The sequence below is a fragment of the Aeromonas sp. R3-1 genome, assembly GCF_040908345.1.
Taxonomy (GTDB): domain Bacteria; phylum Pseudomonadota; class Gammaproteobacteria; order Enterobacterales; family Aeromonadaceae; genus Aeromonas; species Aeromonas veronii.
In genome coordinates this window covers 1-55,712 of the sequence record NZ_JBFODN010000268.1, presented here as the reverse complement: position 1 = coordinate 55,712, position 55,712 = coordinate 1, and the positions used below count along the sequence as shown (strand labels likewise).

Genomic DNA, 55,712 nt, shown 5'->3' with positions numbered 1-55,712 from the left:
TCGACCAGATGGCCCTCAACGTCAGCGGTGAAGGTAACCCCTTCGCAGCTCATGTCGATATGGCACTCAAGCAGGGGGCGACCTGGCAGGAGCTTGAAGAGCTGATCGTCTTTGCATCCGTCTATACCGGCTTCAACAAGGGAGCGACCACCATGGGGGCGCTCAACAAATTGCGTCACGAGCGGGGGGATATCTGATGGCCATTCCAGGACTGAAAAAGCCCGATCATATCGGCTTTACCGTGCCCAATCTGGCAGAGGCGATCGCCTTTTTTCGCGACCACTTTGATTTCGAGCTGGCCTATGAGTTCGGGCCCTTTGTGGCGAGCGACAACTGGATGGCAGAGCACCTCAACGTGAATGCCCGCGCCGAGATCACCCGCATTGCGGTGATGAATGCCAAAGGGATCAATCTGGAGATCTTCGAGTACGCCAGCAATATCGAGCGCAACCTCAAGGCTCCCAACAACGCCGATATTGGTGGCCACCATCTCGCCTTCTATGTGGATGACATGGCGGCGGCAGTGGCTTACCTGAAGGAGGAGGGGATCGCCGTGCTGGGCGAGCCGACATGTATGACGGAAGGGCCGACCGCAGGGGAGTCCTGGGTCTATTTTCTTGCGCCATGGGGCATGCAGCTGGAGCTGGTCTCCTATCCGCAGGGCAAGGCCTATAGCCGTCAATCACCCGTCGCCCTGTTTGATCCACGATGAACGCGCTCTCGGTTTTGCTAATCGTGATGGCCGGCATGGGCCTCTCCTTCGAAGCGGGCCTGCTGGGCCCGCTTGGTGAACAGGTGGGCCATCTGTGGGCCACCCTGAGCATCTTCGGCGTGGGGGCTGCACTGCTCTGGCTGATCCGTTTCTTCACGGTGCGGGGGCCATCCACAGGATGGCATGGGGTGCCGAAATGGCAGCTGATCGGTGGCTTGCTCGGCCCCGTCTATGTGGTGGCGCTCACTCTCTCGACTCCCATGCTGGGGGTGGCGATGACGATGATCTGTGTCCTGCTGGGGCAGGTGACCAAGAGCTTTGCCATCGACTACTTCGGCTGGTTTGGCATGCCGAAACGGGCAACCCGTCCTGTGCGGCTGGTGGCGCTCGGCTGCATCGCGCTGGCGCTGTTGTTTACCTATCTGGGAGCAAACTGATGGTGCTGATTATCGTGTTGGCCATCGTCTCCGGCATGGCGCTCAGCGCCCAGGCGGCGATCAATGGTCAGTTGGGAGCGCGGGTCGGTGTGGTGCAGAGTTCGTTGCTCACCTTCACCATGGGTACTGTGGTGACCGCTCTGCTGATCTTCTTCTTTGAGCCGCCCTATCAGGCGACCCTGCTCAGCGTGCCGAAGTGGCAGCTGGCCGGAGCCCTGTTCGGCATTGTCTACATGGTGGTGATGGTCGCGGCCATTCCACGAGTAGGGGTCGCCATCGCCACAGTGGCCACCATTCTGGGCCAGATGGTGATGAGTCTGGTGATCGATACCATGGGTTGGTTGGGCAATGCCCCCATCCCCCTAAACTATTGGCGCCTTGCCGCCATGATGGCCGTCGCCGCAGCGCTGCTCTGCATCTATCTGGCGAACCGACAACAGGAACAAGTAAATGAGTGAACAGGCAACAACCCTGATGGTCTTTTTCAATCTCAAACCGGGGACGAGCGAGGCGGATTATCTGGCGTGGGCACGGGAAGTCGATCTGCCCACCGTGAACCGGCTCAACAGCGTCACCTCGTTCGAGGTGTTCAAGGGGCTGAAGATGCTGGGGCAGCAGAGTGCGTCGCCGTGGGACTACTTCGAAGTGATCCGCATTGAGTCGGAGACGCAATTTCTGCAGGAGATCCAGAGTTCGCAGATGCAGCAGGTGATCCGTCAATTCGAAACCTTTGCCACGGATGCCCACTTTATCTGCACCCGGAACATCACCACGCTGTAGCTGGCTCGCCAGTGGTGAAGGGGATACCACTCTTGCCACTGGCTTGGCTGCCACAACATCAGAGGCTTTATGAAAAAACAGCTTGGCGAATACCTGCACGTGCTGGCCATCATCTTTCCGCTGACGCTGCTGATCCCGCGCTGGATGGCGCCGCTGCTGGCGAGATGGCAGCTCGACCCCGCCGCACCAGTCGCAGTGTTGCTCATCGACAGCGTGATCGTGGCCTGCGCCGTCTTTGTCTTGCTGCCGGCGCTGCACAAGCTGACCGGCAGGCTGTCTGGCTAAACCTGTCTGGCATCCCAGTAGCAGGGAGAGCCATATTTTCCCGCCAGAAAATCGATCACCACCCTCACCTTGGCGGCGAGCTGGTCGGTCTCCAGATAGAGTGCGCTGATCACCTGCTGCTCCACGCTGGTGGAGACGGTGAACCGGGTCATGATCGGCTTGAGCCGTCCGGTTTTCAGCTCCTCGCCGATGAGCCAGGTGGGGAACACTACAATCCCGGCACCCGCCACCGCGCCGGCAACCAGGGTATCGGCATTGTTGCTGTAGAGGGTGCCGCTCACCTCATAGGGTTGCAGCTGCTCCTGGCCGATGAACCAGCGCTGCAGGCCGTTGCTCCCCTTGAAGACCAGACAGTTGTGCTGCACCAGCTCATCCGGACTGGCTGGTTCGCCATGGCGATTGAGGTAGTCGGTGCTGGCCGCCATCACGTAGTGCTGCTGGCCAAACTGCTTCATTCGCAGGGAGGAGTCTTGCGAGATCCCGATGCGGATCAGCAGGTCGATCGACTCGGCCGCCGGATCGACATAGTGATCCGTCTGCTGCAACTCGACCTTGAGCAGGGGGTAGCGCTCCAGCAGCTCGGTCAGATAGGGGGCGATGTGCAGCCGGCCAAAGGCGACCGGCGCGCTGATCCGGATGGTGCCTCTCGGGGTATCCGCCCGTTGCTCGATCTGGCCAACCACCCGCTCATACTGCTGGAGGATCTCGGCGCACTGTTTGGCAAAAGCGACCCCCTCCTCGGTGAGGGAGATGGAGCGGGTATGGCGGTGCAGCAGTTTGGAGCCCACCTTCTCCTCCAACTGCGCCATCTTGCGCGAGACGGACGAGGGGGTCATATCCTGCCGACGCGCCACATCTGAAAAACTGCCAAACCGGGTGGTCATCAGAAACAGCTTTATCTCCAACAACGAAACGTCGTAGTTCACGGAATACCTCCTCCATCGCAATCCTCAAGGGTAATCGGCCGACCTTGGCCAGGGCAAGCCGGTATCATGCGGAGGCTGCTACCACTGATGCTCTGCTCTGGCATGCCGTTACCACGAGCAGCAAGGCGGATCTTGTCCGATCACCACAACACCAACTGAAACAGGCCCGTTACGGGCCTGTTTTGATCAGAGGTGGCGGGCGTGAAAGCGCAGGTGCGCCTCGATAAAGCTCGCCACGAAGTAGTAGCTGTGGTCATAGCCCTCGTGGCGGTTGAGCTCCAGCGGCCATCCCTTGCTGGCTGCCACCTCGGCCAGCGCATCGATATGCAACTGCTCGGCGAGAAAGGGATCATCCAGTCCCACATCCACCAGGGTGGGCAGCGGCGTGACCGGCTGGTGGCGCAGCAGCTGGCAGGCATCCCACTCCTGCCACAACAAGGGATTGCTGCCGAGGTAGGCGCCGAGCGCCTTCTGGCCCCAGGGGCAGCGGCTTGGATGGCAGATCGGGCTGAACGCCGAGACCGAGCGGTAGCGACCGGGCTCTCGCAACGCGGCGATCAGCGCACCGTGACCGCCCATGGAGTGGCCGCTGATGGCGCGGCGGGTCGAGACCGGGAAGTGAGTCTCTATCAAGTCAGGCAGCTCGCGGGTGACGTAGTCATACATCTGGTAGTGCGCCTGCCAGGGGCTCTGGCTGGCGTTGACGTAAAAGCCTGCCCCCATGCCGAGGTCATAACCGGGATCGTCGGCCACGCCGTCACCGCGGGGGCTGGTGTCCGGCGCCACCAGGGCGATGCCGAGCTCGGTGGCGATGCGCTGGGCACCCGCCTTCTGCATGAAGTTCTCATCGGTGCAGGTGAGGCCGCTGAGCCAGTAGAGTACTGGGACTTTCTGGCCGGTGAGGGCCTGAGGCGGCAGATAGATGGCAAAATTCATCTCGCAGCCGAGCACGCTGGCGTGGTGGCGATAGCGCTTGTGCCAGCCACCGAAGCTCTTGTTGCTGCTGATAATCTCCAGATTCATCGAAGGACTCCTGCACCCCGCCCACGATGGCGGGCGGGGTGATCATGCTCAGTAGTGGATAACGGTGCGGATGCTCTTGCCTTGGTGCATCAGATCGAACGCCTCGTTGATCTGCTCAAGCCCCATGGTGTGAGTGATGAAGTCATCGAGACGGAACTCACCCTGCATGTAGCGCTGCACATAGCTCGGCAGTTCGCTGCGACCGCGTACCCCGCCGAAGGCGCTGCCGCGCCAGACCCGACCGGTCACCAGCTGGAACGGACGGGTGCTGATCTCCTGACCAGCTCCGGCGACGCCGATAATGACCGATTCACCCCACCCCTTGTGGCAGCACTCCAGCGCCGCACGCATTACCTTGACGTTGCCGATGCACTCGAAGGAGAAGTCGACGCCGCCGTCGGTCAGTTCGACGATCACCTCCTGAATCGGTTTGTCGTAGTCGTTCGGGTTGATGCAGTCGGTGGCGCCCAGCTTGCGGGCCAGCTCGAACTTGCTCTCGTTGATGTCGATGGCGATGATGCGACCGGCCTTGGCCAGACGGGCACCGATCACCGCCGAGAGGCCGATGCCCCCCAGCCCGAAGATGGCGACGCTCTCACCCTCTTTCACCTTGGCGGTGTTCATCACGGCGCCGATGCCGGTGGTGACGCCACAACCGAGCAGGCAGACCTCTTCCAGCGGGGCGGCCGGGTCTACCTTGGCGATGGAGATCTCAGGCAGTACCGTGTATTCGCTGAAGGTGGAGGTGCCCATGTAGTGATAGATGGGCTGGCCATCTTTCGAGAAGCGGGTGGTGCCGTCCGGCATCAGCCCCTTACCCTGAGTGGCGCGGATCTTCTGGCAGAGGTTGGTCTTGCCGGATCTGCAGAATTTGCACTCGCCGCATTCGGGGGTGTAGAGCGGGATCACGTGATCCCCCACCTTGACGCTGGTGACCCCTTCGCCGACCGATTCGACGATACCGCCCCCCTCGTGACCGAGAATGCAGGGGAAGACCCCTTCCGGATCCTCACCGGAGAGGGTGAAGGCATCGGTGTGGCAGACGCCGGTGGCGACGATGCGCACCCGCACCTCGCCCGCTTGCGGCGGCATGACCTCGACCTCTTCGATGGAGAGGGGCTGACCCGGGCCCCAGGCGATGGCGGCTTTACACTTGATGCTTTGAACCTGTGCCATGAATGACATCCTTCTTGTTGAGCAGGGTGAACAGAGATGAGTTCGGACATTCAGTGTAGTTTCCCGCCGATTTGGTGATAATGAGGGCAAATCTCAAATCACTTTTACACACAGGTAATAATGTTCGGCTGGGAAGGGATCTGTGAATTTGTCAGCGTGGCGGAGCTGGGGGGCTTTACCCCGGCGGCGCGCAAGCTGGGAGTGTCGGTGGCGCAAGTGAGCCGTCAGGTGGCACAGCTGGAGGACAGGCTGCAGGCCAAGCTGCTGCTGCGCACCACCCGTCAGGTGCGGCTCACCGAGCTTGGCGAGATCTACTATCGCCACTGCCGTCAGCTGCTCGACAACCTCTACGAGGCGGAGCTGGCGGTGGGGCGTCATCAGGCGGTGCCGCAAGGGTCGCTGCGCATCACGGCCCCCGTCTCCTACGGCGAGAGCCGCATCGCCCCGCTGGTGAACGACTTTATGGTGCGCTTCCCCCAGCTGGAGGTGACCCTCAACCTCACCAACCAGCTGCTGGATCTGGTGCACGAGGGCTACGACCTGGCGCTGCGGCTCGGCCATCTCAAGGATTCGACGCTGGTGGCGCGCAAGCTGGCACAGCGGGTGCCCTATGTCTGCGCCTCACCGGCTTACACCGCCCGCCACGGCATGCCCAACAGCCTCTCCGAGCTGACCCGCCACACCTGTCTGGTGGGCAATAGCGACGAGTGGCACTTCACCCTGGATGGCCGCCCCCACAGCGTGCGGGTGCACGGATTGTTGCAGTGCAACAGCGGCCACGCCCTGCTGGATGCGGCGCTCAAGGGGATCGGCATCATCCAGCTGCCGGACTACTACGTGAGCGACCATCTGGCCCGAGGGGAGCTGATCGAGCTGCTGCCGGAACTGCGAGCGCCGGCGGAGGGGATCTGGGCCCTCTATCCCCACAACCGCCACCTCTCCCCCAAGGTGCGATTGCTGGTGGACTATTTGGCCGAGCGGCTGAGCGACCCTCAACAACCTGCGCTGGTGATGCCGATAGGCTAGGGTGCTCCCCAGCCGTTGACTCACCGGCGGCGGGCGACAGGTGCGATGGCCTGAAAATAAAAGAGCCCTTGAGGAGTCAAGGGCTCTTTTGCAGGTAACAACCGGATAGTCAGCGACCCATCACTCGATGTTCTGGATCTGCTCGCGCATCTGCTCGATGAGGACTTTCAGCTCGACGGCGGACTGGGTCACTTCGGCGTTGATGGACTTGGAGCCGAGGGTGTTCGACTCGCGGTTGAACTCCTGCATCATAAAGTCGAGACGACGACCGCAGGCGCCACCCTTCTTCATGATCTTGTTGGTCTCGCTGATGTGCATCTCCAGACGATCCAGCTCTTCGGCCACGTCAATCTTCTGGGCCAGCAGCACGATCTCCTGCTCGATGCGGGCCGGATCCAGCTCCACCTTGGCTTCGGCCAGCCGGTCGGTGAGCTTCTGGCGCTGCCACTCGATGATCTGCGGCAGGTGGACGCGCACCTTCTTCACTTCCACCTGAATACCGGCCAGACGCTGTTCGATCAGCGCCTTGAGGTTGGCCCCTTCGCTGGCGCGGGAGGCGAGGAAATCTTCCATGGTCTGGTCAAAACCGCCGAGCAGCTCGGTGGCGACCGCGTCCATGTCCTGCTCGGCGGCGGCCATGACACCCGGCCAGCGCAGTACGTCGACCGGATTGAGTTGGCCCTGGCCTGCTTCTTTCATGACCCAGCTGGCGCTGTCGATGATCAGCTTGGCCAGCTCTTCATTGATGTGCAGCTGGCTGGCTGCGGCCTGAGCGGCTTCGAAACGCAGGTTGCACTCCACCTTGCCGCGCTGCAGCTTGGCGCGGAAACGCTCACGCAGAACCGGTTCCAGGCTGCGCAGTTGCTCCGGCAGGCGAATGTAGGTTTCCAGATAGCGCTGGTTTACCGAACGAATTTCCCAAACGGCTGTGCCCCAGTCGCCCTTGAATTCCTTGCGGGCGTAGGCGGTCATGCTGTGAATCATTGATTGTTCCGGGCTTGATGAAGTGTGCGGCCAGTATACTCAGCCCGGCCCTGTTCGTCAGCCGATGCAGTGGTTTTAGCGGCTGATATTTGGGGCAGGATCACTTATAATCCCCCGCCAATTTGAGCCAGCCCAGAGGTCCGTTCCATGTCACGTCCAAGCGATCGCAGTGCCGCGCAACTTCGCCCGGTTACCATTACCCGCAATTTCACCAAACATGCAGAAGGCTCAGTGCTGGTGGAGTTCGGTAACACTCGCGTGCTCTGCACCGCCAGCGTCGACACCAGCGTGCCGCGCTTCCTGAAAGGGAAGAATCAGGGCTGGGTGACTGCCGAATACGGCATGCTGCCGCGCTCCACCCACTCCCGGATGAACCGCGAAGCGGCCTCCGGCAAGCAGAGTGGTCGCACTCTGGAGATCTCCCGTCTGATCGCCCGCTCCCTGCGCGCGGCGGTAGACCTGACTGCGCTGGGCGAGCACTCCATCACCGTTGACTGTGACGTGCTGCAAGCCGATGGCGGCACCCGTACCGCTTCCATTACCGGTGCCTGCGTGGCGCTGGTGGATGCGCTGAACTGGATGGTCGAGAAGGGCATGATCAAGCAGAGCCCGCTCAAGCAGATGATCGCCGCCGTCTCCGTCGGCATGTATCAGGGCGAAGCCATCTGCGATCTGGAGTACATCGAAGACTCCGCCGCCGAGACCGACATGAACGTGGTGATGACCGAAGATGGTCGCATCATCGAGGTGCAGGGCACCGCGGAGGCCGAGCCCTTCACCCACGAAGAGCTGCTGGAGATGCTGGCGCTCGCCAAGGGCGGCATCGCCGATATCATTGCGCTGCAGAAGCAGTCACTTGCATGATTTTAAAAACGCGGCATTGACCGCGTTTTTTTATACCCCCACACAAGACAACGACAAGCCAAGCAAGGAGCCAGAATGAAAGCCTACCAGCGTCAATTTATCGAGTTCGCCCTGGAGAAGCAGGTCCTCAAATTCGGTGAATTTACCCTGAAATCCGGTCGTAAAAGCCCCTACTTCTTCAACGCCGGTCTGTTCAACAGCGGCCGCGATCTGGCCCGTCTCGGCCGCTTCTATGCCGCCGCCCTGATGGATGCCGGTATCGAGTTTGATGTGCTGTTTGGCCCGGCCTACAAGGGGATCCCCATCGCCTCCGCCACCGCCGTGCAGCTGGTGGAGCAGCACGACGTGGACGTGCCCTGGTGCTTCAACCGCAAGGAGGCAAAGGATCACGGCGAGGGCGGCAATCTGGTGGGCAGCCCGCTCAAGGGGCGCATCATGCTGGTGGACGATGTCATCACTGCCGGCACCGCCATCCGCGAATCCATGGATCTGATCCAGGCCAACGGCGCCTCGCTGGCGGGCGTGCTGATTGCGCTGGACCGTCAGGAGAAGGGCAAGGGCGAGCTCTCCGCCATTCAGGAAGTGGAGCGTGACTACGGCGCTCACATCATCGCCATCATCCAGATGAGCGATCTGATCCAGTATCTGGAAGAGAAGCAGGCCGAACAGCCGGAGCTGGCAGCGCAACTGGCCGCCATGAAGGCTTACCGCGCCCAGTACGGTATCTGAGTCTCCGCTCACACTGCACAATAGTTGAAGGCGGCGCCCGTTGGCTCTCTGGCAGCAAACGGGCGCCGTTTTTTCATCTGCAAAAAGTGGATCATGTGGCTTGAGCTTGCCCTTACAGTAAAGGTTAGGGTTTGCCAGTCGGCGTTTTGTGGTGCCGACGGGTTCCGGGGAGGAACAACATGACCACTCATCTTCAATCACCCATTCATTTGCAGTTGCCGCTGAGCGGCATGAGCTGCGCCAACTGCGCCGGCCGCATCACGACCGCCCTCAACAAGCTCGATGGGGTATCGGCCACCGTCAACTTCGCACTGGAGCAAGCCGCCATCGAGCTGGCCAGCCCTGATCGTTTGCCGGCGGTGCTGGAGAGCATCCAGGCGCAGGGTTACGACTACGGCAGCGAGACCATCCTGTTTCAAATCACCGGCATGACCTGTGCCGGTTGCTCGGCCCGCCTGAACAAGATGTTGGCGGCGCTGCCCGGCATCATCTCCGCTGACGTCAACTTCTCCATCGAGCAGGCCCGGATTGTGCTGGTCCCCGGGATGCAGACGCCGGCCGCTTTGCGCGAGCAGATCGAGGCCCTCGGCTTTGGCGCCCAACTGGCGCAGGGCTCGGCCAGCGGCCGCCGCCAGCAGTTGCTGGAGCGGGAAGCGCAGGAGGCCGCCACAGCCCGTCAGGCGCAAACCCGGGTCATCGTCTCGGCCCTGCTCACCCTACCGCTGCTGGCGGGGATGCTGGCCATGGCCGGTCTGCTGCCTTGGCATCTGCCCGCCTGGCTGGAGCTGCTGCTCGCCACCCCGGTGCAGTTCTGGATCGGGGCCCGCTTCTATCGCGGCGCCTGGCTCGCCATCAAGAACCGCGCAGCCAATATGGATGTGCTGGTGGCAACCGGCACCAGCGCCGCCTACTTCTACAGCCTCTATCTGTTGTTGACGCTGGGGATGGCAGCCAGCGGCAAGCTCTATTTCGAAGCGAGCGCCATCATCATCACCCTGATTTCGTTGGGAAAACTGCTGGAGGCGAGAGCCCGCCGCAGCACCCAGTCCGCCATTCGCGAACTGATGGCGCTGCGACCGGAAACCGCCACCGTCTGGCGTGGCGAGAGCTGGCAGAGCGTCGCCATCGACGAGGTGCTGCGCGGTGATCGGCTGCGGGTGCTGGTGGGAGAACGGGTGCCGGTGGATGGCAAAATCGTGAGTGGCGCCAGCGAACTGGACGAGTCGATCCTCACCGGCGAGAGCCTGCCTGTGCCGCGCAGTGCGGGCGACAAGGTGCTGGGCGGAGCCATCAACCGCTCCGGCGTGCTGGAGATCGAAGCCACTACCGTGGGGGAGGACTCCCGCCTCAGCAAGATCATCGCGCTGGTGGAGAGCGCCCAGATGGGCAAGGCGCCGCTGCAACAGCTGGTGGACAAGGTCTCCGCCGTGTTCGTACCGGTGGTGATGGCCATCGCCCTGTTCACCCTGCTGGTGTGGTACGCCATCAGCAACGACTTCGGTCAGGCGCTGCTGGCAGCGGTGGCGGTGCTGGTGATCGCCTGCCCCTGTGCGCTGGGGCTGGCGACCCCGGCGGCCATCGTCACCGGTACCGGAGTCGCGGCGCGCCACGGCATTCTGATCAAGGATGTAGATACCCTGCAGAAGGCCCACGCCATCAAGGCGCTTATCTTCGACAAGACCGGCACGCTCACTCAGGGCAAGCCGGTGCTGGCCAGCTGGAGCGGCAACGACGAGCAGCTGCGCCTCGCCGCCGCCCTGCAGCAGGCGAGTGAACACCCGCTGGCGCTGGCGATGCGCGAGGCAGTCGGCAAGGAGGCGATACTGCCTCAGCCTGATGAGGTAGAGGTGCGGGTCGGTGCTGGTATTGTCGGTCAGGTGGCGGGCCATAGGGTCGCTATCGGCAATGGCTCCCTGCTGGCCCAGCTCGAGATTGAAATGCCGCAACAGGATGAACAAGCCGCCGATGGGGCGACCCGGGTTTGGGTTGCCATCGACGGTGCTGTGGTTGGTATCGCTGCTTTGGCCGATACCCTGCGCCCCGAGAGTCCGGAAGCCATCGCCACCCTGCGCCAGCGCGGCATCGCCAGCTGGCTGGTGAGTGGCGATGCACCGGCGCCGGTGGCCCATATCGCCGCCAAGCTGGGGCTGGATGGGGCCTTTGACTCCGTGCTGCCAGCGGGCAAGGTGGAGAAAGTGGAGGCGCTGCGGGCGCAAACCCGCGGGCTGGTGGCCATGGTGGGGGATGGAGTGAACGATGCCCCGGCGCTGGCGGCGGCGGACGTCGGCATCGCCATGGGCTCCGGCTCCGACGTGGCGATGGAGACAGCTTCCATCACCCTGATGCGATCTGACCCGCGGCTGGTGGCCGATGCCATCGATATCTCGGCGGCCACCTGGCGCACCATTCAGCAGAACCTGTTCTGGGCCTTCGTGTTCAACATCATCGGCATTCCGCTGGCGGCGCTGGGTTACCTCAGCCCCGAGCTGGCGGGAGCGGCCATGGCCCTGAGCAGCATCACAGTATTGAGCAATTCCCTGTTATTGAAACGCTGGCAGCCCAGGGCGGCGCACGGGCCAGCATCCAACCCGATCAGTAAGGAGGCATAAATGAACATCAGCAAGGTTGCCAAGGCCACTGGGCTGACCGCCAAGACCATCCGTTATTACGAGAGCATTGGCCTCATCACAGCCCCGGTACGCAGTGACAACGGCTATCGCAGTTACACCGAGGGGGCGCTGCGTGAGCTGCGTTTCGTCAAGCGGGCGCGGGAGACCGGCTTCAATCTGGAGGAGTGTCAGGAGCTGCTGGCGCTCTATCGGGACGAACACAGAACCAGCGCCCAGGTGAAGAAGCTGGCGCAGGAGAAGATCGTCGATCTGCGCGCTCGCATCGCCGGGCTGCAGGCCATGCTTACCTCCCTGGAAGGGTTGGTTTGCTGCTGCCACGGGGATGAAAATCCCGAGTGCCCGATCCTCGACGAATTGGAGAAGGGGTGAGCAAGGACTCACCTGCCAGCGCAGAAGAAATCGTTATTGATTGATTAACTTCTTAATAAGCGGCGCTTTATTGTTGCGGGTCAGGGGGTAATGGTAGACTGCTCGGCTCTTGTACAGGAGTACTCAGTTGACCCAGAGTGTGACACGCCAGGTTAAGCAGGCCATTATGGCCCAGCTCTATACCCATGCATCGTTCAGTCTCCCCTGTTTGGGCGTGTTGGCATTTGGCTGGAGTCTACTGTTTCACGACTATCTACCCGCCATCGAAGCGCTCGGTTGGCTGGCAGGCACTTTCCTGTGGCTGCTGGGTCGGGGCTGGCACCTGCGCTGGCGCCGAGCCCGCCTGCACCAGACGCCGTTGCCGGTGCTGGAGCGGGAGCTCTTTATCGGAGCCACCATCACCTCCATCATCTGGGCTCTCGGGGTGCTGCTCTACATGGACAAGCTGCCCGATACCTATCGGGCCGCCATGATGATGCTCTCCAGCCTCATTCTTACCGGCAGCGCCATCATGCTGTTTGGCAGTCGCCGCACCCTCTATGGTTCCGCCCTGCCGCTGGGCATGGCGATGCTGTTCGAGCTGGGCAATGGCAACGAGCAGGAGCGGATCGTCTCCTGCATGCTGGCGGGCTATCTGTTTGTCTTTCTGCCGACCCTGCTGCGCCGGATGCGGCGGGATCAGATCGCCTCGCTCCACCACCGTTTCTCCAACGCCGAGCTGGTTGCCGAACTGAAGGCGGTCTCCGAGCATTTGCGCCTCACCTCTCGCCTCGACGGCCTGACCGGCATCGCCAACCGCGCCCATCTCGACGACTCTCTGGAGCGGGCCTGGCGGCGCTGCCATCGCGCCCGGGCGCCGTTGTCGCTGGTGCTGGTGGATGTGGATTACTTCAAGCAGTTCAACGATCTTTACGGCCATCAGCTGGGGGATGACTGCCTGCAACAGGTGGCTGGCCTGCTGGCCGAGGTGGAGCGGCGCGAGGATGATCTGGCGGCCCGTTACGGCGGTGAAGAGTTCGCCTTGCTGCTGCCCTGCACCGGCATGCAGGGGGCACTGCAGGTGGCCGACAATGTGCGGCAGGCGCTCAAGGAGCTGGCCATCCCGCACCAGAAGTCACTGGTCTCCGGTCGGGTCACATGTAGTTTTGGTGTTGCGACACTGATACCGGACAACAGCATGAAAATCGCCGATTTGATCCAAAAAGCGGATGCGGCCCTGTATCAGGCCAAGCATAATGGGCGGGATCGAATCGAAGTAGCCTTGATGGGTAAGGTTGCCTGAATTTAACGTGACAGATTAAAGAGGTTGTCTATGCAATGTCATCGTATCGAAGAGCTGCTGGAGTTGTTGCAGCCTGCCTGGATCAAGGAACAGGATCTCAGCCTGGTGCAGTTTGTTGCCAAACTGGCCCAAGAAGCGGGATTTGAAGGGCCTCTGTCCGAGCTGACCGACGACATGCTGATCTATCACCTCAAGATGCGGGAATCCGACAAGCAGGCGATGATCCCCGGTCTGGCCAAGGATCATGTGCCCGATTTCAAAGAGGCACTGCTCAAGGCTCGCGGAATCAAGTGAATCTTTAGCGGAAGCGCATCACCTCGGGGTGATGCGCTTTTTTGTTGCCGAAAATTGCGATCCAACCCCAATATTAGATACATCTAATCCACACAATTAGCATGCTGTTTAAGATATAATCCGCTCCATAACAAATAAGGGAGCGATGTCTTGCAATGGCCGACCACGATAAAATCGATATCAAGGACGTCACCGACAAGGGCGTAACCGGGACCTTCAACCCCAATACGTTCAAAGCCAGCGACGACAGATTCAACCCGGGCAACCGCATCTATGTGCGGGCCCAGAAAGGGTATTGGCAGCGGATGCGCAAGGCCATGGGCTGGTTCTTTGTGGCGCTGTTCGTGCTGCTGCCCTGGCTGCGTTACGACGGGCGACAGGCGGTGCTGTTCGACCTCGGTCACCAGCAGTTCCATATCTTTGGCGCCACCATCTGGCCGCAGGATCTGACCCTGCTCGCCTGGCTCTTCATGATCGCCGCCTTCGGACTCTTCTTTATTACCACCTTCCTCGGTCGGGTCTGGTGTGGCTATCTCTGCCCGCAGACGGTCTGGACCTTCATGTTCATCTGGTTTGAAGAGAAGCTGGAAGGGCCCGCCAACAAGCGGCGCAAGCTGGACGAGGCGCCCTGGAGCGGCGAGAAGCTGGCTCGCAAGGGGGCCAAGCATCTGGCCTGGCTGGCGATCTCGCTGGTGACCGGCCTGACCTTCGTTGCCTACTTCCAGGATGTAACTGAACTGGTGCCGGACCTCTTCACCCTGCAGGCCAGCGGATGGGTGTTGTTCTGGGTGATCTTCTTCACCATCATTACCTACGGCAACGCGGGCTGGATGCGTGCCATCATGTGTATCCACATGTGCCCCTATGCCCGCTTCCAGTCCGCCATGTTCGACAAGGACACCTTCATCGTCGGTTATGACACCAAGCGTGGCGAGACCCGTGGTGCCCGTTCCCGCAAGGCGGATCCCAAGGCGATGGGGCTGGGTGACTGTATCGACTGCGATCTCTGCGTGCAGGTCTGCCCGACCGGTATCGATATCCGCGACGGCCTGCAGTACGAGTGCATCAACTGCGGTGCCTGCGTCGATGCCTGCGACCAGACCATGGAGCGGATGGGCTACCCGAAAGGGCTCATCAGTTACACCACAGAGCACAAGCTGGCCAACGACTCCACCCATGTGGCGCGGCCCAAGTTGATCGGTTACGGGCTGGTGATGGCGGTGATGCTGGGGGTCTTTGTCTACAACGCCATGTCCATCATGCCGATGGGGCTCGATATCTTGCGGGATCGCAACCAGCTGTTCCGCGAAAATAGCGAGGGGCTGATTGAGAACACCTACACCCTCAAGATCCTCAACAAGACCCTGCAGTCCCAGACCTACCAGCTGGATGTGGAGGGCTTGCCCGAGTATCAGTGGTTCGGCCCCCGTGAAGTGACACTGAAGGCGGGCGAGATCTACACCCTGCCGGTCAGTCTGGCGGTCGATCCCTACAACCTGAAACGGCCGGCGCTGGATATCCAGTTCGTGCTGAAACGGGAGGGGGCGGCGCCCGATGACAACAAGGGCAACCTGCGCCAGGGCAGCAAGTTTATCAGCCGATTATAACTGCGTGTGGCTGCGGGCCGGGCGTGACACCAGTCCGGTCACCAGCGAGCACGGCAATGGCGGTCAGTAGTGATAGAATGGGGCGCAACGGCGCCCCTTTCTTATGGTGGATGACATGCGTTTCAACTATTCCGACCTCAATCCCGACCTCATCATGGATGCGCTCGATCTCAGTGGCCTGCGGCTCGACTCCGGCCTTATCGAGCTCAACAGTTACGAAAACCGGGTCTATCAGTTTCAGGATGAGGATCGTCGCCGCTATGTGGTGAAGTTCTACCGTCCCGGCCGCTGGAGCCGGGCCCAGATCCTCGAGGAGCACGAGTTTGCCACCCGTCTCGCGGAGGCTGAGATCCCGGTCGCCGCACCGCTCGCCTTCGCGGGCGAGACCCTGCTGGAGCACGAGGGCTACCCCTTTGCCATCTGGCAGAGCGTCGGTGGCCGCCAGTTCGAGGTGGATAATCTCGACCAGCTGGAGTGGGTGGGGCGTTTCCTCGGTCGCATTCATCAGATCGGCGCCAGCAAGCCGTTTCACCATCGGGTGCGGCTCGATGTGGAGAGCATGCTGCATGAACCGCGTCAGCTGCTGGCGTCTGGTGAGTGGCTGCCAAGCGGGCTGGCGAAGCAATTCTTCGGGGTGCTCGACGAGCTGATCAAACATGTCAGCGACGCCATGACCCTGGATGTGGCGCAGATCTCCCTGCATGGCGACTGCCACCCGGGCAACATCCTCTGGCGCGATGGCCCCATGTTTGTCGACCTCGATGATTGCCGCACCGGCCCCGCGATTCAGGATCTCTGGATGATGCTCAGCGGCGAGCGCCACGAGCAGCAGATCCAGCTCGACACCCTGCTGGCGGGCTACGAGGAGTTTATGGAGTTCGACTCGCGGGAGCTGGCGCTGATCGAGCCGCTGCGGGCGATGCGCATCGTTCATTACATGGCCTGGCTGGCACGGCGCTGGGAAGATCCTGCCTTCCCCCGTCACTTCCCCTGGTTCAATACCGATCACTACTGGCGTCAACAGATAGCGACACTGCACGATCAGCTGGAGGCACTCAAGGCGCCACCGTTGAGCCTGATGCCAAACTGGTGAAATAGAAGGGATCTTGCGCGGCAAGGGGGACTCGATCTCCGGCCCTGACCATTGACGTCAGCATGGCGAAACAATAGGCTTGGCACTGCTTCGGTTCGCCGGGCGTGCCTCACAGTGATCCCTTAACAGGAAACATCATGAAAAAAGTTCTATTTTTCCTTGCTGCCATGCTGATGATCCCCATGGTTCACGCCGCCCCCGAGTTCAAGGAAGGCGTCAACTACGATGTGGTCAAACAGACTGGCAGTGCCCAGCCGGAAGTGATGGAGTTTTTCTCCTACTACTGCCCGCACTGCGCTACCTTCGAACCGATCGTTGAACAGTTGAAGGCCGGGTTGCCAGAGGGTGTGCCCCTCAAGAAGAACCCGGTTGCCTTCCTCGGCCGCGAAATGGGCCCCGAGATGCAGCGTGCCTATGCCGTTGCCAGCCTGCTCAACGCCGAAGCCAAGCTGACTCCGGCCATCTTCACCAAGATCCACACCCAGCGTCAGCCGCCGATGAGCCGTGACGATGTGAAGAAGATCTTCGTGGACAACGGCGTACCGGCTGAAGAGTTCGACGGTGCCGTCGACAGCTTCGCCGTCTCCGGTATGGTCTCCCAGTTCGATCGCAACACCGAGAGCTACAACATTCGCGGTGTACCGGCCTTCCTGGTGAACGGCAAGTACATGGTGAAGATTGAATCCATCACCTCTCAAGAGCAGTTCAACAAGCTGGTGCAGTTCCTGCTGGCCAAGAAAGACTGATACCCCTTGAGTCGATAAAAAAGCCCGCCGGTGCGAACCGGCGGGCTTTTTGTTTTCTGGATGCCTGAAAGATCAGACCCCGACGTGGAAGGCCTGCTTGAGGTTGCGGATAAACTCCGCATCCCGGCAGAGGGTCTTGCCCGGGCTGTCGGAGATCTTGGCGACCGGGCCGCCATTGCACTCGATCAGCTTGAACACGATGTTCATCGGGCTGACACCGGGCAGATCGCAGGTGAGCTTGGTGCCGATACCGAAACTGGTGTTGATGCGGCCACGGAAGTGGCGGAACAGCTGCACCGCCTTGTCGAGGTTGAGCCCATCGGAGAAGACCAGGGTCTTGTCGGTGGGGTCGATGCCAAGGCGCTGATAGTGGCTGATCGCCTTCTCGCCCCACACCACGGGATCGCCGGAGTCGTGGCGCAAGCCCTGATAGCTGCTGGCCAGCTCGAAGTCGAAGTCCCGCAGGAAGGCATCCATGGTGATGCAGTCGGTCAGGGCGATGCCGAGATGGTCGGTAAACTCGTCCAGCCAGCTGGTGAGGGCGGCGCGCTGGCTGTGCTCCAGCGGGAAGCCGAGCTGCTGGTGCGCCTGGAACCACTCATGGGCCTGGGTGCCGACCGCGGGCAGCTTGTACTTCTGGGCCAGCATATAGTTGCTGGTGCCGCGAAACGCCGGCAGCCGCTCCTTGAGGCGACCCACTACCGCATCCTGTACCGCGTGGGAGAAGCGGCGGCGGGTGCCGAAGTCGATGAGGTTGAACTCGCTCATCTCGTCGCGGCTCAGCTCCTTCTCCAGCTTGTCGATCTTCTGATCGAGTCGATCCAGCGCATGGCTGACGCCGAACTGGGGATAGCGGAAGCGGTTGCGCATCTCGCTGATGATGGCGAGCACCGGGATCTCCCACAGGATCACATCCTGCCAGGGGCCCTCGACCCGCACATTGATGCGGCCATCCTGCTCGAACACCTTGAGCAGGGAGGCATCGAGCGGCTTGCGGCGCAGGTGGTCGAGGTAGTCAGGGGTGAAGAAGGGGCGCTCGGCCAGAAAATCGAGCTCTGGCCTGGTCAGTCGCAGGGAACCGGCGAGGCGCAGTTGCTCCTCGATCTGCCCCATCATGGGCAGCAGATCCTCTTCATTGCGGCTGTGAAACTCGGCCACCACCTCGGCATCCGGATAGCGATGGAACACCGCCTGCTGCATATGCAGCTTGTAGGCGTCGGTGTCGAGCAGGCTGGTGAGGATTGGGGGCATATCAGGCTCCTCGCAGACTGGTGAGCACGATGGAGCTCCCCTGCCGCATATGTAACGTGCAGGCGTCGGTGTCGAGCAGGCTGGTAAGAATCGGTGGCATATCAGGCGTCCAGCAGGCGTTGTACATCGATCAGGGTCTGGGCCAGTTCGGCGCCAGCCTCAATCATCTGGGTGTGGGCGCTGGCAACCGTCGCGGGGGCGATGCCACGGCAGGCATCGAGATGGACGATCACCCGGAAACCGGCGCGGCGCAGTTGCAGCACGCTGGTTTTGACACAGTAGTCGGTGGCGAGACCGCCGACCAGTACGGTATCGACCTTGCGGGCTTGCAGAAATTCGATGAGTCCGGTGCTGCGCCGTTCAGCCAGGTCGTGGAAGCAGGTGCCGTAGGGATGCAGATCAGGCTCGACCCCCTTCCAGACGAAGAAGTCATAGTCGATGGGAGCGGGCAGGCCGTCGAGCAGCTCGAAGCCTTTGCTGCCCGGTACGCAGTGCACCGGCCAGGTGAGGTCGGCGTTGGGCAGATCCAGCGGCAGCAGCATGCCGGCGGGGTCAGAAACGGCCCAGTCGGCATTGGCGGGGTGAGAGTCCTTGCTGCCGATCCGCAGCGTGGCGAGGGTGGCCTGAGCGTTGAGCGCAGCCACAATATCATCACCGCCCGCAACGGGCAGTTCGTTCGGGCAGAGGGGGGTAAAGCCCTTCTGCGCATCAATATCCAGGCTGGCGACGGTTCCCATGATTGGCTCCTGCACATACTATTCGTGTGATATTATCTACCAAACATTAATGGAAGGCGAGCAGGGCGATCGGCATGCTGAGAATGAGTCTGGATATGGTGGTGCTGCGGTTGCATGAGGAGCGGCTCGAGCTGCTGCTCGAGACCCGCGATCGCCCCCCCTTTGCCCACTGCTGGCAACTGCCTGCGCTGCGCATCGACGAGACCCGGGATCGGGATCTGGATGCCGCCCAGCGCCGTCTGCTGGCGGAGTGGGGGCTCGGTCACTGCTACAGCGAGCAGGTCTGCACCCTCGGCAATCTGGAGCGGGATCCCCGCGGCTGGTCCACGACCCTGGTCTATCTCTGCCTAGTGGATCCGGAAGTGGAGGCGATCCACGGCTGCTGGCATCCGCTCGCCAACCTGCCGGGGCTGAGCCTCGCCTTCGACCATGTCCAGCTTATCGCCAAGGGGCTGGAGCGGCTGCGGATCAAGAGCCGCTACAGCACCCTGCCGCTGCAACTGCTGGGGCCCGAGTTCACCCTATCCGAGGTGCAGCGCGCCTTCGAAATCATCCTGCAAACACCCATGAATACGGCGGCATTTCGCAAGCGGATCCATCGCGCCGACATTCTGGTGGATACCGGTCGCAAGCGTACCGGCAAACAGCGCCCCGCCATTCTCTATCGGCTGGAGAGTCCCTGCTGCGTGATGTTCGATCAGGTGATGCATGGAGCGGAAGCATGAGTGAGACCGGCGTGCACAAGGTGCTGGTGAGTGCCTGCTTGCTGGGTCAGCCGGTGCGTTACGACGGTCAGAGCAAGGGGATCGTCAGCGACTGGCTGAGTGCGCTGGGTGCTGAGGGGCGGGTGCTGGCCTTCTGCCCCGAAGTGGCGGGCGGTTTGCCGACCCCGCGCCCTCCTGCCGAGCGGCAGGGCGAGCGCGTAGTGACGGCGAGCGGACTGGATGTGACTGCCGAGTTTGATTGCGGCGCCGAGCTGGCACTGGAAATCTGTCAGACGCAGGGCATTCGCTTCGCCCTGCTGAAAGAGGGGAGCCCCTCATGTGGCAGCGGCCGTATCTATAACGGCCGCTTTGAAGGGGTTTCTGTGGCGGGCGAGGGCAAGACTACCACCCTGCTACGCCGCCACGGTATTGCCGTTTTTTCCGAAGATCAGTTGGTCGAGTTGGCCTCGGCACTCTCTTTGGATTCCTCCCCGGATTTGGCGGCAACCGGCAGCGGCGCCTGACCGCTCTGCCACCCCTCCAGCACCTCGTCCTTCTCCTGCCAGCGCTGGTTTAGCCACTCCTGAAAACCGCGCTTGAACTGCTTGTCGTTGAAGTAATCTCCTATCAGCTGCTCATTCACCGGCAGCTCCTCAATCCGCACCTGAATGCGTTTTACCCGTCCCATCAGGAAGTCCTTGAACGGGGTCTCGGCGTTGTCCGGATAGCGGATGGTGACGTTGATCAGGCTGTCGAACTGTTCGCCCATGGCCGCCAGTGTAAAGGCCAGCCCCGCCGCCTTGGGCGGCATCAGATGACGGTAGCGGGAGCGTGCTGCGTCCCGTTTCTGCTCGGTGAAGCGGGTCCCTTCCACGAAGTTGATGACGGTAGTGGGGATATGGCGAAACTTCTCGCAGGCGTTGCGGGTGGTCTCGATATCCTTGCCGCGCAGGTGCGGGTTCTTCAGCAAAAACTCCCGTGAGTAGCGGCGCATAAAGGGCATATCGAGCCCCCAGCAGGCGAGCCCCAGCAGCGGGATGTAGATGAGCTCGTGCTTCATGAAGAACTTGGGCACCGGCAGCCTATCGCGGAACAGGTGGCCGAGCACCACGATATCGGTCCAGCTCATATGGTTGCTGATGATGAGATACCAGCCATCCTTGCGCAGCCTGGTGCTGTCCTCCACCTGCCAGTCGATGCGGGTGGTGAGGCGGATCACCAGCGCATTGCAGGCCAGCCACAGGCGCATGAAGCGGTTGTTGAGGCGGCTGCAGGCGCGGCTAAAGACCGGGATCGGCAGCAGCAGTTTGGCCAGCGACACCAGCAGGATCAGGCTGGCGCACAAGGCGGTGAAAAGGATGGTCAGGCCGGCGCTGATGATCAGCACCAGCGGGCCGGGAAGCAGGGATAGCATGAATGTTTACTGCGCCTTGGTTGCCAGCAGTTGGCTCAGGGTCTGGTCCTTTTCGTGCCAGATCCCGTTCAACCACTGTTGAAACTCTTGTTGGAACTCGGGGTCATTGAAGTAATCCCCCACCAGCTTGCGGTCGATCGGCAAATAGCGGACCTGAACCTTGATTTGCCCGACCCGGCCACACATGAAGTCCCAGTAGCTGGGGATGCCGTCCGGATAGGCGATGGTGACATCCACCAGTTGATGCAACTGATCACCCATAGCGGCCAGAGTAAAGGCGATGCCCCCCGCTTTCGGGAGCAGCAGATGACGATAGGGCGAGCCCTGCTTCTGATGCTTGCTGCCGGTGAAGCGGGTGCCTTCGACGAAGTTCATCACACTCACCGGAATGTGGCGGAACCTGGCGCAGGCCTTACGGGTCGTTTCAATGTCTTTTCCCTTCAGATGGGGATGTTTTTCCAGAAATTTTCTGGAATATCGCCGCATGAAGGGGAAGTCGAGCGCCCACCATGCCAGACCGAGAAAAGGTACCCAAATCAGCTCTTTCTTGAGGAAAAACTTCAGGAAGGGGATTTTTTGGTTAAAAACCCGCTGCAGTACCAGTATGTCGACCCAGGATTGATGGTTGGCAATCACCATATACCACTCATTCCGGCGCCCTTTGTCCACTCCGACCACCTCGAAAGGGGTTTTGATGATGGTTTTCTGGATCAGATTGTTGAAACCGATCCAGCAGCTGGCACAGCCATCCAGCAGCCAGTTGCAGAGGGTGCGCCACCCCTTGAGGGGGAGCAGGAGCTTGAGCAGACCCAGCGAGAAGATGGGGACAAACCAGAAGAGGGTGTTGAAAAAATAGAGCAGGGTGGAGAGGCTGCCGCGCAGTCGCTCTGTCAGCTTTTTGGGCATGAGTCGGGTCCGTCTTGCTGTCGATAAAGGGCCATCAAGTGGTCAGATCTGTGGCCATAATATCAGCCGATTGCCCGTGAGACCATTCAGAGCCGTTACGGGGGTTGGACTCACCCTTTTCCCTCCTGTCAGCTGCTGCGCAGTCGCGACAGCAGCCGGTCCATGGCGCGATAACCGAGCGCCTCGATAAGATGCTCCTTGCCGATGGCGGATTGCCCCGCCAGATCGGCGATGGTGCGTGACACCCGCAAAATGCGGTGCCAGGCCCGGATACTGAGCCCCAGCTTCTGGATGGCATTCTCCAAAAATTCGGCATCTTGCGGTGATAGTCGGCAAATATCCTCTATCTCGCGGCTATCAAGCAGGTTGTTGAGCTTGCCGTTGCGGCTCAGCATCCGCTCCCGTGCCGCCAGCACCCGATCACGGATCTGCTGGCTCGACTCCCCCCGCTCCGCCTTGCCGGTCAGGCTCCCCTTGGGCAGCAGCGGCACCTCCACCGTCAGGTCGAAGCGGTCGAGAAAGGGGCCGGAGAGCTTGCCGAGGTAGCGCAAGATCTGATCCGGGCTGGAGCGGGTCTGGCCGTCACCATAGTGGCCGCAGGGGCTGGGGTTCATGGCGCCCACCAGCTGGAAGCGAGCGGGGAAATCCACCTGACGGGCGGCCCGGCTGATGGTGATGTGGCCCGTCTCCAGCGGCTCGCGCAGGGAGTCGAGCACCTTGCGCTCGAACTCGGGCAGCTCGTCGAGAAACAGCACCCCGTTGTGGGCCAGCGAAATTTCGCCGGGCCGCGGGTGGCTGCCACCGCCCACCAGCGCCACCGCCGAGGCACTGTGGTGGGGCGTGCGATAGGGTCTGTGGTGCCAGTGACCGGCGCGCGGGGTGAGGCCGCCGATGGAGTGGATGGCGGCGGTCTGCTGCGCCTCCTGCTCGCTCAGCGGTGGCAGAATGCCGGGCAGACGGCTGGCCAGCATGCTCTTGCCGGTGCCGGGCGGGCCGATGAACAGCAGGTTGTGGCTGCCGGCGGCGGCGATCTCCAGCGCCCGCTTGGCCTGTGACTGGCCGATCACATCCTGCAGATCCGGTACATCGGGCAGGCTCTCCGCGCTTTGTTGAGCCGGCAGTGGCAGCTCGTACTGGCCGGCCAGCCAGGCGGTGACGGCCAGCAGTTGGTGGGCGGTACGCACCTCGGCATCCTGAATGAGAGAAGCTTCCGGGCCGTTCTCCCGCGGTACCAGCAGGGTGCGCCCCGCATCGCGGCAGGCGAGCACGGCGGGCAGTACGCCGAGCACGGGACGAATTTCGCCGGTCAGGGCCAACTCCCCCAAAAATTCATGATCGAGCAGGTATTTTGCCGGTATTTGCTTGGAAGCTGCGAGAATACCGATAGCGATGGCCAGATCGAAGCGGCCCCCCTCCTTGGGTAGATCGGCGGGGGCCAGATTGACAGTGATGTGTTTGCTCGGGAACTCGAAATTGCCGTTGAGCAGGGCGCTGCGCACCCGATCCCGCGACTCTTTCACCGAGGTTTCCGGCAGGCCGACCATGTTGAAGGCGGGCAGGCCGTTGGAGAGGTGAACTTCCACTGTAACTTGCGGGGCCGCGATCCCGAGGCTGGCACGGCTATAAACCACAGCTAATGACATAAATCCCGTCCTTGAGTTGATATATGTTCTGACTAACTGCTTGTTGTTGGTTTTTTATTCCATAGTTCCGGCTGAGGAATAGCCAAAATCAGTGGGTTGTCACAGAAAAAAGGCTTGCCCAATAAAAATCACCGTGCTAGTTCTAATAGCCATTCGCGGTAAAAACCGCCCCAATTTCACAGGATTTCCGGTTGTAACTATGAACATGGCCTCCCGTTTCGTCAGCATTATTGTGGTCCTAGTGGTGATTATTATCTCACCGCTCGGGGCTCGTTTAGCTGCACGGAACAAGGGATAGACCCACCACCGGACAGAACGAAACAAGCGACCCCCGAGCCTCACAGCTCGGGGGTTTTTTTTCGACCAAAGGACAGGATTTTCCACATGAACGGCGCGCAGTTTTTGGTACAGGCTCTCAAAAAACAGGGTGTGACCCAGGTGTTTGGTTACCCGGGCGGGGCCATCATGCCGGTCTACGATGCCCTGTATGACGGTGGTCTGGCCCATCAGCTCTGCCGCCATGAGCAGGGCGCCGCCATGGCGGCGGTCGGTTATGCCCGCGCCTCTGGTCAGGTGGGGGTCTGCATCGCCACCTCCGGCCCCGGCGCTACCAATCTGGTGACCGGTCTGGCGGAGGCGCTGCTTGACTCGGTGCCGCTGGTGGCCATCTGCGGACAGGTGCCTTGTTCCGCCATCGGTACCGATGCATTTCAGGAGGTCGACGTGCTCGGCATGTCCCTCTCCTGCACCAAACACTCCTTTATGGTGACTGATGCCGCCGATCTGGGGCGGGTGTTGGCAGAAGCTTTCGCCATCGCCACCGAAGGGCGCCCCGGACCTGTGCTGATCGATCTCCCCAAGGATGTGCAACTGGCCGCCGTGCCGCCCCTGAGCCCGCTGTTTGCGGTGGAAGAGCCGGAGGTGCTCAATCCCTCGGAGCTGACCGCAGCCCGCACTCTGCTCGCTGCCGCCGAGCGTCCGGTGCTCTACGTCGGTGGCGGAGTGGGCATGGCCAATGCCGAGCAGCAGTTGCGCGACTTTGCTGCCGCAACTGGCATGCCTGCGGTCACCACCCTCAAGGGGATTGGAGCGCTCGACCCCGATAGTTCCGTTTATCTGGGCATGCTCGGCATGCACGGCACCAAGGCCGCCAACTACGCGGTGCAGCAGTGCGATCTGCTGCTGGTGGTGGGCGCCCGTTTCGATGATCGGGTGACCGGCAAGCTGGAGGAGTTTGCTCCCGAGGCCAAGGTGATCCATCTCGATGTGGATGCCGCCGAGTTTGGCAAGCGCCGCGCCGCCGAGGTGGGTATCACCACGGATCTCAAACAGGTGTTGCCGCGCCTCGCCATGACTCTCGACATCGCCCAATGGCGTGAACACTGCGCCGCCATGGCCCGCGAATATGCATTTCGCTACGACCACCCGGGTCAGGCCATCTACGCTCCAGCCCTGCTCAAGCAGCTCTCTGCCCGGCTGCCGGAGAGCAGCGTGGTGGCCTGCGACGTGGGTCAGCACCAGATGTGGGTGGCCCAGCACATGCGCTTCACCAGCCCGCGCAACCACCTCTCCAGCGCCGGTCTTGGCACCATGGGTTTCGGTCTGCCCGCCGCCATCGGCGCCAAGATGTCGCGCCCGGAGGATGAAGTGGTGCTGGTGAGCGGTGACGGCTCTTTCATGATGAACGTGCAGGAGCTCGGCACCATCCGCCGGGCCCAGCTCAAGGTGAAGATGGTGCTGCTGGATAATCAGCGCCTCGGCATGGTACGCCAGTGGCAGGAGCTGTTTTTCGATGGCCGCTACAGCGAGACCATCCTCTCCGACAACCCCGATTTCGTCGCCCTGGCTGCTGCTTTCGGCATTCCGGGCGAGACCATCACATGCAAGGAGCAGATAGCCGGAGCCCTCGATCGCCTGCTGGCAAGCGAGAGTGCCTACCTGCTGCATGTGGCTATTTCAGAGGAAGAAAACGTCTGGCCCCTGGTTCCGCCGGGAGTCGCCAACCACCAGATGATGGAGCAACGCCCATGAACCCGCACACCCTTGCCCAGCCAGCATTTGCACAACACACCCTGCATATCCACGCCCAGCCCAGACCCGAAGTGATGGAGCGGGTGCTGCGGGTGGTGCGTCACCGCGGTTTCAATCTCTGCGCCCTTAATATGGAGCAGGATTGCCAACAGCTGCGGATCACGGTTACTGTCGAGTCGGTGCGTCCCATCCAGCAGTTGTGGAGCCAGCTGGTGAAGCTGGTGGACGTCTCCCGGGTCGATGCACTGGAACAGCAACCCCGGATCAGAGCTTAAGGAGCCAAGCCAATGTCACAGCCTTCCCAATCAGCCTCTCAACCAAAGTACATCTGGTTCAACGGCACACTGGTGCCCTGGCAAGATGCTCAGGTGCACGTGATGAGCCACGCCCTGCACTACGGCTCCTCGGTGTTTGAGGGTGTGCGCGCCTACGATACCCCCAAAGGAACCTGTATCTTCCGTCTGCAGGAGCACACCCGCCGCCTGTTCGACTCCGCCAAGATTTACTGGATGGACGTCCCCTACAGCGAGTCCGAAGTGAATGAAGCCTGCCGCACCGTGGTGCGCGAGAACGGCCTGAAGAGCGGCTACCTGCGCCCGCTGGCCTTTGTCGGCAACGTGGGGCTGGGGCTGCATCCGCCGCTGGATGCCAAGGCTGATCTGATGGTGGCAGCCCTGCCTTGGGGCGCTTATCTGGGGGAAGAGGGGCTGAAAAACGGGGTGGATGTCTGTGTCACCTCATGGAACCGGCTCGCTCCCAACACCATCCCCACCGGCGCCAAGGCGGGTGGCAACTATTTGTCATCCCAGCTGATCAGCCGCGAGGCCAAGCGCAACGGCTTTGCCGAGGGGCTGGCGCTGGATGTGAACGGCTACCTGAGCGAAGGGGCGGGGGAGAACCTGTTCCTGGTGAAGAATGGCGTGCTGTTTACCCCGCCTGCTACTGCTGCCATCCTGCCCGGCATCACCCGCGACACCATCATGACGCTGGCCCGTGATCTGGGTTACGAGGTGCGTGAGCAGGCGCTGCCCCGCGAGGCGCTCTATGTCGCAGATGAAATCTTTATGACCGGCACCGCCGCCGAGGTGACCCCGGTGCGCTCCGTCGATCGGATGAAGGTGGGCGCTGGCAGCCGTGGCCCGGTGACCGAGCAGCTGCAAAACGCCTTCTTCGGCCTCTTCAACGGCCAGACCGAGGACAAGTGGGGCTGGCTGACGCCCGTCAACGACTGATGAGAGAGGGGAGGCTCCATGCCTCCCCGAGTCGCTTCCGGTGAGAACTTCCCAGAGGAGCCTTCACCAGGATCGATTCCGATCCACTCGTATCATCACCGCATAACGCATCGAGCCCATATGGGCATTCAGGGAGTAGAGACATGCCGAAGTTGAGATCCGCCACCACCACCCACGGACGTAACATGGCCGGGGCCCGCGCCCTGTGGCGTGCCACCGGAATGACCGATCAGGATTTCGGCAAGCCCATCATCGCCGTGGTCAACTCCTTCACCCAGTTCGTACCGGGCCACGTCCACCTCAAGGATCTGGGCCAGCTGGTGGCGCGCGAGATTGAAGCCGCCGGCGGCGTCGCCAAAGAGTTCAACACCATCGCCGTGGATGACGGCATCGCCATGGGCCACGGCGGCATGCTCTACTCCCTGCCGTCGCGCGAGCTGATTGCCGATTCGGTGGAGTACATGGTCAACGCCCACTGCGCCGACGCCATGGTCTGCATCTCCAACTGCGACAAGATCACCCCGGGGATGCTGATGGCGGCCCTGCGCATCAATATCCCGGTGATCTTCGTCTCCGGCGGCCCGATGGAAGCGGGCAAGACCAAGCTCTCTGACCAGATCATCAAGTTGGATCTGGTGGACGCCATGATCCAGGGGGCCGACCCCAAGGTATCGGACGCCCAGAGCGAACAGGTGGAGCGCAGCGCCTGCCCCACCTGCGGCTCCTGCTCCGGCATGTTTACCGCCAACTCCATGAACTGCCTGACCGAGGCGCTGGGCCTCTCCCAGCCGGGTAACGGCTCCATGCTGGCGACTCACGCCGATCGCGAGCAGCTGTTCAAGCTGGCGGGTCAGCGCATCGTGACCCTGGCCAAACGCTGGTATGAGCAGGATGACGAGACCGCCCTGCCGCGCAATATCGCCACCAAGGCGGCGTTCGAGAACGCCATGGCGCTCGATATCGCCATGGGCGGCTCCACCAATACCGTGCTGCACCTGCTGGCGGCGGCGCAGGAGGCGGGCGTTGACTTCACCATGGCCGATATCGACCGCATGTCGCGCAAGGTGCCGCAACTGTGCAAGGTGGCACCCTCCACCCAGAAGTACCATATGGAAGATGTACACCGCGCCGGCGGGGTGGTCGCCATTCTGGGCCAGCTGGAAAAAGCGGGTCTGGTGCATGGGGATACCCGTACCGTGCTGGGTTGCTCCCTCGTCGAACAGCTCGATGAATATGATGTCAGCCGCCAGCCGAGTCAGGAGGTGGTGGACTTCTACCGCGCTGGCCCGGCCGGGATCCGCACCACCAAGGCGTTCAGTCAGGATTGCCGCTGGCCGGAGCTGGATCTGGACCGCGCCGAAGGCTGCATCCGCTCGCTGGACAACGCCTACAGCCAGGAGGGCGGCCTCGCCGTGCTCTCCGGTAACCTCGCGGTCAATGGCGCCATCGTCAAGACCGCAGGAGTGGATGAGGAGAACCTCACCTTCCGTGGCCCAGCCCGGGTGTTCGAGAGTCAGGAGAGCGCGGTGAGCGGCATCCTCGACGGCACCGTGAAAGCGGGCGAGGTAGTGGTGATCCGCTACGAAGGGCCGAAAGGGGGCCCAGGCATGCAGGAGATGCTCTACCCCACCACCTATCTGAAATCCATGGGATTGGGCAAGGCGTGCGCCCTGATCACCGATGGTCGCTTCTCCGGCGGTACCTCGGGCCTCTCTATCGGCCACGTCTCGCCGGAAGCAGCCTCTGGCGGCACCATAGGTTTGGTGGAGGATGGCGACATCATCAGCATCAATATCCCGGCCCGCAGCATGGTGCTGGAGGTGGCCGACAGCGTGCTGGCCGCCCGCCGTATCGCCGTAGAGGCTCGGGGCTGGAAGCCGCTCGATCGTCAGCGTCAGGTCTCCTTTGCCCTGCGCGCCTACGCCATGTTCGCCACCAGCGCCGATAAAGGCGCGGTGCGCGATCGCTCAATGCTGGGGGAATAAATCATGGTCTCTGCGGCGGATTATCTACGCAAGGTGTTGCTCTCCCCCGTCTACGAGGCGGCGCGGGTCACCCCCTTGCAAACCCTGAAGAAACTCTCCGAGCGGCTCGGCAACCACGTCAGCCTGAAGCGGGAGGACCTGCAACCGGTCCACTCCTTCAAGCTGCGCGGTGCCTACCACAAGATTGCCACCCTGACCGAGGAGCAGAAGTCGCGCGGCGTTATCGCCGCCTCTGCTGGCAACCACGCGCAGGGGGTCGCCCTGTCGGCCGCCAAGCTCGGCATCAAGGCGATCATCGTGATGCCCAAGACCACGCCGGATATCAAGATCGATGCGGTACGCCGGCAGGGCGGCAACGTCATGCTGTTCGGCAACAGCTTCGACGAGGCCTATGGCGAGAGTCGCCGCCTCTCCGAGTTGGAGGGTTACACCCTGATCCCTCCATTCGACGATGTCGAGGTGATCGCCGGGCAGGGCACCATCGGCAAGGAGTTGCTGGAGCAGGACATTCACCTCACCCACGTGTTCGTGCCGGTGGGCGGCGGTGGGTTGGCCGCCGGGGTGGCGGTCTATATCAAGCAACTGCTGCCGGATGTGAAGGTGATCGGGGTGGAGGCGGAGGGTTCCGCCTGTCTCAAGGCTGCCATGGCGGCTGGCGAGCCGGTCAATCTGGAGCGAGTCTCGCTGTTTGCGGACGGGGTGGCGGTCAAGCGCATCGGCGAGGAGACCTTCCGCCTCTGCAACCAGTATCTGGACGAGGTGGTGACCGTCTCCAACGACCAGATCTGCGCCGCGCTGAAAGACATCTTCGACGACTGCCGCGCCATTGCCGAGCCGTCGGGGGCCCTGTCGCTGGCGGGCCTCAAGGCCTACAGCGAGCGGGAACTGGTCAAAGGGGGGCGGATGGCAGCCATTCTCTCCGGTGCCAACGTCAACTTCCACAGCCTGCGCTACGTGTCGGAGCGCTGCGAGATTGGCGAGAAGCGCGAGGGCATGCTGGCGGTGACCATACCCGAGCGCAAGGGGGCCTTCCTCGACTTCTGCCGTCAGCTCGGGCCGCGCATGGTGACCGAGTTCAACTATCGCTACGCCGATGCCGAGCTGGCCTCGCTGTTCGTCTCGGTGCGCCTCACCGGCGGTGACGAGGAGCTGGGTCAGATCATCGATCAGCTCGGCGGGAACGGCTATCCGGTGGTCAACATGACCGAGAGCGAGCTGGCCAAGAATCACGTGCGCTACATGATTGGTGGCCGCCCGGCCCGGCCCCTCGGTGAACGGCTCTACAGCTTCAAGTTCCCGGAGCAGCCGGGTGCCCTGATGCGCTTCCTCGAGACCTTGGGCTGTCGCTGGAACATCAGCCTGTTCCACTACCGCAACCACGGTGCCGACTACGGCCGGGTGCTCTGCGCCTTCGAGCTGCCGGACGAGGACGTAGCCGCCTTCCACGACTACCTGCGCGAGATTGGCTACGGCTGGAAAGAGGTGAGCGACGACCCCGCCTACCGGCTGTTTCTGGCTAGTTGAGCAAGGGGGGCGTTATGCCTCCCTTTTCTATTGCTGCGTGTGGATAGGTCCACTCCGTACGACGCAACGTCATGGTTTAACTGGCAAAACAGTGTGAATAGGTACACAGGTGATTTTTACGCCGGATATTGCTGGCAAGCTCACACTCCTGATGGCTTGGTCATTTGAGGCTGCGTTCGGATGGGATACCCTGAATAGTGGAGAGGCCGCCTGACGGCTTCACACAGGGAAAGTGCGCACTCAGGCGCCCATAACGACTTATTGCAGAGGCGAAAATATGAATAAATCCATGCTTGCCGTATTGGTCAGTGGTTTGCTGGCGGCCGGAGCCGTACAGGCCGCCGCTCAGGACAATACCTGGTATGTCGGTGGCAAGGCCGGTTGGTCCAATTACTATGGCGTTGATTACAACCAACAAGTTAAGGATGTAGTCGATTTTGTATCACCCAGTGATAAACAAAGTGATCTCGGTTTGGGTGGTTTTGTCGGCTATCAGCTTAATCAAAACTTGGGTTTTGAGTTGGGTTATGACTGGTTTGGTAAGTATCAGCTTGATAAAACTGCGTCCTTGGGAACCCTGTCTGCCGGGTTGCACGGTGAAGCTAAAGCACAAATGATACAGGCCACCATGAAGATTAGTTTCCCTGCTACATCTGTATTGGATGTCTATGGTCGCTTGGGCGGCGCGTATGCCTGGACTGAGAGCTCTTATTCCGGTTGGTATAAAGATTCCGCTACCCCAGCCAACGATGTGTCATTTGACAATAATGGACACAAATACCATGGCGCTGCGTTTGTTGGTGCACTTGGTGTTGAATATGCCATCGACAAAGACTGGGCTGCTCGCCTTGAATACCAATACACCACCCCGTTGGGCAGTACATCTGAAGATCGTTCCGGTATAGAGATGGATAACGGTCTGCTCTCTGTTGGCATGCTCTATCGCTTCGGTCAGCAAGGTGGCGAGGTCGCTGCACCGGCAGCCGAACCGGCAGCCGAACCGGCACCTGTAGCCGTGGTTGAGCCCAAGACCTTCAGTCTGAGTTCCGATGTGCTGTTCGAGTTCAACAAGGCGACCCTGAAGCCGGCTGCCAATCAGGCGCTCGATGCCCTGTTCAGCCAGATTGTGGCGGCCAATCCGAAAGATGGCGTCGCAACTGTCATCGGTTATACCGACCGGATCGGTTCCGACAACTACAACCTGGCCCTCTCCGAGAAGCGGGCCCAGAGTGTGGCCAGCTATCTGGTATCCAAAGGCTTGTATGCCGACAAGGTACAAGTCGAGGGACGTGGCAAGGCCAATCCGGTCACTGGCAGCAGCTGTGCCAGCCGCTCCAAGCAGGAGCTGATCGCCTGTCTGGCACCGGATCGCCGGGTGGAAATCCATCTGGAAGGGGTCTCCCAGCCTGTCCAATAAGCAGAGTAACGGGATCGATAAATGTAAAAACGGGAGGCTTAGCCTCCCGTTTCTTATGGGGTGTTTACGATGTTGAGCCTCAGAGCCCGAACAGCGGGCGCAGGCGAATGCCGATGAGGCTGCCAGCGAGGGCCATCAGCATCCAGACCCAGCCATGCAGGCTGCCAGAGGCGGTGCCATCGAAGAAGCCGCCGAGGTTGCAGGCAGCGTACATGGCGCCCATTCCCATCAGCAGGCCGCCGAGGATGGAGGCCAGACTGTTGCCGATCCGCATCGGGGCGAAGGTGCCGCCACCGCTCAAACAGCGCGCCAGCATGGCCCCCAGAATACCGAGCCAGAACATGCCGACCATGGGGTTGATAAAGAGCGGCTGGGCCAGCTTGGGGTTCCCCTCGAACAGGCCAAACAGGGAGGCACCGCGCAGCGCCATGTCATAGACGGCGCCGGTGATGGTCCAGGCCGAGCCGTGCAGAGCGACCACGGACGAGTTGAGCAGGGCGATGATGATGCCGCCGGTCAGCACGGTGAAGCGGCCATCGCGCCAGAACAGGTTGCCGCCGCTGAAGAGGGGCTTGAGCTCGCCGGTGCGCTTGAGTTCGCTGTTGCGAAACAGCAGGAACAGCGCGGCGACCAGCGCCAGATTGAGCAGCATGCCGCTCCAGATATTGCCGGTCAGATCCCGGGCCAATACCACATGGCTGGAGAAGGTAGCCTCCAGTTCGGGGCGGAACTGGTTGCTGATAAGGGTGCCGATGCCGTAGCAGATCAGCACCAGCCAGAAGCGGGGTTGTCCCTCGCCGCAGCAGTAAAGGGTGCCGGTGGCGCAGACGCCAGCCAGCTGCATGCCGATGCCGAACAGGAAGGCACCGACGATGAAAGGAATGCCGATAGCCATCACGTTACCCACCATGGCATCGCCAAAGAGGGCGTGGCTAAAGGAGAGGAAGGTGGTGAACAGCAGAATTTCGATGGCGATGGTGAGCAGGTGAACCCGCACGTAGTAGCTGTTGCGTTTGGTCAGCATTTCGCGCCAACCGAATACGATGCCGAAGCGACTGAAGGAGAGGGTGAAGCCGAAGCCGAATCCGATCAGGGCCATCAGAGCCCATTTCATACCAAAAGTATTGCCAAGCCAGAGTAACGCTCCCCCCGCGATTGCCACGATGGGGAGCGACCATTTTCGAGTCATGTCAGTTGATCCTTGAAGTTGGTTTTTAGAGGGGCGGATCCTATTCCCTCATGGAGTCTAATGCTACCCATTTAACCAGTGCAGAGAAAAAGGGGAGCGCTGACTCCCGTCAGCGCCGGGGATCAATGGCGGGTGGTGTCGAGATGGAAGTGGTGAGTCTGCCTGGTCAGGATGCGGGCGTGCTGGGCGACCATGGTCGCCTCTTCGGCGGCCTGACTGGCGCTCTGGTTGGCCTCGGCAGCCAACCGCGACATCTCGCCGACCTGATGGTGGATCCCTTGTACCAACAGGCTCTCATCGCTCATCAACTGATCGACCTGAGCGATGCGCTGGTTGATCTCCTCGCAGCTCTGCGCGATCCGGGCGACGCTCTGGCGCGCTGTCATCGTGTGAGTGACCGCCTGTTCGACCCGGGCCAGCTCGGTATCCATCTCGCTGGCGGCGCGCAGGCTGACATCCTGGATCTTGCCGATGATGGTGTTGATCTCGGTGGTGGCGCTGCCGGTGCGGGTCGCCAGCGAGCGTACTTCATCCGCCACCACGGCAAAACCGCGTCCCTGTTCACCTGCCCGCGCCGCTTCAATGGCGGCGTTCAGCGCCAGTAGATTGGTCTGCTCCGCTATATCGTGAATGGCGCCCGCCAGCCCGGCAATCTGCTGCGAGAGGCCAGCCAGATCCGAAATGGTATGGGAGACCTGCTTCACGCCCGTGACTTGCTCCCCGATCACCTGTTCCACGGTGTGGATGGCGAGTGTCGCCTCTTGTGCCCGCTCTGCTGACTGCAGGGTTTGCTCCCCCACCTGATGCAGCTGGCTACCCGCCTGTTCAATGGAGTGGGTGAGCTGTTCGATGGCCTGTTCGATATGGTGGGCCGCCCCGACCTGTGCCTGACTGTCATCGGTGTGCCGTTGTGCCATGGCGGTCAGGCTGGTGGCGCGATCATCCAGCGTACTGGCGCTGCGCTGCAGTGACTCCACCAGGGTTGCCAGCTGGTCACGCATGGCCCCGATCTGGCGGATCAGCTCGCCGATGGCGTCGAGGCCCGGCTCCGGCATGGGGCGGTTCAACTCCCCTTCGGCGATGGCGGCGGTGGCTTTGCCTGCGGCCAGCAGCCGCTGTTGGGTGGGGCGTCCCAGCCAGAAGATGAGTCCGGCCCCCAGCAGTGCGGCGCACAACAGCAGGGCGTAACAGAGTCGGGTGGTGTTGGCGAGATGGGCCATCTGTTCGGCGGCATACTCGTTGCCGCGGATGACGGTGGCGTCCACCCCTAGCCGGTGGGCGTTATAGAGGGTGTGCAGGCGTGCCGCAATCGCGCCCGCCTGCGCCAGATCCCCCGCCTTGATGGCGGGGACAAACTTGTCGTTGAGCAACTGCCAGAACAGCTCTCCCTGCATTTTTTGCTCCCCCAGCAGCAGCTCCCTGAGGGGCTCGTTCAGGCTGCTCTCTTGCCAGAAGCGGTTACGGCTCTCGAACTCTTGCTGCAGTCGGACGAGGGTTTGCAGCAGGGCCTCCCGCTCCTCCGGTTTGGCATGGAGCAGGGTGTAGACCTGCAACTGGGATTCGATGAGGTAGAGGGGCGGCGGCAGAATATCGGCTACCACATCCTTCCCCTGTCCCATCTGATCGGCTGCGCTCCGGACCGAATAAAGCCCGAAAAAGCTGATGGAGATCAGCGTGATAATGACCATGATCCCCAGAACCTGACCAAAAAGCAGGGATCTGTCGTGAATGTGCTTGAGCATGTTGTCTCCATTCGGCTCTGTTCAGGGATAGCATAGCTCTCTGGCAGGATAGTGAGACTCGGGTGTGGTCTGTTGATGGCGAGTCGGCTCTGGAGAAGGGGAAGTCGCAGTCTGAAGGCCACTGGTGGCACGAAAAAGAACCCCGGCTGATGAGCCGGGGTCGATGGTGGTGAGGCGGTGTCAGGTACGGCTTGGCGCGGCTTTGCCGCTGCGCAGCCCATCCAGACTGAACAGCACCAGCGCGCTCCAGATGCAGGCAAAGGTGAGCAGTTTGTCCATCGCCAGCGCTTCCCCATAGAGGGTGACCGCGAGGATGAACATCAGGCTGGGGCCTATGTACTGGAAGAAGCCCAGGGTGGAGAGCTTGAGCCGGGTCGCGGCGGCGGTGAAGCAGAGCAGGGGGGCCGTGGTGACGGCGCCTGCGGCGATCAGCAGCAGGTTGAGGTGCCAGTCGTTCTGGGTGAGATGGCTGGTGGGGCTGTCGGCAAAGCCCCACAGATAGATGGCTGCTGGCGGCAGCATGATCATGGTTTCGATCAGCAGACCGGTGAGGGCATCGAGGGCCAGTTTTTTACGCACCAGCCCATAGATGGCAAAGCTCGACGCCAGCACCAGCGCAATCCAGGGCAAGGAGCCAAAGGCGATAAGCTGGATCGCCACCCCGGCAAAGGCCAGCGCCACCGCCCACCACTGCAGGCGGCGCAGCTTCTCGTTCAGAAACACCATTCCCAACAGTACGTTGAACAGCGGGTTGATGTAGTAGCCGAGGCTGGCATCCAGCATATGGCCGTTGTTGATGGCCCAGATGAACAGCAGCCAGTTGCCGCCGACGGTAACCGAGGTAAACGCCAGGGTGAGCAACACTTTTGGCTGGCGCAGCACCGCCTGCACCTTGTGCCACTGACGGCCTGCCAGGGTGAGTACCATCAGCAGCACGCAGGACCAGATCATCCGGTGGGTCAGGATTTCGGCGGCCGGAACGGCAGAGATGGTCTTGAAATAGATGGGGGCTATGCCCCAAAGGGTATAGGCGCACAGGGCGTAGATGACGCCCTGACGCTGGATCTGTTGCGGCATGCGGATGACCTTTACTGAAGCGTTGGATGCGGGAAAACATCGCAAAAAATCAGTGTAGCGATCCTTTTGCGGGGAAAGAAGCGAATAAACAAAGTTTGAGGGATAGGAGGAGTGTGGCTGGCCGGTCAGCCTTTACCGCGGCGGATCTTGTCGACGTCCATCAACAGCCACAACATCAGGGCGATGGCGGAGATCCAGGGGCCCCAGGTCACGTAGGCCTCGCCGTGCCCCAGCACGAAGAACAGCAGGGGCAAACCGATCACCAGAAAAAGTACGCTTCCCAGAAAAAATAGCATTTTTGTCTTTATATTTAACATGTTGGCTTTTTTATCATTATAAGGATTGAGCCCGGTGATGGAAGGCCAAAAATGCAAAAGGGGGATTTCTCCCCCTTTTTGATCCGATAGTGCTGCTTTGTCGTGTTATTCCAGCTGAATCCAGGTGCTTTTCAGCTCGGTGTACTTCTCCAGCGCATGAAGTGACTTGTCGCGACCGTTGCCGGACTGTTTGAAGCCGCCAAACGGCATGGTCATGTCACCACCGTCCCAGTTGTTGACGAACACTGTACCGGCGCGCAGGGCGCGGGAGCCTTTCACCGCCTTGTTGAGATCCGCCGTCCAGATCGCCGCCGCCAGCCCATAGTCGGTGTCGTTGCCGAGCGCAATGGCCTCTTCCAGCGTATCGAAGCCGGTCACCGCCAGCACAGGGCCGAAGATCTCCTCGCGGAAGATGCGCATCTGCGGGGTCACGTCGTCGAAAATAGTGGGTTCGATATAGAAGCCGCCACTCTCCATATTGGTGCGGTTGCCGCCCAGCAGCAGCTTGGCCCCCTCCTGCTTGCCAATCTCGATATAGCGCAGCACCTGCTCCATCTGGATGTGATCCACCATGGCGCCGATGCGGGTCGCAGGGTCGAGCGGGTTGGCCGAGATCCACTCGCGGGCATGGGCCAGCAGTCGCTCCATAAATTGCGGTTTGATGCTGTTTTGCACCAGCAGCCGAGAGGCGGCGGTACATACCTCGCCCTGGTTGTAGAAGATGGCGCCAGCGGCACTCTTGGCTGCGGCGTCCAGATCCGGCGCATCCGCCAGTATGATGTTGGGGCTCTTGCCGCCGCACTCCATAAAGGCGCGCTTGAGGTTGGACTTGCCGGAGCACTGCACCAGATGTTTGCCGATCTTGGTGGAGCCAGTGAAGGTGATGCAATCCACATCCATATGCATGGCCAGCGCCTCACCCACGGTATGGCCAAAGCCCGGCAGCACATTGAACACGCCGTCCGGAATACCCGCCTCCTTGGCCAGACCGGCGATACGCAGGGCGGTCAGGGGGGATTTCTCGGAAGGCTTGAGAATGACCGAGTTGCCGGTAGCGAGCGCCGGGCCCAGCTTCCAGCAGGCCATCACCAGCGGGAAGTTCCAGGGCACGATGGCTGCAACCACCCCGAGCGCTTCGCGGGTCACCAGTGCCAGGGCGGACTCCTCGACCGGGGCGACCTGGTCGTAGATCTTGTCGATCGCTTCGGCGTTCCAGGCGATGCAGTTGGCGGCGGCGGGGGCGTCATAGCCCATGGCATCGCCGATGGGTTTGCCCATATCCAGCGACTCCAGCAGCGCCAGCTCCACCTTGTTGAGGCGCATCAGCTCGGCGAAGCGCTGCATGATCTGTTTGCGCTGTTTCGGTGGCAGGCCGCTCCAACGCTTGTCGTTGAAGGCGTCACGCGCAGCCTGCACCGCCAGTTCGGCATCGGCTGCATCGCAGGCCGCCACCTTGGTCAGCAGCTTGCCGTTGGCCGGGTTGATGCAATCGAAGGTGGCGCCATTGACGGCATCCCGATAGCTGCCGTTGATAAAGGCTTGCGAGGGCAGGGTCAGATGGGCGGCCTTGTGTTGCCACTGGGCCAGGGTCAGGTCACTCATGTTCACTCCTTGAACCGGCAAAAGTCAGTTTCCGCGTATCAATATGCTAAACATTCTGCCGCTTGTAAATCCATCTTGTAACAATTCATTAAACATTGCCCCCCTGCCGATGCGCCTCTGAATGTCAGAAACTGGCGGGGGTGTTGGCCGAAATCAGCACGCACTCCTGCTCGCCGCTATTGCGAAAACGGTGGGGGGTGCGGCTGTCGAAGTAGTAGCCATCCCCGGCGCCCAGCAGGTAGATCTGCTCGCCCACGGTCACTTCAACCTCGCCCTTGATGACGATGCCGCACTCTTCACCCTCGTGGCTCAGCATGTCGTCGCCGGTGTCGGCGCCAGGTGGCAGCACCTCCTGCAACATGCCGATGGCGCGGTTGGCACGGCTGTGCCCGACCAGCCGGTAGCTGATGGGATGCGTGCCGAGATCCGGCATATCGGCGGCGCGGAAGATCACTTCGGTGCCCATTTCGGTCTCTTCGGTGAAGAAGCTGGCCAGCGACATGGGGATGCCTTCCAGCACCTTGCGCAGGGAGGCGACAGAGGGGCTCACCTGATTTTTCTCGATCTGGGAGATAAATCCGTTGGTCACACCGGAGCGCTTGGCCAGCTCGCGCTGGGAGAGGGCAGCCTTGGTGCGAACCGCCTTGAGGCGGTGACCGATATCCATCTATAGACACTCCTTGACTGTTTACTATTATTAAAATTGTGTTAAATATCTTATACCACCCTGCTGATGCGTCTAGCTAGGGGTGGCACCAGACAGGGCGATAACGGGCCCTTTTTTATGGATTCAGGTGTTTAATTTAATAGGCATTGGCCGACAGTTGCTAAACACCTTAAGGATGAGGTGACCATGAAACCGATCAGCGACATCAATACGCCCTCCGACATGTCCGCCTTCTGGATGCCGTTCACCGCCAACCAGCAGTTCAAGGCGGCGCCGCGCATCCTGAAGTCGGCAGAGGGGATGTATTATCACTCAGAGGATGGCCGCAAGATACTGGATGGCACAGCCGGACTCTGGTGTTGCAACGCGGGCCATGGTCGGCGCGAGATTGCCGAGGCGGTTTCCCAGCAGATTTCCCACCTCGATTTTGCCCCCACATTCCAGATGGGTCACCCCCTGCCGTTTGAGCTGGCCAACCGGCTAGTGGAGATCGCCCCCAAGGGGTTTGGCCACGTCTTCTATACCAACTCGGGTTCCGAGTCGGTCGATACCGCGCTCAAAATCGCGCTGGCCTGGCAGCGGGCTCGCGGTCAGGGCACTCGCACCCGGCTGATTGGCCGCGAGCGTGGCTATCACGGGGTCGGCTTTGGCGGCATCTCTGTGGGGGGGATTCCCGGCAACCGCAAGTGGTTCGGCTCCCTGCTGACCGGGGTGGATCATCTGCCCCATACCCTCAACATCGCCAAAAACGCCTTCACCAAAGGGCTGCCTGAGGAGGAGGTGGCGCTGGCCGACGAGCTGGAGAAGATCGTCTTCCTGCACGATGCCAGCAATATCGCGGCAGTGATCGTCGAGCCCATCGCCGGCAGTACCGGCGTGCTGATGCCCCCCAAAGGTTACCTCAAGCGGCTGCGGGAGATCTGCACCAAGCACGGCATCCTGCTGATTTTTGACGAGGTGATCACCGGTTTCGGTCGCCTCGGTTCCCCCTTTGCCGCGCAGGAGTTCGATGTCATCCCCGACATGATCACCTGCGCCAAGGGGCTGACCAACGGTGCCATCCCCATGGGGGCGGTGCTGGTGCAGAAGCACATTTATGACGACATGATGGCGGCAGGCAAGGGGGCCATCGAGCTGTTTCACGGCTACACCTATTCTGGTCATCCGGTGGCTGCTGCTGCGGGGCTCGCGACCCTCGAGATCTATCGCAACGAAAATCTGCTCAGCCGCGCCGCCGATCTGGCGGGCTACTGGGAGGAGGCGGCCCATTCGCTGAAGGGCTGCAAGCATGTGAAGGATGTGCGCAACTACGGGCTGGTGGCCGGTATCGAGCTGGAATCGATGCCGGATGCACCGGGCAAGCGCGCCTACGAGGTGTTTGTTCGCTGCTTCGAGAAGGGGGCTCTGATCCGGGTGACCGGCGACATCATCGCTCTGTCGCCACCTCTCATTATCGAGCGCAGCCAGATCGACGATCTCTTCACCCTGCTGCAGGATGCCCTGCAGGCACAGCCCTAACCCATTTGATGGCCCCGCACTGCGGGGCCTTGCGTTGGTTTGCTCAGCGCATTTACCACATCAGTTATCACGGAGGATACATGACATACAGGGTCAGCAACTTCATCAACGGCCAGCCGCAGGAGAGTCGCAGCGAGCGCCAGGGGGCCATCTTCAATCCCGCCTGCGGCAAGCAGCAGGGGAGTGTGGGGCTTTCCAGCGCCGCCGAGTGTCAGGAGGCGATCGCCATCGCCGAACGCGCCTTTGCCGACTGGTCGCAAACCCCCCCGCTGGTGCGGGCCCGGGTCTTTTTCCGCTTCAAGGAGTTGATGGAGCAGCACAGGGACGAGCTTGCCCAGCTCATCAGCCGTGAACACGGCAAGGTCTTCTCCGATGCGCAGGGTGAGTTGACCCGTGGGCTGGAGGTGGTGGAGTTTGCCTGCGGCATTCCCCATCTGCTCAAGGGGGAGCACTCCCTCAACGTCGGCCGCGGTGTGGACAGCTACTCCATGATGCAGCCGGTGGGGGTTTGCGCCGGTATCACCCCGTTCAACTTCCCGGCCATGGTGCCGCTCTGGATGTTCCCGGTCGCCATCGCCTGTGGCAATACCTTTATTCTCAAACCCTCCGAGAAGGATCCCTCCCTCTCGTTGCGGATGGCCGAGCTGCTCAAGGAGGCCGGTCTGCCGGACGGCGTGCTCAACGTGGTGAACGGTGACAAGGAGGTGGTGGATGTGCTGCTGACCGATCCGCGGGTCGGAGCCGTGTCGTTTGTCGGTTCCACCCCCATCGCCCAGTACATCTATGCCACCGCCTCGGCCCACGGCAAACGGGTGCAGGCGCTGGGCGGTGCCAAGAACCACATGGTGGTGATGCCGGATGCGGATCTCGATCAGGCGGTCTCCGCCCTGATGGGGGCTGCTTATGGGGCGGCGGGCGAGCGCTGCATGGCCATTTCGGTGGCCGTGGTGGTGGGTGACGAGACCGCCGATGCGCTGGTGGCCAAGCTGACACCGCTGGTGGAAAAACTGCGGGTGGGCCCGGGGCTGGGCCAGAGCCCGGAGAACGAGATGGGGCCGCTCATCAGCAAGGAACATCTGGCCAAGGTGCGTGGCTACGTGGAGCAGGGGGTGACCGAAGGGGCCACGCTGCGGGTCGATGGTCGCACGCTGAGCCACGATGAGGGTTACTTCATCGGTGGCTGCCTGTTTGATGAGGTAACCCCCGAGATGCGCATCTACCGCGAGGAGATCTTCGGCCCTGTGCTCTCCATCGTACGGGTGCCGGACTACGAGACGGCGCTGCGGCTCATCAACGAGCACGAGTACGGTAACGGTACCGCCATCTTTACCTGCGACGGCGACACCGCGCGGGACTTCACGGCGCGGGTGCAGGTCGGTATGGTAGGGGTGAACGTTCCCATTCCGGTGCCGATGGCGTTTCACAGCTTTGGCGGCTGGAAGCGCTCCATTTTCGGGCCGCTCAACATGCACGGGCCGGACGGGGTTCGCTTTTATACCCGGATGAAGACGGTGACGGCGCGCTGGCCCCAGAGCCTACGCAGTGGTGCCGAGTTCTCCATGCCGACCATGAAGTGACGCGCTGGCGCGTGTTCATGGCCTAACCTCTTGCCCCCGCCGGTCAATGATTGGCGGGGGCGAACTCTGTAAAGGAACAACAGATGCGATTGGGAATTCTCGATTGTGACCGGCTCGATCCCGATCTGGCGGATCGTTTTGGCCCCGTTTACTCCGAGATGTTTATCAGGGGCTTTGCGGCCCTGGCCCCCGAACTGGAATTTCGGGTCTGGTCGGCTCTTGATGGGGAATTGCCGGAGGATCTGCACGAGTGCGATGCCTGGCTCATCACAGGCTCGCGCCACGACGCCTATAGCGATATCCCCTGGATTCAGGCACTGCGGGCGTGGATCCGTCAGGCGCACGATGCCGACGTCAAGCTGGCCGGTGTCTGCTTCGGTCATCAGGTGATCGCCCAGGCGCTGGGCGGCGAGGTGGTGAAGTCTACCAAGGGGTGGGGACTGGGAGTGTCGGTACATCCCATGTTGGCAGATGAGCCCTGGATGGCACCGGCGCGGGATCAGATCCGCATTCTGGCCAGCCATCAGGATCAGGTGGCCCTGCTGCCGCCGGGGGCAACCCGACTGGCGGGCAACGATTTTTGTCCCAACTTCATGTTTTTGCAGGGGGATCACATCGTCGCCATTCAGGGGCACCCGGAGTTCTCGGTGGAGTACAACCGGGCGCTGATCGAACGGCGCCGCGGCCTGTTGCCCGACGAGCGCTACCAGAGCAGCCTCTCCTCGCTGGAGGGGGAGGTGGATTCGGCGACCATGATGCAGTGGCTGCTGCAGTTTCTGGGGATCCTGCCGCTGCGGGCTGGCGCGGCCTGAGCCCGGTTTGTCAGCCACCCCTTCGGATGCTAGATTTTGTAGCAAAATGAAGGATCAAGCGCTGCGATGTCGGGATCGGGTGATACACTGGCCGCCCTTTGTGGCGGCCTGTTTGTCTGGCGTGATCGCCGCACCAGCTTGAGAGGGTGAAGCCTTGAAACTACAGCAATTGAAGTACTTGATCGCGATCCGGGACCACAACCTCAACGTCTCGGTGGCATCCGATGCGCTCTATACCAGCCAGCCTGGGGTCAGCAAGCAGATCGGCCTGCTGGAGAGCGAGCTGGGAGTGCGGATCTTCGAGCGCCGTGGCAAGCATCTGCACCGCATCACCCCGGTGGGTGAGGAGATCATCAAGTGTGCCGAGGCGATGCTCAATATCGAGAGCAAGATCAAGGCGATCTCCCGCGAGTATCTGGATCCGACCGTGGGCACTCTCAATATTCACACGACCCACACCATCGCCCGCTATCTGCTGCCCAAGTCGGTCACCTACTTCACCAAGAAGTATCCCAAGATCTCGTTCCACCTCCATCCGGTGATGTCGGCGAGCAAGGAGCAGATCAGCAAGGGTTACTCCGATTTTTCCATCGTTGCCCACGAGATTGGCTTCGACAAGGAGCTGATCGCGCTGCCCGCCTACCTCTGGACTCTCTCGCTGGTGGTACCGCAGGATCACCCGCTGGCCAAGGTGAAGAAGCCGACGCTGGAGCAGCTCTGCCACTACCCCATCCTCAGCTACGAGAGTGGCGCCACTGGTCGTCAGGTGCAGGACGAGGTATTCCATGCCGCCGGTCTCACCCCGAGCTACTACATGACGGTGATGGACGCCGGGGTGATCAAGCGCTACGTGGAGCTGGGGTTTGGCATCGGCATCATCTCCTCGCTGGTGGCCAACGACACCGACAGCCCCGGGCTGGTCTCCATCAATCTGGAGCATCTGTTCAAGCCCTGCCCGGCGCAGATCTGTTTCAGCAAGAGCATCCTGCTGCAGAACTATATGTATGACTTTATCAGCTCCTTCTCGCCCCATCTCACCAAGGAGGTGATCCAGAGTGTGATGCAGCAGCCGAGTCAGGCGCGCATCGACGAGCTGCTGGCCGGGGTGGAACTGCCCATCTATTGATCCCGGTCGGATTCCCGATCCCTGCCGGTTGTCTCTTCTGTCAGGCTGGGCTCTACTCGGGGTTCAGCCTGTCTCTTTTGGGCTATCTCCATCGTCCGAGGTCTCTATGTCCCGCATTCTGCTGCTTGCCAATCTCAACTGTGATCATGTGCTCTCCCTCTCCGAACCTCTGGTGGCGGGGGCCCGGCTGCAATATGTGGATCAGGGGCGCAGGCTGGGAGGTGGTGCCGCCAATACCGGCATAGGGCTGGTGTGGGCGGGCCACGAGGTGACCATTGCTTCCCGTATCGGGCTGGACGAGACCGGCGACTGGCTGCTGGAGCAGGCGGCCGGTTACGGGCTGGATTGCAGCCATGTGGAGCGCTTTGGCGGCGAGACCGGCGAGCTGCTGATCCTGGTGGACTCCACCGGCGAGCGCACCATACTGCGCCGCCCGCGGCGTCCCGACCTGCCCGGCGATCTGCCGCTGGAGGGGATCGACTGCCTCTATGTGAACTATCCCGGCACCGCCATCATCAGCTACATGCGCCAGATGCTCGGCAAGAGCTTCGTGGTGGCCCAGTATCCCAAGGGCGGCCAAGCGCGCCGCCCCTGTCATGTGCTGGTGGCCTCCCGCTCCGATCTCGGCGAGGTGAGCGACCCCTGGCAACATGCCCGCCAGCTGGCGGGGGAGCAGCTCGAATGGCTGGTGTTGACCGAAGGAAAGGCGGGCGCGGTGGCCATCCATGGCGACGAGCAGATCCGGGTTGCCGCCCGGCCGGTCTCGGTGGTCGATACCACGGGGGCGGGGGATGCCTTCGCCGGTGGCCTGATCCACGGTCTGGCGCGGGGCATGGCCATCAAGGATGCGTTGCAGTGCGCGGTGGACTGGGGCGCGTTTGCCGTCGCCTCCGAGAGCTCCATCCCCTCGGTTGCCCTGAAAAACTGGCTGAAACAACCCCACTGAACCACCTTGCTGGCGGTCGATTCAGGGGCGGTTCGCGGGCCATATGGCTGCTGGTCGAAGGGGCTTGGTGAAGGAGACTATTCGGGAGATTTACCCGCCATAAAGCGGGTAAACGCCGGGCTAACCCGGCAAGTTTGCGATCAATCAAAGAAAGTGTCGATTTATGTGCATCTTCATCGACACCCGGTTGTGCTGCTCTTAACCTGTCACTCCGCAACTCAGATTAAGAGACAGGCCCCCTCTGGCGAACCAATTGGCAAACAGAGGCAAACCGGTTGTCTCCTGCCTCTTAGCTCAACGTTGTCGTCCTGATTCCTGGCTTGTAGTAAGAGGCAAGTGCGACCATGCAACTGACACGATTTACCGACTACGCCCTGCGTACCCTGACCTTCCTAGCGGTTCAGCCGGGGGATCGTCTGTCGACCATTACCGAAGTGGCCGATACCTTCGGCATCTCTCGCAACCACGTGGTCAAAATTGTGCACCAGCTTGGCATCAAGGGGTACATTGAGACGGTACGCGGCAAGCACGGTGGCATCCGCCTCGGTCGCTCTGCAGTCTCCATCAACCTGCGGGATGTGGTGATGGACATGGAGCATGTGCTCTGTCCGGTCGATTGCAAGCGCGAGAACTGCCGTCTCTCCGGTGGTTGTCGCATTCAGGGCATTCTGCGCCGCGCCATGAACGCCTTTCTCGAAGTGCTGGGCGAGTACACCTTGGCTGATGCGGTGCGCGATCCCAACCGTCTCTGCCACCTGCTGGGTATCGAGCAAGAGACTATTGTGACCATGGCCTGACGGGGCGCGGGATAACGAACAAGATGTGAAAGGGGCCTGATGGCCCCTTTTGCTTTTGTACGCAAGTGGTTTTTAACGACTGCCTGGCTGGCGGATCAGGGTAATGGCGCCGTGCAGGCAGGCGAGGCCACAGGCACCGCAGCCATTGCAGGCATCCATATTGACGTTGATGCCATCGGCCGTGGCCTTGATCGCCTGTTGCGGGCAGGCATCTTCACAGAGCAGGCAGTAGAAGCCCTGCCGTGCCTGACAACTCTCTTCAATCTGCACCCGGGTCTGCACCTGACGGCCCAGTTGCAGGTCGAGGGCGCCGGTGGGACAGGCTCTGGCGCAGCTGCCGCAGTAGCTGCACTGGCCGCAGGCGAGATCGAGCACCGGGGTGCCGGCAATCGGGCTCCCCTCATACTCCTCTTGGGTGGCCGGTTTGAGCAGACCGCGCGGGCAGGCTTTGAAACACTCGCCACAGCGGGTGCAGAGGGAGAGGTACTGGGACTCCTCGATGGCCCATGGCGGGCGCGCTTCATGGCAAACCACGGCGGGCTTGCGGGAAGCTTGCCAACCTTGTGTCAGCCAACGGAGGAAATAGTGAGTCATGCTCGCCCCTGATACCTATTAGGGGTTAATTTTATCGAAGTTTCGGGAAGCAGGCCAGAGAATAGCGGCCGTCAGGATCGCAAGCGCAGTTGCCCTTGTGTAAGCTAGGCGGGTCTTTTTACGTGGTTGAATGAAACATATGTGGCTATTTCTCTGGCGTGCGTCCCTGCTCTATGTCTTTCCCCTGCTGATGTGGGCCTACTGCCGCATCAAGGATATCGAGTTCGCCGAGCTCGATACCGGCGTCAACACCCACAAGTGGGTGGTGCTGGCCGCCTACCTCATCTACGTGGTGATCTGGATCCTGGTTAACCGCTATCTCGAACTCTTCCTGCGCCAGCGGAGCCGCAAATGATTGACCCCGGACTCTGGGGGATCTTGTTGCCTGCCGCCGTGCTGGCCCTCGGGCTTGGCTGGCTGATCGGGCGACGGGCCGCCACGGCGCAGGCTCAGGAGCTGCTGCTGGCGCAGGAGCGGCATCAAGCGTTGCAGGATCGCTTCGACGAGTTGCAGGATGAGCGCATGCAGGGCCAGCAGAAGCTGGATCAGCAGCAGACCCTGCTCATCAAACTCACCGCCCGACTCAAGGATGCGGAAGCGACCCTGCGCAGCGAGCGGCTGGCTGCCGCCGAGAAGCTGCAACTGCAACAGGAGACGGAGCAGCGCCTAAGCCAGCAGTTCGAGAATCTCGCCAACCGGATCTTCGAGCAAAACTCCGGCAACTTCCGCGAATTGAACCAGAATAGCCTCGATCTGCTGCTCACACCGCTCAAAGAGCAGCTCGAGGGCTTTCGCCGTCAGGTAGGTGAGACCCACGCTCAGGAGACGGCCCAGCGCCATAGCCTCAAGTTCGAGCTGGAGCGTCTCGCCGAGCTCAACGCCCGCATGACCGAAGAGGCGGCGGCGCTGACCCGCGCCCTCAAGGGCGACAGCAAGCAACAGGGCAATTGGGGGGAAGTGGTGTTGGCGCGGATCCTCAGCGAATGCGGCCTGCGCGAGGGCCACGAGTACCACACCCAGGTCAATATCGAGGTGGAGAAGGGCAAGCGCTACCAGCCCGACGTGATTGTCCACCTGCCGCAGGAGAAGGACATCATCATCGACGCCAAGGTGTCGCTGACCGCCTACGAGCGCTGGTACAACGCCGATGACGAGCTGGAGAAGGCGGTGGCGCTCAAGGAGCACGTCGCCTCGGTGCGCAACCATATCCGCGAGCTGGGCCGCAAGGATTACCAGCAGCTGCCCGGAGTGCGCACCCTCGACTATGTGCTGATGTTCGTGGCGGTGGAGCCCGCCTTCCTCACCGCGATGGAGGCCGATCCCTCGCTGGTGCGTTACGGTCTCGACAACAACATCCTGTTGGTGAGCCCCACCAACCTGATGGTAGCGCTGCGTACCATCGAGAACCTGTGGCGTTACGAGCGGCAAAACCAGAATGCCCGCCAGATTGCCGAGCGGGCCGGTCGCCTCTACGAAAAGCTGCGGCTGTTTGTCGAGGAGATGCAGCAGATGGGCGGCAGCCTGCACAAGGCGCAGGAGAGCTACGACAAGGCAATGGGACGGCTGGTTAACGGCCGTGGCAACCTGATTGCGCAGGTCGAGCGTTTCCGCGAGCTGGGGGTGGAGGTGACCAAGAGCCTGCCCGAGCCGCTGGTGGAGCGGGCACTGGAGCGTGACAAGGAGCAGGAGTAGTTTTTACCTGCACCGTCATCAGCCAAGGTCCAAACCCGGTTTGGGCCTTTTGCTATCTGCCTGCTTGCCCAGTGCTTACCTATCATCTGAAATCCGCAAAGCAAACGGCCCACCGAAGTGGGCCGTTTTTATTTGCAGTGCAGGTGTGGATCAGCGGCTGGCTGCGCGGGTGCTCAGTTCGGCTTTCTCGCTATCGCTCAGGAAGGCCAGGGTCAGGCCGTTCTGCTGGGCAGTGCGGATTTCGCTGGCGGTCATACCCGCGGCCGGGGCAGCCACCTCATGTTCGTGCGGCAGGTCGATCCCTTCCACCGCCGGGTCATCGGTGTTGAGGCAGGCCAGCACGCCGGCGGCCAGGAACTGGCGGATCGGGTGCTCGGTCAGGCTCGCTACCGTGGTGGTCTGGACGTTGGAGGTGAGGCAGGATTCGATGCCGATGCGGTGTTCGGCCAAATAGGCCATCAGGGCTTGATCCTGAATCGCTTTGACGCCGTGGCCGATACGCTCGGCGCCCAGCTCGCGAATGGCCTGCCACATGCTCTCGGGGCCAGCGGCTTCACCGGCGTGTACGGTGACGCGCATGCCTGCATCGCGCACCTTGCGGAAGTGGTCGACAAAGAGTTCGCCCGGGAAGCCCAGCTCGTCACCGGCCAGATCGATGGCGACCAGCTTGTCGCGGTGAGCCAAGCAGGCGGCCAGCTCCTGATTGCACTGCTCGGTGCCGAAGGTGCGGCTCATGATGCCGATCAGGTTGGTCTTGATACCGAAGTCGCGGCTGCCTGCGGCCACGCCGTCGATGATGGCTTCAACCACGCCTTGCGGGTGCAGCTTATGGGCCATCGCCATATAGGCCGGACTGAAACGCAGTTCGGCATAGTCGATACCGGCGTGCAGCAGATCTTCCACGTTCTCGTAGGCGACCCGGCGGCAGGCATCATAGTCAGCCAGCACGGCAACACCCCAGTCCAGCTTCTTCAGGAAGGCAACCAGACTCGGCTCGTTTTCGACGATCTGTACGTGGGGGCGCAGCGCTTCCAGTTCGAAGGCGGGCAGCTGGATATTGTGTTGGCGACCCAGCTCGAGGATGGTTTGCGGGCGGATGTTGCCGTCCAGATGGCGGTGCAGGTCGGTCAGGGGGAGAGATCTGTCAATCATGGGGGCGCCCTCGTCGAGTCAGGTTTGAAAGCCTGCCATTCTAGGCGGGGCTTTCAAAAAAGATACCCCGTTTATGGTTAAACGGGGTTCTGGCGGGCGGTGATTTGTCAGGGCGTGATGGGAATCGTTTTTCCCCGGGACTCAGGAGAGATCGAGTTCCTTCAGCTTGCGGGTCAGGGTGTTGCGGCCCCAACCGAGCAGGCGGGCTGCCTCCTGCTTGTGGCCGTGGGTGTGTTCCAGCGCCGTCTCCAGCATGATCCGCTCGAACTGGGGCATGGCATCGGCCAGGATGTCTGTCTCTCCCAGCGCCAGCTTGCTGGCCACCCACTCCTGCAACTGTTGCTGCCAGCAACCGGGCAACGCCGGTTGACCCGGTTCGGCGTTGTGGGTGATGGGGGTGAGCAGCTCGGCAGGCAGATCGCCCACCAGAACCTCCTGCCCCGAGGCCATCACGGTAAGCCAGCGGCAGACGTTCTCAAGCTGGCGCACGTTGCCCGGCCAGGGCAGGCGGCTGATATAGGCCTGGGTATCGGGGTGCAGGCTCTTGGCCTCGACGTTCAGCTCTTTGGCTGCGCGCAGCAGGAAGTGACGGGCCAGCTGGGGGATATCCTCACGGCGCTCCTTGAGAGCGGGGATGTGGATGCGAATGACGTTGAGGCGGTGAAACAGATCCTCGCGAAACTCGCCATCGGCGACCCGCTTCTCCAGATTCTGGTGGGTGGCGGCGATGATCCGTACATCCACCTGCACCGGCTGATGGCCGCCTACCCGGTAGAACTGGCCGTCGGCCAAGACCCGCAGCAGCCGGGTCTGCACATCCAGCGGCATGTCGCCGATCTCGTCGAGAAACAGGGTGCCGCCGTCGGCCTGCTCGAAGCGACCGTGGCGGATGTTGTTGGCGCCGGTGAAAGCCCCCTTCTCATGACCGAACAGCTCCGATTCGATGAGATCTTTGGGGATAGCCGCCATGTTGAGAGCGATAAAGTTTTTGTGGGCGCGCGGGCTGTGCTTGTGCAGGGCGTGGGCGACCAGCTCCTTGCCGGTACCACTTTGGCCGTTAATCAGAACCGAGATGCTGGAGCGTGACAGGCGACCGATGGCGCGGAACACCTCCTGCATCGCCGGTGCCTCACCGATGATCTCGGGAGTGGCGGTGGCCTCTTGCTGGCGAGACTTGCGCTTGGTGCGCTGCTCCTTGAGGTGATTCTCGGCGCGACGCACCAAGGTTACCGCTTCGTCGATGTCGAACGGTTTGGGCAGATATTCAAAAGCGCCACGCTGGTAGGCGTTGACCGCGCTGTCGAGGTCCGAGTGGGCGGTCATGATGATGATGGGCAGATCGGCCTGACGGCGGTGGATCTGCTCCAGCAGGCTCAAACCATCGATGCCGGGCATCCGGATATCGGAGAGGATCACATCGGGCGAGCGCAGCTCAAGGGCGTGCAGCAGGGCCTCGCCATCGGCAAAGCTCTCGCAGTTGAAGCCTTCGCTGCCGAGAGTGCGCTCCAGCACCCAGCGGATAGAACTGTCGTCATCGACGATCCACACTTTGGCGGTCATGGGGTTCCCTTACTTGCGAAGCGGTAGAAAAATGGTGAATTCGGTGTGACCCGGCCAGCTGATGCAGTCAATCCGCCCCTTGTGCTGGTCGATCAGGTTCTGGGCGATGGAGAGGCCAAGCCCGGTTCCCCCCTCCTTGCCGGTGATCATGGGATAGAACAGGGTGTCGCGAATGGCGTCCGGAATACCGGGGCCGTTGTCGATGATCTTGATCTCCGCCGCCAGCCGGTAACGCTGGCCGTGGATGGTGATCTGGAACGCGGTGCGGGTCTTGATACGGATAAGCCCGGTCTGATCCCCCAGTGCTTCGGCGGCATTTCGCACTATGTTGAGAAACGCCTGCTGCAGCTGATCCGGCTCCATCTCGAATTCGGGGATGCTGGGGTCGTAATCCCGCTCGATGCGAACAGAGGGAGGGAGTTCGAGCTCCACCAGTCGGCGTACCTGCTCCAGCACCGAATGGACATTGTGCATCTGGTGACGGCCGGGGCGCTGGGGGCCGAGCAGCCGATCGACCAGCACCCGCAGCCGGTCGGCCTGCTCGATGATGATGCCGGTATATTCGCGCAGCGCCGGGTCCGGCAGCTCTTTTTGCAGCAGCTGGGCCGCGCCGCGCAGGCCGCCGAGGGGATTCTTGATTTCGTGGGCCAGCCCGCGCACCAGCTCTTTGGCTGCCAGCTGCTGGGCATGTTGCTGCTGCTCCTGGCTGATCTTCTTCTGCTGGTCGATCTTGCGCAGCTCCACCACCAGCAGACGCTGTTCGTGGTCGGCCATCGGGGTGGCGCTCAGCTCCACCAGTCGCGGTTCTCCCTCTACCACCAGAGTCACTTCGCTATCGGTAAAGCCTTGCCCTGACGCGAGGCACTGCTTGAGCCGCTGCAAATCGAGGGAGATATGTTCCAGCAGATGGGGCAGTTCGATGCCGATCAGCCTGCGTTCACTGAGGGAGAGCAGCTGTTCAGCCGCCGGGTTGACGAATTGGATGCAGAGCCGCTCATCCATCAGGATCACGGCGGTCAGCAAATTATCCAAGAGTGTTTTGGCGTTGTCCGAGCGGGTTGGCACAGGTTTCTCCCTAAAACGGTGCTACACACCTGTTATGCACCGATATGGTGCATAGAGTTTACCCGCATCGGTGCGCTATATCACCCCTAGTCGGCTTTGGGGGTGGGTTTGGGAGCCGGCGTCACGCTCGCTCTATGCAGGTAAAAGGTGACTGCACTGGATTTAGCAAGGATCGTACCGTCTTTAGCGAGCAGCTCGAGCTGAGCCTCGTGGGCGCCGCGATCGACGTTTTCGACCCGGACAGAGAGGCTGTTGCTGACGATGGGGGCGGCTTTGCCATCCAGGGTCAGGCGCACATCATACTGGGTCGGAGGTTTGGGGCTGATGGTGCCCTGAAAGACGATGTTGCCTGTGTTGTCGCGCAGGGTGCTGCCCTGTTCCGGGGAGAGCAGTTCGATGGTCAGCTTGGCCGCCTCTTTCTCTTTCTTGGCATCGGCGCCGGTCAGGCTGTTGAAGTTATCCACCTGCACCGATCTGGGCGCGCTGCTGCCCAGCAGCGGGGCGACCCGCAGATCGACCTCTTTGGCGTTTTTGCCGGGTGGTGGCGCATCCGAGTAGTGGGTGATGCCATTGCCATCGACCCAGGAGTAGACCTTGGCCGCATCCGTACCGAACGAGGTCAGCAACAGGAGGCTGAGCACCCCTATGCCATGCTTGTTGTTCATCCATCTCTCCTTGACGGTATTTTGCTTAATCCTATCAGAGAAAAAACCCGCCAGATGGCGGGTTTTGTCACGATTAAGCAAGCTGACCTGATTTAAACGGCCAGTCTGCTGAGACTTAGACGGAGTAGTACAGTTCGAACTCCAGCGGGTGCGGGGTCATGCGCACACGGTCAACATCCTGCTGTTTCAGTTCCAGATAGGAGTTGATGAAGTCATCGCTGAACACGCCGCCACGGGTCAGGAACTCGCGGTCAGCATCCAGAGCGGCCAGGGCTTCGTCCAGAGAACCGGCAACGGTCGGCACTTCTGCGGCTTCTTCCGGCGGCAGGTCGTACAAGTTCTTGTCCATGGCATCGCCCGGATGGATCTTGTTGATGATACCGTCCAGACCGGCCATCAGCTGGGCTGCGAAGGCCAGGTACGGGTTGGCAGCCGGATCCGGGAAGCGCACTTCGATACGACGGGCTTTCGGGCTCGGTACCACCGGGATACGGATGGAGGCAGAGCGGTTGCGGGCAGAGTAGGCCAGCATGACCGGCGCTTCATAACCCGGAACCAGACGCTTGTAGGAGTTGGTGGTCGGGTTGGCGAAGGCGTTGATGGCCTTGGCGTGCTTGATGATACCGCCGATGTAGTGCAGAGCCATCTCGGACAGACCGCCGTACAGGTCACCAGCGAACAGGTTGACGCCGTTCTTGGCCAGAGACTGGTGGCAGTGCATGCCAGAGCCGTTGTCACCGAACATGGGTTTCGGCATGAAGGTAACGGTCTTGTTGTAGGCGTGGGCCACGTTGTGGATCACGTACTTCAGTACCTGTACTTCGTCAGCTTTCAGCGTAAGAGTGTTGAAGCGGGTAGCGATCTCGTTCTGACCGGCAGTGGCCACTTCGTGGTGGTGAGCTTCAACGACCTGGCCCATCTCTTCCAGCACCAGACACATGGCGGCACGGATATCCTGGGAGGAGTCGACCGGTGCAACCGGGAAGTAACCGCCTTTCACGAACGGACGGTGACCCTTGTTGCCATGCTCATAGGCAGTGCCGGAGTTCCATGCGGCTTCTTCAGATTCGATTTTCACGAAGCTGTGGCCCATGGTGTTGGAGAAGGTGATGTTGTCGAACATGAAGAATTCCGGCTCCGGCCCGAACAACACGGTGTCAGCGATGCCGCTGGACTTCAGGAAATCTTCTGCACGCTTGGCGATGGAGCGCGGATCGCGGTCGTAGCCCTGCATGGTGGCAGGCTCCAGCACGTCACAAACGATGTTCAGGGTGGTCTCTTCGGTGAACGGGTCCAGCTTGGCGGAGGCTGCGTCCGGCATCAGTACCATGTCGGATTCGTTGATGCCCTTCCAGCCGCCGATGGAGGAACCATCGAACATCTTGCCGTCTTCGAAGAAATCTTCATCAACCTGGTGAGCAGGGATGGATACATGCTGCTCTTTACCCTTGGTGTCGGTAAAGCGCAGATCAACAAACTTGACTTCGTGTTCCTGGATCAGGGCCAAAACGTTCTGGGCTGACATGCTAAGTAACCTCCGGTGTTAAAACTCTCTGGGTGAATGCGTCGTCGTATTCACATAAGCCAGTATCGTGCCAAGTTTGTGACAGCTTGATTTCAGGGCAATCTCGCTGAAGAGGCTCCCCAAAATCAGGCGATCTCGACTCGCGTTGCATCAATTTAGTGCGATGGTGGATCGTTTTGGTGCACTGTAATGGTGCGCGAAATACGGTCACCGCCCATCTAAGCAGGGTTTGTCAGAGAGGTCTATGATCCAGATCTGTTGTTATGCGCGAATGTACTGCAATTCTGCTAGGCAGATCACAAAGGCAAGAGTACAATTAGCGCCCAATTTTACCCGGTGATTGAGGCGAGAATGTTAGAGAATTTACGCAATATTGCGATTATTGCGCACGTTGACCACGGCAAAACGACTCTGGTTGATAAGCTGCTGCAGCAGTCCGGCACCCTGGACCGCTCCACGGAAGGCCAGGAACGGATCATGGACTCCAATGATCTGGAACGGGAACGTGGCATCACCATTCTCGCCAAGAACACTGCGATCCGCTGGAATGACTACCGCATCAACATCGTTGATACCCCGGGTCACGCCGACTTCGGTGGTGAAGTAGAGCGCGTACTGTCCATGGTTGACTCCGTACTGCTGCTGGTTGATGCCGTAGACGGCCCGATGCCGCAAACCCGTTTCGTGACTCAGAAGGCGTTTGCTCAGGGTCTGAAGCCGATCGTGGTCATCAACAAGGTTGACCGTCCGGGTGCTCGTCCTGACTGGGTAATGGATCAGGTATTCGACCTGTTCGACAACCTGGGCGCGACTGACGAACAGCTGGATTTCAAAGTTGTTTACGCCTCTGCACTGAACGGTTGGGCCACCATGGATCAGGACGTCGAGTCCGAGAACATGGAGCCGCTGTTCCAGGCTATCGTTGACAACGTTGAAGCGCCGAAGGCTGATGCCGAAGGTGGTTTCCAGATGCAGATCTCCCAGCTGGACTACAACTCCTACGTGGGCGTTATCGGTATCGGCCGTATCACCCGTGGTCGCGTCAAGACCAACCAGCAAGTCACCATCGTTGGTGCTGACGGCAAGACCCGTAACGGTAAAGTCGGTCAGGTGCTGGGTTACCTGGGTCTCTCCCGTACTGAAGTTACCGACGCGCAAGCGGGTGACATCATCGCTATCACCGGTCTGGGCGAGCTGAAAATCTCCGACACCATCTGTGACAACGGTGCCGTTGAAGCCCTGCCGCCGCTCTCCGTTGACGAGCCGACCGTGAACATGACCTTCCAGGTCAACACCTCACCGTTCGCTGGTAAAGAAGGCAAGTTCGTGACCTCCCGTAACATTCTGGAGCGTCTGAACCAGGAGCTGGTCCACAACGTGGCCCTGCGCGTGGAAGAGACTGATGATCCGGACAAGTTCCGTGTATCCGGTCGTGGTGAGCTGCACCTCTCCATCCTGATCGAAAACATGCGTCGCGAAGGTTACGAACTGGCTGTGTCCCGTCCGGAAGTAATCCTGCGTACCGTTGATGGCGTTCTGCAAGAACCGTTCGAAACCGTAACGGTGGACGTTGAAGAAGCGCACCAGGGTTCCGTGATGGAGCAACTGGGTCTGCGTAAAGGCGAAATGACCAACATGACGCCGGATGGCAAGGGTCGTGTCCGTCTGGACTTCATGATCCCGAGCCGTGGCCTGATCGGTTTCCAGACCGAGTTCATGACCATGACCTCCGGTACCGGTCTGCTGTACCACACCTTCGACCACTACGGTCCGCACAAGGGTGGCAGCATCGGCGAGCGTCAGAATGGCGTGCTGATCTCCAACGCTACCGGTAAGGCCCTGACCTACGCCCTGTTCGGTCTGCAAGACCGTGGTCGTCTGTTCATCGGTCACGCGACCGAAGTGTACGAAGGCCAGGTGATCGGTATTCACTCCCGTTCCAACGACCTGACTGTTAACTGCCTGAAAGGCAAACAGCTGACCAACATGCGTGCCTCCGGTACCGACGAAGCTCAAGTGCTGACTCCGCCGATCCGCATGACTCTGGAACAGGCTCTCGAGTTCATCGATAACGACGAACTGGTAGAAGTGACTCCGAAGAACATCCGTATCCGCAAGAAATTGCTGACCGAGCTGGATCGTAAGCGCTCTGGCCGTGGTTAATGCCATGTGCTGAGTCTCGGCAGCCCTTGCGGCCGCTGATGGTTCACTGATAAACGGACCCAAACCTCTGGTTTGGGTCCGTTTCTTTATGCCTGTGATCCGCTCTGGCCATCCTGATG

General features: G+C 61.1%; 54 protein-coding genes (1 of these 54 running past the window's edge). 33 read left to right on the top strand and 21 right to left on the bottom strand.

What is annotated here, in order from left to right; all coding sequences use genetic code 11:
* The 6 genes from AB5Y85_RS19215 to AB5Y85_RS19190 form a co-directional block, all read left to right on the top strand.
* Positions 1-197 carry the 3' portion of a carboxymuconolactone decarboxylase family protein gene (locus AB5Y85_RS19215; RefSeq protein WP_041209456.1) on the top strand. The gene continues 169 nt to the left of window position 1, outside the view, so 197 of the gene's 366 nt are visible here — the last part of the coding sequence; the start codon falls outside the window, past its left edge; the stop codon is at positions 195-197.
* Complete coding sequence (locus AB5Y85_RS19210; protein WP_047439072.1) at positions 197-712, top strand: VOC family protein; 516 nt, start codon at positions 197-199, stop codon at positions 710-712. Before AB5Y85_RS19215 ends, AB5Y85_RS19210 begins: the two co-directional genes overlap by 1 nt.
* Positions 709-1,149: a DMT family transporter gene (locus AB5Y85_RS19205; RefSeq protein ID WP_047439069.1), complete on the top strand. Its 441-nt coding sequence runs from the start codon at positions 709-711 to the stop codon at positions 1,147-1,149. Before AB5Y85_RS19210 ends, AB5Y85_RS19205 begins: the two co-directional genes overlap by 4 nt.
* Positions 1,149-1,607, top strand: a complete 459-nt coding sequence (locus AB5Y85_RS19200; protein ID WP_047439067.1) for a DMT family transporter — start codon at positions 1,149-1,151, stop codon at positions 1,605-1,607. Before AB5Y85_RS19205 ends, AB5Y85_RS19200 begins: the two co-directional genes overlap by 1 nt.
* A complete protein-coding gene (locus AB5Y85_RS19195) occupies positions 1,600-1,929 on the top strand; it encodes a hypothetical protein (RefSeq protein ID WP_047439066.1) in 330 nt (109 codons plus the stop codon). The genes AB5Y85_RS19200 and AB5Y85_RS19195 overlap by 8 nt, the downstream gene beginning before the upstream one ends.
* 69 nt (positions 1,930-1,998) lie before the next feature.
* Positions 1,999-2,214, top strand: coding sequence for a hypothetical protein (locus tag AB5Y85_RS19190; RefSeq protein ID WP_033114723.1), 216 nt, complete (start codon positions 1,999-2,001; stop codon positions 2,212-2,214).
* On the opposite strand, the gene AB5Y85_RS19185 is transcribed toward AB5Y85_RS19190, so the two are convergent.
* The 3 genes from AB5Y85_RS19185 to AB5Y85_RS19175 all read right to left on the bottom strand — a co-directional run bounded on the left by AB5Y85_RS19185 (position 2,211) and on the right by AB5Y85_RS19175 (position 5,339).
* Positions 2,211-3,140 (bottom strand): LysR family transcriptional regulator, encoded by a 930-nt coding sequence (locus tag AB5Y85_RS19185; protein WP_047439065.1) that lies wholly within the window; start codon positions 3,138-3,140, stop codon positions 2,211-2,213. The two genes, AB5Y85_RS19190 and AB5Y85_RS19185, sit on opposite strands and share 4 nt — an antisense overlap.
* 186 nt (positions 3,141-3,326) lie before the next feature.
* Positions 3,327-4,163, bottom strand: a complete 837-nt coding sequence (gene fghA / locus AB5Y85_RS19180; protein WP_257686845.1) for an S-formylglutathione hydrolase — start codon at positions 4,161-4,163, stop codon at positions 3,327-3,329.
* A 48-nt stretch (positions 4,164-4,211) separates the two neighbouring features.
* A complete protein-coding gene (locus AB5Y85_RS19175) occupies positions 4,212-5,339 on the bottom strand; it encodes an S-(hydroxymethyl)glutathione dehydrogenase/class III alcohol dehydrogenase (protein ID WP_257686844.1) in 1,128 nt (375 codons plus the stop codon).
* Between the two features lie 120 nt (positions 5,340-5,459).
* Here AB5Y85_RS19175 and AB5Y85_RS19170 point away from each other — a divergent pair, with 120 nt between their 5' ends.
* Positions 5,460-6,365, top strand: coding sequence for a LysR substrate-binding domain-containing protein (locus AB5Y85_RS19170; protein WP_257686843.1), 906 nt, complete (start codon positions 5,460-5,462; stop codon positions 6,363-6,365).
* Between the two features lie 120 nt (positions 6,366-6,485).
* Here AB5Y85_RS19170 and AB5Y85_RS19165 read toward each other — a convergent pair whose 3' ends face one another.
* Positions 6,486-7,349, bottom strand: a complete 864-nt coding sequence (locus AB5Y85_RS19165; protein WP_005342032.1) for a YicC/YloC family endoribonuclease — start codon at positions 7,347-7,349, stop codon at positions 6,486-6,488.
* Between the two features lie 147 nt (positions 7,350-7,496).
* On the opposite strand from AB5Y85_RS19165, the gene rph reads away from it, so the two are divergent.
* From rph to AB5Y85_RS19120, 9 genes are all read left to right on the top strand, one after another.
* Positions 7,497-8,213 carry a ribonuclease PH gene (gene rph, locus AB5Y85_RS19160; protein WP_136501953.1) on the top strand — a complete coding sequence of 239 codons (717 nt, stop codon included), beginning with the start codon at positions 7,497-7,499 and terminating at the stop codon, positions 8,211-8,213.
* A gap of 75 nt (positions 8,214-8,288) precedes the next feature.
* On the top strand, positions 8,289-8,942 hold the full coding sequence (gene pyrE / locus AB5Y85_RS19155) for an orotate phosphoribosyltransferase (protein WP_010676102.1): 654 nt from the start codon (positions 8,289-8,291) through the stop codon (positions 8,940-8,942).
* Positions 8,943-9,121: 179 nt separating this feature from the next.
* On the top strand, positions 9,122-11,551 hold the full coding sequence (locus AB5Y85_RS19150; protein ID WP_136501954.1) for a heavy metal translocating P-type ATPase: 2,430 nt from the start codon (positions 9,122-9,124) through the stop codon (positions 11,549-11,551).
* The gene (gene cueR, locus AB5Y85_RS19145; protein ID WP_005356117.1) at positions 11,552-11,941 is read left to right on the top strand and encodes a Cu(I)-responsive transcriptional regulator; all 390 of its coding nucleotides are present in this window, start codon (positions 11,552-11,554) and stop codon (positions 11,939-11,941) included.
* Positions 11,942-12,068: 127 nt separating this feature from the next.
* Positions 12,069-13,223 (top strand): GGDEF domain-containing protein, encoded by a 1,155-nt coding sequence (locus AB5Y85_RS19140; protein WP_005339596.1) that lies wholly within the window; start codon positions 12,069-12,071, stop codon positions 13,221-13,223.
* A gap of 30 nt (positions 13,224-13,253) precedes the next feature.
* The gene (locus tag AB5Y85_RS19135; protein WP_005339598.1) at positions 13,254-13,517 is read left to right on the top strand and encodes a YihD family protein; all 264 of its coding nucleotides are present in this window, start codon (positions 13,254-13,256) and stop codon (positions 13,515-13,517) included.
* 155 nt (positions 13,518-13,672) lie between these two features.
* Entirely contained in the window at positions 13,673-15,124 is a 1,452-nt protein-coding gene (gene ccoG / locus AB5Y85_RS19130) for a cytochrome c oxidase accessory protein CcoG (RefSeq protein WP_335830868.1), read from the top strand.
* 103 nt (positions 15,125-15,227) lie between these two features.
* A complete protein-coding gene (locus tag AB5Y85_RS19125) occupies positions 15,228-16,217 on the top strand; it encodes a serine/threonine protein kinase (protein WP_040095068.1) in 990 nt (329 codons plus the stop codon).
* Between the two features lie 137 nt (positions 16,218-16,354).
* Positions 16,355-16,963 (top strand): thiol:disulfide interchange protein DsbA/DsbL, encoded by a 609-nt coding sequence (locus AB5Y85_RS19120; protein ID WP_005339604.1) that lies wholly within the window; start codon positions 16,355-16,357, stop codon positions 16,961-16,963.
* 72 nt (positions 16,964-17,035) lie between these two features.
* Here the strand turns inward: AB5Y85_RS19120 and pncB are convergent, their stop codons facing one another.
* Together pncB and AB5Y85_RS19110 are read right to left on the bottom strand one after the other, a co-directional pair.
* Positions 17,036-18,214, bottom strand: coding sequence for a nicotinate phosphoribosyltransferase (gene pncB, locus AB5Y85_RS19115; protein WP_257686841.1), 1,179 nt, complete (start codon positions 18,212-18,214; stop codon positions 17,036-17,038).
* 101 nt (positions 18,215-18,315) lie between these two features.
* Positions 18,316-18,951: a nicotinamidase gene (locus tag AB5Y85_RS19110; RefSeq protein WP_005357452.1), complete on the bottom strand. Its 636-nt coding sequence runs from the start codon at positions 18,949-18,951 to the stop codon at positions 18,316-18,318.
* 74 nt (positions 18,952-19,025) lie between these two features.
* Here AB5Y85_RS19110 and AB5Y85_RS19105 point away from each other — a divergent pair, with 74 nt between their 5' ends.
* Together AB5Y85_RS19105 and AB5Y85_RS19100 are read left to right on the top strand one after the other, a co-directional pair.
* A complete protein-coding gene (locus tag AB5Y85_RS19105) occupies positions 19,026-19,676 on the top strand; it encodes a DNA mismatch repair protein MutT (protein ID WP_005339607.1) in 651 nt (216 codons plus the stop codon).
* A complete protein-coding gene (locus tag AB5Y85_RS19100; RefSeq protein ID WP_123174001.1) occupies positions 19,673-20,179 on the top strand; it encodes a DUF523 domain-containing protein in 507 nt (168 codons plus the stop codon). The genes AB5Y85_RS19105 and AB5Y85_RS19100 overlap by 4 nt, the downstream gene beginning before the upstream one ends.
* Here AB5Y85_RS19100 and AB5Y85_RS19095 read toward each other — a convergent pair.
* From AB5Y85_RS19095 to AB5Y85_RS19085, 3 genes are all read right to left on the bottom strand, one after another.
* Positions 20,104-21,069 (bottom strand): acyltransferase, encoded by a 966-nt coding sequence (locus AB5Y85_RS19095; RefSeq protein WP_236353781.1) that lies wholly within the window; start codon positions 21,067-21,069, stop codon positions 20,104-20,106. The two genes, AB5Y85_RS19100 and AB5Y85_RS19095, sit on opposite strands and share 76 nt — an antisense overlap.
* A 6-nt stretch (positions 21,070-21,075) precedes the next feature.
* On the bottom strand, positions 21,076-21,975 hold the full coding sequence (locus AB5Y85_RS19090; RefSeq protein WP_236353788.1) for an acyltransferase: 900 nt from the start codon (positions 21,973-21,975) through the stop codon (positions 21,076-21,078).
* Between the two features lie 128 nt (positions 21,976-22,103).
* A complete protein-coding gene (locus AB5Y85_RS19085) occupies positions 22,104-23,618 on the bottom strand; it encodes a YifB family Mg chelatase-like AAA ATPase (protein WP_257686840.1) in 1,515 nt (504 codons plus the stop codon).
* A gap of 384 nt (positions 23,619-24,002) precedes the next feature.
* Between AB5Y85_RS19085 and ilvG the strand changes: the two genes are divergently transcribed.
* From ilvG to ompA, 6 genes are all read left to right on the top strand, one after another.
* Entirely contained in the window at positions 24,003-25,649 is a 1,647-nt protein-coding gene (gene ilvG / locus AB5Y85_RS19080; RefSeq protein ID WP_257686839.1) for an acetolactate synthase 2 catalytic subunit, read from the top strand.
* Positions 25,646-25,924: an acetolactate synthase 2 small subunit gene (gene ilvM / locus AB5Y85_RS19075; protein WP_005342011.1), complete on the top strand. Its 279-nt coding sequence runs from the start codon at positions 25,646-25,648 to the stop codon at positions 25,922-25,924. Before ilvG ends, ilvM begins: the two co-directional genes overlap by 4 nt.
* Before the next feature lie 12 nt (positions 25,925-25,936).
* Positions 25,937-26,881, top strand: a complete 945-nt coding sequence (locus AB5Y85_RS19070; RefSeq protein ID WP_069527020.1) for a branched-chain amino acid transaminase — start codon at positions 25,937-25,939, stop codon at positions 26,879-26,881.
* 143 nt (positions 26,882-27,024) lie between these two features.
* Complete coding sequence (gene ilvD / locus AB5Y85_RS19065; protein ID WP_257686838.1) at positions 27,025-28,866, top strand: dihydroxy-acid dehydratase; 1,842 nt, start codon at positions 27,025-27,027, stop codon at positions 28,864-28,866.
* Between the two features lie 3 nt (positions 28,867-28,869).
* On the top strand, positions 28,870-30,390 hold the full coding sequence (gene ilvA / locus AB5Y85_RS19060; protein ID WP_257686837.1) for a threonine ammonia-lyase, biosynthetic: 1,521 nt from the start codon (positions 28,870-28,872) through the stop codon (positions 30,388-30,390).
* Between the two features lie 277 nt (positions 30,391-30,667).
* Positions 30,668-31,807, top strand: coding sequence for a porin OmpA (gene ompA / locus AB5Y85_RS19055; protein ID WP_257686836.1), 1,140 nt, complete (start codon positions 30,668-30,670; stop codon positions 31,805-31,807).
* A gap of 79 nt (positions 31,808-31,886) precedes the next feature.
* Here ompA and AB5Y85_RS19050 read toward each other — a convergent pair whose 3' ends face one another.
* From AB5Y85_RS19050 to AB5Y85_RS19025, 6 genes are all read right to left on the bottom strand, one after another.
* The gene (locus tag AB5Y85_RS19050) at positions 31,887-32,996 is read right to left on the bottom strand and encodes a YeeE/YedE family protein (protein WP_257686835.1); all 1,110 of its coding nucleotides are present in this window, start codon (positions 32,994-32,996) and stop codon (positions 31,887-31,889) included.
* A 122-nt stretch (positions 32,997-33,118) separates the two neighbouring features.
* Entirely contained in the window at positions 33,119-34,738 is a 1,620-nt protein-coding gene (locus AB5Y85_RS19045) for a methyl-accepting chemotaxis protein (protein WP_257686834.1), read from the bottom strand.
* A gap of 180 nt (positions 34,739-34,918) precedes the next feature.
* Positions 34,919-35,815: an EamA family transporter RarD gene (gene rarD, locus AB5Y85_RS19040; RefSeq protein ID WP_058056247.1), complete on the bottom strand. Its 897-nt coding sequence runs from the start codon at positions 35,813-35,815 to the stop codon at positions 34,919-34,921.
* Positions 35,816-35,940: 125 nt separating this feature from the next.
* Complete coding sequence (locus tag AB5Y85_RS19035; RefSeq protein ID WP_005341999.1) at positions 35,941-36,111, bottom strand: hypothetical protein; 171 nt, start codon at positions 36,109-36,111, stop codon at positions 35,941-35,943.
* A gap of 126 nt (positions 36,112-36,237) precedes the next feature.
* Positions 36,238-37,734, bottom strand: a complete 1,497-nt coding sequence (locus tag AB5Y85_RS19030) for an aldehyde dehydrogenase (RefSeq protein ID WP_257686833.1) — start codon at positions 37,732-37,734, stop codon at positions 36,238-36,240.
* Between the two features lie 124 nt (positions 37,735-37,858).
* On the bottom strand, positions 37,859-38,401 hold the full coding sequence (locus AB5Y85_RS19025) for a cupin domain-containing protein (protein WP_005339643.1): 543 nt from the start codon (positions 38,399-38,401) through the stop codon (positions 37,859-37,861).
* A gap of 186 nt (positions 38,402-38,587) precedes the next feature.
* Between AB5Y85_RS19025 and AB5Y85_RS19020 the strand changes: the two genes are divergently transcribed.
* The 6 genes from AB5Y85_RS19020 to AB5Y85_RS18995 all read left to right on the top strand — a co-directional run bounded on the left by AB5Y85_RS19020 (position 38,588) and on the right by AB5Y85_RS18995 (position 45,177).
* Positions 38,588-39,919, top strand: coding sequence for an aspartate aminotransferase family protein (locus AB5Y85_RS19020; protein WP_257686832.1), 1,332 nt, complete (start codon positions 38,588-38,590; stop codon positions 39,917-39,919).
* Positions 39,920-39,999: 80 nt separating this feature from the next.
* On the top strand, positions 40,000-41,496 hold the full coding sequence (locus AB5Y85_RS19015; RefSeq protein WP_257686831.1) for a CoA-acylating methylmalonate-semialdehyde dehydrogenase: 1,497 nt from the start codon (positions 40,000-40,002) through the stop codon (positions 41,494-41,496).
* An 83-nt stretch (positions 41,497-41,579) separates the two neighbouring features.
* On the top strand, positions 41,580-42,308 hold the full coding sequence (locus AB5Y85_RS19010; RefSeq protein ID WP_005357481.1) for a glutamine amidotransferase: 729 nt from the start codon (positions 41,580-41,582) through the stop codon (positions 42,306-42,308).
* A gap of 154 nt (positions 42,309-42,462) precedes the next feature.
* The gene (locus AB5Y85_RS19005) at positions 42,463-43,434 is read left to right on the top strand and encodes a LysR substrate-binding domain-containing protein (RefSeq protein ID WP_042012323.1); all 972 of its coding nucleotides are present in this window, start codon (positions 42,463-42,465) and stop codon (positions 43,432-43,434) included.
* A gap of 106 nt (positions 43,435-43,540) precedes the next feature.
* Positions 43,541-44,380, top strand: a complete 840-nt coding sequence (locus AB5Y85_RS19000; RefSeq protein ID WP_042079777.1) for a PfkB family carbohydrate kinase — start codon at positions 43,541-43,543, stop codon at positions 44,378-44,380.
* Between the two features lie 344 nt (positions 44,381-44,724).
* Positions 44,725-45,177, top strand: coding sequence for an Rrf2 family transcriptional regulator (locus AB5Y85_RS18995; protein ID WP_005339654.1), 453 nt, complete (start codon positions 44,725-44,727; stop codon positions 45,175-45,177).
* Positions 45,178-45,249: 72 nt separating this feature from the next.
* Here the strand turns inward: AB5Y85_RS18995 and AB5Y85_RS18990 are convergent, their stop codons facing one another.
* Positions 45,250-45,771, bottom strand: coding sequence for a ferredoxin-type protein NapF (locus tag AB5Y85_RS18990; protein ID WP_005339657.1), 522 nt, complete (start codon positions 45,769-45,771; stop codon positions 45,250-45,252).
* 139 nt (positions 45,772-45,910) lie between these two features.
* Between AB5Y85_RS18990 and AB5Y85_RS18985 the strand changes: the two genes are divergently transcribed.
* Both AB5Y85_RS18985 and rmuC read left to right on the top strand, forming a co-directional pair.
* Positions 45,911-46,126, top strand: coding sequence for a hypothetical protein (locus AB5Y85_RS18985; protein WP_021231493.1), 216 nt, complete (start codon positions 45,911-45,913; stop codon positions 46,124-46,126).
* Complete coding sequence (gene rmuC / locus AB5Y85_RS18980; protein WP_368221971.1) at positions 46,123-47,463, top strand: DNA recombination protein RmuC; 1,341 nt, start codon at positions 46,123-46,125, stop codon at positions 47,461-47,463. The genes AB5Y85_RS18985 and rmuC overlap by 4 nt, the downstream gene beginning before the upstream one ends.
* Positions 47,464-47,613: 150 nt before the next feature.
* On the opposite strand, the gene add is transcribed toward rmuC, so the two are convergent.
* The 5 genes from add to glnA all read right to left on the bottom strand — a co-directional run bounded on the left by add (position 47,614) and on the right by glnA (position 53,430).
* Positions 47,614-48,615, bottom strand: coding sequence for an adenosine deaminase (gene add, locus AB5Y85_RS18975; protein ID WP_368221969.1), 1,002 nt, complete (start codon positions 48,613-48,615; stop codon positions 47,614-47,616).
* Positions 48,616-48,756: 141 nt separating this feature from the next.
* Complete coding sequence (gene glnG / locus AB5Y85_RS18970; RefSeq protein WP_005339666.1) at positions 48,757-50,175, bottom strand: nitrogen regulation protein NR(I); 1,419 nt, start codon at positions 50,173-50,175, stop codon at positions 48,757-48,759.
* 9 nt (positions 50,176-50,184) lie between these two features.
* On the bottom strand, positions 50,185-51,240 hold the full coding sequence (gene glnL / locus AB5Y85_RS18965; RefSeq protein ID WP_139444367.1) for a nitrogen regulation protein NR(II): 1,056 nt from the start codon (positions 51,238-51,240) through the stop codon (positions 50,185-50,187).
* 86 nt (positions 51,241-51,326) lie between these two features.
* Entirely contained in the window at positions 51,327-51,905 is a 579-nt protein-coding gene (locus AB5Y85_RS18960; RefSeq protein WP_005339670.1) for a DUF4124 domain-containing protein, read from the bottom strand.
* 115 nt (positions 51,906-52,020) lie between these two features.
* The gene (gene glnA, locus AB5Y85_RS18955) at positions 52,021-53,430 is read right to left on the bottom strand and encodes a glutamate--ammonia ligase (protein WP_005339672.1); all 1,410 of its coding nucleotides are present in this window, start codon (positions 53,428-53,430) and stop codon (positions 52,021-52,023) included.
* A gap of 351 nt (positions 53,431-53,781) precedes the next feature.
* Here glnA and typA point away from each other — a divergent pair, with 351 nt between their 5' ends.
* The gene (gene typA / locus AB5Y85_RS18950; RefSeq protein WP_005339679.1) at positions 53,782-55,593 is read left to right on the top strand and encodes a translational GTPase TypA; all 1,812 of its coding nucleotides are present in this window, start codon (positions 53,782-53,784) and stop codon (positions 55,591-55,593) included.
* The last annotated feature ends 119 nt before the right edge of the window (positions 55,594-55,712 follow it).

What these genes read in the sequence shown, in the direction of transcription:
- AB5Y85_RS19045 (WP_257686834.1), bottom strand. Translation starts at nt 34,738, where the DNA reads ATGCTCAAGCACATTCACGACAGATCCCTGCTTTTTGGTCAGGTTCTG.
- glnA (WP_005339672.1), bottom strand. Translation starts at nt 53,430, where the DNA reads ATGTCAGCCCAGAACGTTTTGGCCCTGATCCAGGAACACGAAGTCAAG.
- ilvM (WP_005342011.1), top strand. Translation starts at nt 25,646, where the DNA reads ATGAACCCGCACACCCTTGCCCAGCCAGCATTTGCACAACACACCCTG.
- AB5Y85_RS18990 (WP_005339657.1), bottom strand. Translation starts at nt 45,771, where the DNA reads ATGACTCACTATTTCCTCCGTTGGCTGACACAAGGTTGGCAAGCTTCC.
- AB5Y85_RS19050 (WP_257686835.1), bottom strand. Translation starts at nt 32,996, where the DNA reads ATGACTCGAAAATGGTCGCTCCCCATCGTGGCAATCGCGGGGGGAGCG.
- AB5Y85_RS19195 (WP_047439066.1), top strand. Translation starts at nt 1,600, where the DNA reads ATGAGTGAACAGGCAACAACCCTGATGGTCTTTTTCAATCTCAAACCG.
- AB5Y85_RS19020 (WP_257686832.1), top strand. Translation starts at nt 38,588, where the DNA reads ATGAAACCGATCAGCGACATCAATACGCCCTCCGACATGTCCGCCTTC.
- AB5Y85_RS19025 (WP_005339643.1), bottom strand. Translation starts at nt 38,401, where the DNA reads ATGGATATCGGTCACCGCCTCAAGGCGGTTCGCACCAAGGCTGCCCTC.
- AB5Y85_RS19210 (WP_047439072.1), top strand. Translation starts at nt 197, where the DNA reads ATGGCCATTCCAGGACTGAAAAAGCCCGATCATATCGGCTTTACCGTG.
- AB5Y85_RS19125 (WP_040095068.1), top strand. Translation starts at nt 15,228, where the DNA reads ATGGTGGATGACATGCGTTTCAACTATTCCGACCTCAATCCCGACCTC.
- AB5Y85_RS18960 (WP_005339670.1), bottom strand. Translation starts at nt 51,905, where the DNA reads ATGAACAACAAGCATGGCATAGGGGTGCTCAGCCTCCTGTTGCTGACC.
- ilvD (WP_257686838.1), top strand. Translation starts at nt 27,025, where the DNA reads ATGCCGAAGTTGAGATCCGCCACCACCACCCACGGACGTAACATGGCC.
- ilvA (WP_257686837.1), top strand. Translation starts at nt 28,870, where the DNA reads ATGGTCTCTGCGGCGGATTATCTACGCAAGGTGTTGCTCTCCCCCGTC.
- AB5Y85_RS19150 (WP_136501954.1), top strand. Translation starts at nt 9,122, where the DNA reads ATGACCACTCATCTTCAATCACCCATTCATTTGCAGTTGCCGCTGAGC.
- AB5Y85_RS19010 (WP_005357481.1), top strand. Translation starts at nt 41,580, where the DNA reads ATGCGATTGGGAATTCTCGATTGTGACCGGCTCGATCCCGATCTGGCG.
- AB5Y85_RS19110 (WP_005357452.1), bottom strand. Translation starts at nt 18,951, where the DNA reads ATGGGAACCGTCGCCAGCCTGGATATTGATGCGCAGAAGGGCTTTACC.
- pncB (WP_257686841.1), bottom strand. Translation starts at nt 18,214, where the DNA reads ATGCCCCCAATCCTCACCAGCCTGCTCGACACCGACGCCTACAAGCTG.
- ompA (WP_257686836.1), top strand. Translation starts at nt 30,668, where the DNA reads ATGAATAAATCCATGCTTGCCGTATTGGTCAGTGGTTTGCTGGCGGCC.
- AB5Y85_RS19035 (WP_005341999.1), bottom strand. Translation starts at nt 36,111, where the DNA reads ATGCTATTTTTTCTGGGAAGCGTACTTTTTCTGGTGATCGGTTTGCCC.
- AB5Y85_RS18995 (WP_005339654.1), top strand. Translation starts at nt 44,725, where the DNA reads ATGCAACTGACACGATTTACCGACTACGCCCTGCGTACCCTGACCTTC.
- ccoG (WP_335830868.1), top strand. Translation starts at nt 13,673, where the DNA reads ATGGCCGACCACGATAAAATCGATATCAAGGACGTCACCGACAAGGGC.
- AB5Y85_RS19095 (WP_236353781.1), bottom strand. Translation starts at nt 21,069, where the DNA reads ATGCTATCCCTGCTTCCCGGCCCGCTGGTGCTGATCATCAGCGCCGGC.
- cueR (WP_005356117.1), top strand. Translation starts at nt 11,552, where the DNA reads ATGAACATCAGCAAGGTTGCCAAGGCCACTGGGCTGACCGCCAAGACC.
- AB5Y85_RS19000 (WP_042079777.1), top strand. Translation starts at nt 43,541, where the DNA reads ATGTCCCGCATTCTGCTGCTTGCCAATCTCAACTGTGATCATGTGCTC.
- AB5Y85_RS19085 (WP_257686840.1), bottom strand. Translation starts at nt 23,618, where the DNA reads ATGTCATTAGCTGTGGTTTATAGCCGTGCCAGCCTCGGGATCGCGGCC.
- AB5Y85_RS19120 (WP_005339604.1), top strand. Translation starts at nt 16,355, where the DNA reads ATGAAAAAAGTTCTATTTTTCCTTGCTGCCATGCTGATGATCCCCATG.
- AB5Y85_RS19015 (WP_257686831.1), top strand. Translation starts at nt 40,000, where the DNA reads ATGACATACAGGGTCAGCAACTTCATCAACGGCCAGCCGCAGGAGAGT.
- AB5Y85_RS19190 (WP_033114723.1), top strand. Translation starts at nt 1,999, where the DNA reads ATGAAAAAACAGCTTGGCGAATACCTGCACGTGCTGGCCATCATCTTT.
- rph (WP_136501953.1), top strand. Translation starts at nt 7,497, where the DNA reads ATGTCACGTCCAAGCGATCGCAGTGCCGCGCAACTTCGCCCGGTTACC.
- AB5Y85_RS19105 (WP_005339607.1), top strand. Translation starts at nt 19,026, where the DNA reads ATGCTGAGAATGAGTCTGGATATGGTGGTGCTGCGGTTGCATGAGGAG.
- AB5Y85_RS19070 (WP_069527020.1), top strand. Translation starts at nt 25,937, where the DNA reads ATGTCACAGCCTTCCCAATCAGCCTCTCAACCAAAGTACATCTGGTTC.
- rmuC (WP_368221971.1), top strand. Translation starts at nt 46,123, where the DNA reads ATGATTGACCCCGGACTCTGGGGGATCTTGTTGCCTGCCGCCGTGCTG.
- fghA (WP_257686845.1), bottom strand. Translation starts at nt 4,163, where the DNA reads ATGAATCTGGAGATTATCAGCAGCAACAAGAGCTTCGGTGGCTGGCAC.
- AB5Y85_RS19200 (WP_047439067.1), top strand. Translation starts at nt 1,149, where the DNA reads ATGGTGCTGATTATCGTGTTGGCCATCGTCTCCGGCATGGCGCTCAGC.
- AB5Y85_RS19030 (WP_257686833.1), bottom strand. Translation starts at nt 37,734, where the DNA reads ATGAGTGACCTGACCCTGGCCCAGTGGCAACACAAGGCCGCCCATCTG.
- rarD (WP_058056247.1), bottom strand. Translation starts at nt 35,815, where the DNA reads ATGCCGCAACAGATCCAGCGTCAGGGCGTCATCTACGCCCTGTGCGCC.
- AB5Y85_RS19175 (WP_257686844.1), bottom strand. Translation starts at nt 5,339, where the DNA reads ATGGCACAGGTTCAAAGCATCAAGTGTAAAGCCGCCATCGCCTGGGGC.
- AB5Y85_RS19090 (WP_236353788.1), bottom strand. Translation starts at nt 21,975, where the DNA reads ATGCCCAAAAAGCTGACAGAGCGACTGCGCGGCAGCCTCTCCACCCTG.
- add (WP_368221969.1), bottom strand. Translation starts at nt 48,615, where the DNA reads ATGATTGACAGATCTCTCCCCCTGACCGACCTGCACCGCCATCTGGAC.
- pyrE (WP_010676102.1), top strand. Translation starts at nt 8,289, where the DNA reads ATGAAAGCCTACCAGCGTCAATTTATCGAGTTCGCCCTGGAGAAGCAG.
- glnG (WP_005339666.1), bottom strand. Translation starts at nt 50,175, where the DNA reads ATGACCGCCAAAGTGTGGATCGTCGATGACGACAGTTCTATCCGCTGG.
- typA (WP_005339679.1), top strand. Translation starts at nt 53,782, where the DNA reads ATGTTAGAGAATTTACGCAATATTGCGATTATTGCGCACGTTGACCAC.
- AB5Y85_RS19100 (WP_123174001.1), top strand. Translation starts at nt 19,673, where the DNA reads ATGAGTGAGACCGGCGTGCACAAGGTGCTGGTGAGTGCCTGCTTGCTG.
- AB5Y85_RS19165 (WP_005342032.1), bottom strand. Translation starts at nt 7,349, where the DNA reads ATGATTCACAGCATGACCGCCTACGCCCGCAAGGAATTCAAGGGCGAC.
- ilvG (WP_257686839.1), top strand. Translation starts at nt 24,003, where the DNA reads ATGAACGGCGCGCAGTTTTTGGTACAGGCTCTCAAAAAACAGGGTGTG.
- AB5Y85_RS19170 (WP_257686843.1), top strand. Translation starts at nt 5,460, where the DNA reads ATGTTCGGCTGGGAAGGGATCTGTGAATTTGTCAGCGTGGCGGAGCTG.
- AB5Y85_RS19205 (WP_047439069.1), top strand. Translation starts at nt 709, where the DNA reads ATGAACGCGCTCTCGGTTTTGCTAATCGTGATGGCCGGCATGGGCCTC.
- AB5Y85_RS19135 (WP_005339598.1), top strand. Translation starts at nt 13,254, where the DNA reads ATGCAATGTCATCGTATCGAAGAGCTGCTGGAGTTGTTGCAGCCTGCC.
- AB5Y85_RS18985 (WP_021231493.1), top strand. Translation starts at nt 45,911, where the DNA reads ATGTGGCTATTTCTCTGGCGTGCGTCCCTGCTCTATGTCTTTCCCCTG.